We start from the raw sequence: 57671 nt of genomic DNA, 5'->3' as shown, positions 1-57671 counted from the left end.
GCGCTTTGAGCGATTCGGTAGTCGCCGTCGTTTGGAAATCCACACGGGCTCTCCCCCTATTTCCTGCTATATCGTAAACTGTAATTTCAATTGAATGACTGCCCACCGGCAATGTATATAGCGGAATCGTTGCACCTTGTTCAACAGGCCGCCCGTCAAGCAACAAAGTTATCTTCTTAGAATCGACGCCGGACATATCGTCGCTTACATCAAATTGCGGCAATAAGTCCTGATCCATCCTGTAGCTTTCTCCTGCCGGATCTCCAAACGCAATAAGAGGGGCCTCAGTATCCAGATTAAATGCAATCATCTTCGCGGCCTCTACGTTACCCGTACCATCCTTTGATCGGTAGCTTATTGTATATTTGTCGTCTTGACTGAACGTAACAGGTTCAGTGTACGGCTGCCATGAGCTTCCCCCATCCATGCTGTATACCGATTCGGTTACTACCGAGAATGAATCCTCCGCGGCCAACGTTAGCGTTACAGGTCGGACGTACCAACCGTTCTCGCCGTCCGGCTTCTCCGGAGATAATGTCGCCAGCGTGCTTGGCGGAGCCGTATCCAGCGGCTCGAACAGAAGCACGGGCCGGTAAGCTGCATTCGTATGCTCCTTAGAGCCGTACATCACCCAGCCGGTCGAGCCATAGTTGGTCGTTTGTGCCAGCTGAACGGCGATTGTACGGTCACCAGCCATGGCTGCATTCACTTGTGCCGTTACATCCAAGGTTGCCGGCGTCCCGGCTGCCGGAACGGTCCAGCTCCCGATTAGGCTGCCGGCGGCAGGCTTGTTGTTCCATGTCATGCTGTTTTCGGTCCATGCATGATTGCTAACTTCAAAAGCGACGCCTTGTGTGTTTGCGAGCCCGGCACTTGTCGGAACCAGGCGGATTTGCGCGCTTTTGACTTGATCCGGCAGGTGAGATAAATCAAATTTCAAGTAGGAGTAGCGGTGATAACCTGCGTTTGGATCGTTTTTGATAACCAATTGATCGGAAGATCCGAAATTGGTGTTTGCATAAGACCCGCTGCGCACGTAGACATCGTCGGAAGGCAAGATTACGTATCCAAGCGTTACGAATAATTCATTGGATGCGGCGCTTTCGTTACCGGCGCCATTAAGGGCTTTTATCGTAAAATAATACGTTGCCCCATCGGCTAGCCCTGTGACGGTATACTGGTTATTTCCGCTGACTGCGGATATATCCACGGTATTCGTATAGTTGCCGGGCGCTGTCCCGTAATAAATTCGGTATCCTGTCGCTCCTGCGCTTGCGGACCATTTCAGCGCAGCTGAACCGGGTTCTTGCAGGACTTCGATCAATTGTGGCGCCACTGGCGGCGTCGTTGACCCTGTGCTCAGCTTAGCCAGGAACGTTTTCCCGATCGCTCCCGCCGTATTGACTTCCAATACCGTCGTCGGTGCAAACTGCTTCACTGTAACCCCCGGGTCGAGCAACAATGCGCCGGTTGTCGCACGGTGAATTTCGACTTCAATAGTCCCTCCGTTTGCTTGGGTCGGATCTGAAACCCCGATTTGCAGCTCATCTCCGCTCTCAACGATGGTGACGGATGATTTCTTATTGCTGGTCAAGTAATCGGCTCCATTCACTTGAACGGTTTCAACCGCATCCTTCCAAAAGTTGGCGCCGACCGCCATTTGATCGCTGGTATCCATAACCGCCTGTACGTTTCCCGTGTTTTTCAAAACCTTAAAGCCCGGGTTCGCCGCATAGTCGGCCGCCTCATTCGTTGTCGCCCCCGGATAAACGGCATAGACATAGGAAGCTTGCACCGGATCGATACCGTGCTTCAGCGCAAGGCTGGCGTATTGCGCGGATAGAAGCTTATCGCTTCCATCGGCGTTGATATCCTTCCAGGAGCCGGACTTCGTTTCTCGCAGACCATGAACCGTCGCCCCTCCAGGGAATACGTACGCGATATCCGCTCCTGGTATGCTTCCTCCAGATAGATGCGCCCACTGTACGCCTGTCATCGCCTCCGCCCACCCCGTCGCAGTAGGCTTAACCGTTCCATCAACCGTCAACGTATTCGAACCGTTCTCATTCAGCTTGCGATTTTCAACGATCGTCTCTACTGATCGACCTCCGGTGCTCGAAATGTCGGATCCGAGCGCTATATATTTGTCGCCGAATAGAAACCATGACTTTTTGCCGGATAACGGAGTACCCGTGTTTTTCGACATCGAAAATTGCATGCCGACCGTACCGTAAGGGCCATCAATCGATGAACCGCCTACCCAATTCGATGTATTGAATTTGAAGCTGAACGAACCCACGCTCCCCGTAGAGCCGTCCGTTGTCGTTCCCGGTAATCTCACCGGATCGATCGTTGGCCAATAGGCCCCCGAAAACTGCGTCTGGTCCGCATTGTACAAGTAGGCGGCGCCTGCGCCTTGCCACCATGGCTTGGTATTTTCGCCGTTGCCGTATTCAAAAGCCGATATCCGCGTCGAGAACATACCAAGCGCCAGGCCGAAATCAGGCCTTAAGTGTACGGCGCGATCCATCCCTGCGAATACATGGGTATCGATCATATCGCCTGCGGGTTCAACGGATGGATCGCCAAGCAGTGCTTTGATTTTGCCGATGCTGAAAATGGATAGCCCCTCCGTATAACTCGGGAACGTTGTATCCGACATCATTTGGCCTTTGGCAATTTGGCGAACCGTTGCGGCATCCCGAGCGTTCAGGCCGTCGGCGAGCATGACGAGTGAAGCCAGAATTTTCCGTCCCGCCTGGTGATCCTGTGAACTTTCGCGCGATATTGCACGCCCTCGCACCGTATCCATCATGGCGCCTTTATATAGAAAAGGACGGTAAGCCTCCGTTACCCAACGAATGACATTCGCGATATTCGGGTCCGTCACATCCCAACTCGAACCGCCTAGAAGATACAGCAGCTTCGCCATATCCTCGAGCAGAACGGCACCGTAGCTTCCTGTATACGCGACATAGTCATGCTGGATAAACGAACCGTCCTCGTAAAAGCCGTCCCTGCTCTGTACATACAACAACACCTGGCTGATCGCGTCACGGCCTTGAGCAATCTTGGCATCCGATTTATTCAGCACGCCGCGCAAAGAGACAATTAGCGCTTTATCAAGCCGATTCGCACCGGTCTCCCGGAGCGAAGGAGCATTTGTGCGATAGGTTGGATCCGGAACGAATTTATCCAAAGCCTTCGTGTAGTTAGTTTTTTGCGTTGCGGACATTTGATCATAAATCAAGACCATCGCATCCGTCAGATTCATCGGCACGCCGATTTCCCAATCCCACCAATTTCCTGTCTCGCTCTTCGTTTCGTTATATTTGTGCGCATACATCCAGTCCAGGCCACTTAGGATGTCTGCAGCCAGCTGTTCATCCCCTTTGAGGGAAGACCCCGTTGTGGAATAGGCCAGAGCCATTTCCTTCAGCCTTACATAGTTGGATGAGATCGTGCTGGAGACACTCCAATTCGCCAGATCGCTCCACAGATAAGTTCGTCCGGCGTTTGTGTTCATCGCTGACCAGTGCTTGTTCGCGTTGGTTTCGATTTGGCTGAGTTTCGCTGCAATTTCCGGGTCCGACGTGTCGATTGCCGTCCCCCCGGTCAAATATACATGCCACCTCTCTCTCAGCAAATCGAACTCATCTGCAGCAGTTGATGCTTGTACGGGTCCGGTAAACAACAAAATGGGATACAGCATGAAACTGGTGAGAAGAGAAACCACAACACTTTTCCGCCAACGTAAGTTCATCACAATATCACCTTCCATCATCAAATTAGACTGCCAATGGTTAGCCCCAGCATCCTTTTGCATGAATTCCGTCTGTTACATCACCCCCCTCCCGGCTTTAACGCCATCCGAATGATCCAATTCAGGCGTGAGATCGAGAAAAAGCCACATTCAAATCCCCAGGTTGCATGGTGCATCACAACAACATTCTCAAAGAACGAGGTAGATTGAATATGGCTCAGATTGAACGGATGAAGATTCGAAGCTTTTTCAGAACTCTTCTGGAAATCTATATTGAAGGAAAAATACGTGGGATAGGGTGACTCAACGAGCATCCGGCTCATGCAGCGGCAATTCCGCGACAAGTCCGTCGCTTTGGCGGATCCATGTCTCAAACTGTCGCTCATCCGCTCTTAATCGAATGACTCTTGCGCCCGTCGGAAATTTGTCTTTGCGCGCACCGTCTACATAACTAACGTAACGAGTAGACCTCCCATAACAAAGACGAATGCCATGCAGTGTCCCGCAGTAATCATTCGAGTGATCATGTCCGACGAACGTGCCCATAACATCACCCATCTCCACCATGGTGGCGAAGAAGCCGGAGTTCAGTTCAGGCGAGCTGATCCATTCGCTGCAGTGCCCCTCGCACACCTTCGTCTTCCACACCTCTTTGTATTCCGGGAGCGGAATGTGGAAAAAAGCCAGTGCAGGCAAAGGCTCTCCACCATTTCGATCGGCTAATTGCCGAGATTCAGATGCATACCATTCGATTTGATCACGGCGTATCCAATCGTATCCGCCCACCGCATCCATCGGTGAGTAATCACCGCTGTCGAGGAAGAACAACGAAGCTGCCGGCCTTCCCTTGGAATCGTCAATCGCCAGCACATAATTTCCGGCTCCGCTTACGCCCGGTGGATCCGGTTTGGCCACGCAATATTCATGCAGGAGCTGCTCCTCATGCATCCTTTTACGCGGTACGCTCCCTTCCGAGTCATGGTTGCCAAACACAGCCGCCCATGCTACGCGGTTTTCCTCAGCGACAGCGACCGCGCTGCGGAACGATTGCAGCGGATCTTTGCTTCTAGCGCTTGCCGTCAAGTCGCCTGCAAACACAACAAGATCCGGCTGCTCAATCGCAATGACTCTCTCCATCGTCGCCTTCGTCATCGCGTCGAGAAGCGGCGTTTCCGGATCGAGGTCCTCAGCGTCAATAAACTCCACATCAGAAAACTGTACAATGACAAACGATCCATCCTCACGAAACTTCAGCTTTTTCTCCAAGATATACCCGCCCCTTTGCCACATATTCCTTCCAATACCATAACCCGATCAAAACGAATACAGCAGCGCACGCCAAATACATCGAAGTCACGCCATACTGCGAGCCGACCACCCAATAAATTAACGTCGGGCCGATCGCCGCCCCTAAATCGGTAGATACGGAATAAGCAGTCATGACTGTAATAACGGAAGTGCTCTTCGCAGCGTCAGAAGCCATGGCGTCCATAATGGTGCCAAGCGCAGTGCTTGTGATCATGACAAAAATAACGATAACAATCCAAATACCGAGCGGCAGCTGCCACGGAAGTAAGGCATAGCCCGCCGCCGCACCCGCAAGCGAGAGCATAAATAAAGGCAGCCTTCCTCGCGGCCCATCCGTACGCTGTCCGAACCATCGGGCCAAGAACGGCTCCCAAGCACAGCGAAGCGCTGTCAATACGCCCCCTAACACCGTGCTGCCGATGATCAAACCGAACCACGGGATTCCCTCTGGATAACTCGTATCAATAAGATACGTAAGCGTCGCACCGAACACGGCATGCAGCAAGGATATAATTAATCCGCTTATCACGATTTTCTTTACCTGCAGCGAACATACCGTTTTTGTCTTACCGTGAGGTAATTCCAGTTGATGTGTACCGGATGCTTTCCCCGGACTTATGGATGCCGCGATCAACGGAAGTCCGGCCAATGCCATCATGCCAAAGATGATCGAGACGGACTGCAGTCCGAACATGGGTACGAGAAACCCTCCGAACAGCACGCCAACCAAGCTGCCCAGGCGCCACAATCCGTTATACGTTCCCATATACCGCCCTCGATTGGTATCGTCGGAGTATCGAATGACGGTCAAATATCCGCCCATTCGCATCAAGGACCATGCAATTCCCCACACCGCCCTCAAAGCTATCCAAAGCACGAACCCTTTGAAGAAGCCGTACCCTACTGTGGTAAGGGCTGCTAACAAAACAGAGATGAACAGGCCGGTTCGAAGCGACATGCGGTGATACAGCCAGCCAATGACAGGATTAAGGGCAGCCTTACTAGTCGGTTAACGGACAACAGCACGCCTACCTGCCAAAGGGCGTCCAGTCCCGCTTCCTTCCAATACACGGGGAGGACAATGTACAGCATCGAGTCGCCGAAGAGGGTTAGCGCCGTTACGATACCGACAATCCTAATCTGACGCTGTTCTATAGCGTTGCTGCTGTCACTCGTCATAGATCGACGATCAGGCCATCGTAAGCCACCTTAATGCCCGCGGGCTCGAAAGCGCGTTCAAAATCATCATGCAGAAAATTGGAATTGTGTGTAAAATGAGTCACGTAAATAAGACCGTCACGCCCGATCGTACCTTCTTCCCGCCATACGCGCTGGACCTCCAGCACACTCTCAATCCCCATATGGTTTGGATTTCGCTTATTGTTCGTATAGCTATGCGTACAATCAAGGATCGCCATATCGATCCTTTTCCCTTGAAGCCATTTCCAAGTATCGTCATTCAGCCATCCGGTGTCATTGCCGTAAAATAGCGTTTTGCCCCCTTTTTCTATGTAGAACAGCAAACAAGTTTCCATGGGGTCATGATTCGCAAGCAAAGGAGTGACCCTTGTATTGCCCAATGAAATCGTGTCGAACGGACGCAATAAATGGAACGCAAACCTGCCTCCAGCGTCCGGACCCAGTGCAGTAACGGTCTGGCTAATCGCAACATCGTTGCCATAGATATGTAAGGGGTGATCGATACCGTGTGCAAATCCTTCAATTCGGTTGTACAGATCCGATGGCTGAAAATGGTCGTAATGCGTATGCGTAAACAACAGGTGCTCTATGGCGCCCAAGTCGATCCGATCACGGAGCGCCTGCATATGGGAATCTGCAGAATAATCAACCTTGATCAAATTGTCGATCAAAATAGAGCTTCTTGTTCGAATATTTTTTCCTCCAAGCGACCTCGCCTTGCAGCAGGCCTCGCAGCGGCAGAACGGGTTTGGAAATCCTTCGGCTGCGGCTGTGCCTAAAAAATGAATCTTCACTGGTTTCTCCTCCTCTTGGAAGACAATGGTTAAATTATCGATTCCTTGATTTGATACAAATAATACCACATATACACAATCAATCACATACAATATTTTTTTCTGTGCAATCCTTTTTCTATAAAAACTAATGACCAAAAAAGGCTCAATTTGAACGATTGACTGCCTGTTCGAAAGCACAATGGAACTGTGTGAGCCATGTCGGAATATTAGAAACATACAAACACACACAAATACATCTCCATTACAAGCACCTTCCAAATAAATAAAAAAAGATTCCTGGTTCGTGGAAACCAAGAATCGTTCATACGGATTTTTATTATTTGTATACGATTTTTATGCCGTTCTTGCGGAATTGTTCAACGATATCTCGGTCGATTTTGGAATCCGTCACAAACCGTTCGACTTCCGCTGCCCCGCATACTTTGATAAATGAATTTTGTCCGAACTTGCTGCTGTCTGCGAGGGCGATGCAGCGCTTCGCGTTCGCGAGCATTATTTTTTTCACTTGAATTTCGCCGACTCCGTAATCTGTAATCCCTGCTTCCAACGTAACCCCGCTCATACTCATAAAGAACAAATCCGCATGGAAACGAGATGAAAACTCTTCCGCCAAATCGCCGATGATGCTTTGCTCTTCATGACGAATTACGCCCCCGGTCATAATCACCGTATATCCTGGCATCGAAACGAGTTCGTTGACGATCGGAAGCGAGTTCGTAATCACGGTTAATCGATCGAACTTGGCTTTCAGCGCCTTCGCAATCTGGGTGTTTGTCGTACTGGGATCAAGCGCGATGGACATCCCTTCGGTCACATAACGTACCGCGATTTGGGAAAGCTCCGCCTTCTCTTCCATATATATCGATTCGCGGATCGGCAGCGGGATTTCGCGGCTATAGTCGGGCTCCTTCAGAATCGCCCCGCCGTGCACCCGCCGCAGGTAGCCTTCGCTTTCTAAATATTCCAGATCACGTCTGATCGTCTCAAACGAAACTCCGAAATGCTCCATGAGCTCCGACGCTCGGATCGATTTGTCCTGATTCAGTTTCTGAATAATGATTTGATGCCGCTGCTCAGCAAACAACTGCTCCACTCCTTACTTGCCTAAACTTCTTAATTAGAAGTTTACCATAAAAGCATGTAATCCTCCTGTTCTAACTGATTGTGCTATTTCGTTTAAGATCCAGCCCACACTTATTTTAACAAATAGCTTCATCAACCGTATGTAAATCGGACTTATCATGTAGCCAGTCGGGTTAACGGAATATCTTTTACCCGTGTTCAGCTGCCGGATTCGGTCCATTTCTTTGTCGCTTAGGTCAAAATCGAAAATTTCGGTGTTTTCCTTTATCCTTTGCAAATTTGACGATTTAGGGATGATAACAATTCCTCGGTTTATATGCCAGCGTAATATGACTTGTGCAACTGACTTTTGATGATTACGAGCAATCTCAACGAGAACCGGATGCTCCAGCAAGGCCTTGTTTCCTTGTCCGAGTGGTCCCCATGCTTCATGCAGTATCCGATCACGAACCATATAATCATGCAGATCGTGTTGTTGAAACTCTGGGTGCGTTTCGATCTGATTGATCATCGGTGATATCCGAGATTGCTTTTTGAGCTGCTCCAAATGCTCGATTTCGAAATTTGCTACGCCGATGACTTTAATTCTCCCTTCCATGTACAAATCTTCCATCGCCGCCCATTCAAATGATGAGAGAAGCTGGACGAGACAGATGAGTATGCAACCTGATCTCTCCCACTCGCATTCCGGGATTTTGCGGTCCCTCTATCAAGGTTTTAAGAATGGCTTGTCTTGTTTCATCACCGATTGCGACCAGTACCTTTTGGTTGTTTTTGAACTCCTTAGCGATATCGGCTGCAATTTCCTGATTCACCTAATCCCCCCCGTTCGTTTAACCGTTTAGTCTTATTGACCAACCTAGAATAACACACTAGAAGATTCGAAATGCTATCGGTAAAGCAAATGGAGATCCATATTTTTCCACAAGTGACTTGACCATCATTCATCTCATATCGCCGTGAGCCCCTCTTTTTTCCGTAAAAAAGTACAGTAATGCCAATATCGGAAAAAGAACGCCGACACACATTGCCGCTTTCCAGCCGCCCATGGCGTACGCCCAACCCCCGGCTGCGGAGCCAAGGGCTCCACCCGTAAAAAAGATCGCCATATACATGCCGTTCAGCCGGCTGCGCACCTCAGCTCCCAAAGCGAAGATTGCTCGCTGCCCCAACACCATGTTGGCCGACACGCCCATATCTAGAAGTATGGCAGCAATAACGAGGATAACGATAGAGAATACAGAACCCCCAGGAAACATAATCGGCAAAAGTCCCGATAGAATCACCAGCGCGATGGACAATCCCGTTGCCGAACGTATCAGGCCTTTATCTGCAAAGCGGCCAGCAATAGGAGCCGCCGCCGCACCAGAAACCCCTGCCAAAGCGAAAAGTGCTACGCCTGTTGAAGAAAAATGGAACACCGGACTCGTTAAAACGAGCGGAACCGTTGTCCAGAACAGACTAAACATGCCAAACAAAAACGCGTGATACAGTGCGCGGCGCCGCAGAATCGGCGTTGTCTTGAGCAGATGCAGCATGGATGAGATGATAACCGGATATTGGTCCTTCGTTTGCGGCTGCCTTGCCGGAAGGACTTTTGCCAATACAAGAGCCAGTACCAAGAGCATAGCGGAGGAAATCATAAAGATGGCATGCCAGCCGAAATATGTATCCACCATACTCGAAACCGGACGGGCCAGCATAATACCCAATAACAGACCGCTCATTACGTTGCCTACATTACGTCCACGCGTCTGCTCAGGGGAAAGATGCGCCGCGTATGGAACTAGGATCTGGGCCGCAACGGCCCCGACACCTATTAACAAGGAAGCTGCAAGAAACAGAGCCGCACTTCGGGCTCCAGCGGCGATGATCAAAACAATAGACGTCAGAACCAGCAGCGTAACCACCAACTTGCGGTTTTCAAGCAAATCCCCCAACGGGACGATAAATAATAAGCCGATCCCGTAGCCGATTTGTGTCAGCGTGACGATCAACCCTGCAGATTCTGAAGATAACCCTATGGCCGAGCTGATCGATTCAATTAAAGGTTGCGTATAATATAGATTTGCAGCGATCAACCCACAGGCAGCAGCAAGGATCAGCGTGATCCATGTAGGTGCGGATTTCTCCAGCCTTCCCTTTGCATGTTCAGTCATTGATAAACACTCCTTCTTTGAATTATTGCGTTATTTTACAGGAACGTTCGTTCCAGAATATAGATAGCTTCCCCCTAGGCTTATAAGCAAGGGAAAGCCCTTTTTTCGGAATGATCATTCCAGTTTGATGAAAAAAAAGGGGTCAAAGCATCTCGAAGACCGCGTTCATCATACCGTGGACTTTATTAATATCGCTTTTGACTCTGGCCATTACGTTAATGCTATGGTTGAGGTTCAGCAGCAGGTACGATAACGTTTTAATATCTTTCTCCGGGGCTATTTCTCCCGTTTCTTGCCCTTTCTTCAACGTCTCATAAAACAGCTCCTCCAATTCCGTAAATCTTTGGCGAATCATACTCTGCAAGGGTTCATCCGCCGTGTTCAAACCAACGGAAGCATTCGTAATCAGACATCCATTAGGGAAATCTTCGCCGTGCGTGGCAAAAGCGTTCATGATATGCAGCTCGAAATACTGGCGGATGCCCGCGATCGCAGAAGTTGCATGTATCATTTGATCACGTTTTTTTTGCGACATTTTTTTATAATATTGGATAGCCTCGTAATACAGTGTCTGTTTATCCTGAAACGTTTCGTACATACTGGATCTGCTCAAGCCCATCGATTCCAATAAATCCGGTATGCTTGCAGCTTCATATCCTTTTTCCCAAAAAACGATCATGGCTTTGCAAAGTACTTGCTCCCGGTCAAATTCTTTGGTTCGTCCCATCGACGCTTCCTCCTTTTCTACATGAGTATATATCAATCGGAACGAACATTCCAGTATATATTTTTCAAACAGCAGAGGGCGATCAAAATGATACGGACTGAGTAATTAATCACCATCAAATCCGCCTGGGCTTCCAACAACAAAGAAGAGAAACATCAACCTACTCATGACATTTCTCCTCATTCGTTCATTTAAATAGATTTTCGATGACCCCACGGTCGAAGTCGTTTACAATTTTATATTCCTTGCCATACCTTTTGTGATTGCTCGAACCGTTATGGATTCGCACGTGGTCAGGGCTAAAGAAGAATACAGAGAAGGTCGGGCCATTTCGGCCCTGAAACCAAACTTCATATTCTTCGCTTCCGTAATCCACTCTGCTGGTTTTACGCAGTTTGACTTCGGAAAAGCTGTTCATAATCCGCTCAATCTCCGCAGGATCTGTAATTTGTATCTCTTGCTCGTTCGGACGGAACCGATTTTTCCTGACGCTCATATGGCTGATGGTCTTAGGCTCAATCAACTGATCGAGGACCATCTCCTTAAACGATGTTCTGTTTTGGGACGCCGAATATATTGTTGCGCTGATTAGAATCAGGACACAAATTGCCAGAAAGATATACCATGTACGCTTATTCAGCCGTTTCTCCTCCCTCGTCTCGAAATTAAGCGTCCATTCTGATTATAACATCAATCACAGCCCAAAATTATCCAATATTCTAACCATATGTAAACAACATATAACCATGCTTGCTCCATCCGATCCTCCCATTTAGGATGACTGAAAATCGTCGATCAACGAAACCCCATGTATAATCCGCATCCTGCTATCCCTTAAAAAGTCGCGAGTCCAATCGTCTGGTTGACTTAAATCCCAGCTTCGGTGCATGCCGACGACTACGATAATTTCACGCAGCCTCAGGAAAAGCCCCAACTGATCCTTCCAGCCCTCAGGCATTTGACGGCCATCCTCTGTATAGCCTCGCTCAAAATGTTTCATGAAAAGCTCGTACAGCGCCTTTCGTTCAACTTTAGAATCTTCCCCATATACATACAGCAGGTAATATAGCTGGATCGCAATGTCTTCGACATACCAGCTATACTGGCATTCGTCAAAGTCGAAGAGCGTTATTTCCCCCGACTCATCAACCATAAAATTTCCTACATTGATATCTCCGTGTATCAAACCGAAATTATCAGTAGTAACGCGGAGACCGGACAATTGTCTCTTAAGATCACCAAGCGCAAGAAGAATGGGTAGGTGCTCTTCCGGTATATATTTTGGGGCCTGTAAGAGGTATTCATTGTTTTCCCAAGTGGGTCTATGTACCTTTTGTTTGTAACGCTTCGACAGTTCATGGAGACGGCCGGTCAGGCGTCCACATTGTTCGTAAAGTAAGGGATTGCCTAGGCATTCCGGGTATCCGATTTTACGACCAGGCGCATACCTGAAAGAGGTCACGTAGAAATCAATATGAGTTCCTCGGATTCGTTCGAAGTCGTTTCCATTCATCGAAGATATCGAGTCCGATACTGCCAGACCATGCTCTGAAAGATAACGAATCCATTCTATTTCAGCTGTAAGTTCTTCTCCTGTTCGATGAGTGCTCGCTGTGAAACGGAGGATATATTTCATCTCATTGCGATCGTAGGAATATATAAAGTTTTGAAATCCTCCAAGGAAGGTCAGCTCCTTGGAGCTGACTCCGAACCGCGCTGCACCTTCGATGGCATGTTCGTCCAAGAACATTAATTTTATGTTTTGGTCCATACGCCCTCCTGTCATGCGAATCCATATTCTTATGATCCATTTTATAGCATTATATATAATTTTGGCTATCTACTGCGGTATGGTTTGCTGGGAAAGCCATGTTTCTTCGAACTCCACGCAATAGCCAATGCAATGAGCAGCAGAATCAACAGCACTCCCGGAAACGAATTGACTCCTATAAACTCCAGCAAAGCGCCGCCGACAATCCCCCCACCAGCGATGGCCAGATTCCAGACGGTGGTATTGATCGGCATTACGATATCCACTCCTTCTTCACCACTTGCATCGGCAAGCGCCGTTTGCAGCATGGTGGCGGCACCGCCGAAGGTAAATCCCCATAATGCCACGACCGCATACATAACGAATGCCGATGTGACGCCCGTCCATAGCGCCGCGGCTGCCAGCAGGAAGCAGAGCAGACTAAGAAGCACTAGCAGGCGCAGGTGTCGATCTATCAACAGACCCACAATCCAGATCGAGATAAGTGCGAATGCTCCAAATACAAGCAGGACCAGATCAACACGCCCAGCCAGTCCCAAAGGCTCAAGAAACGGCGCGATATACGTATATAAAATGTTGTGTGCCAGCATCCATGTCAAAACCACCATTAGAATCGGACGGATGCCGGGCATAACAAACACCTGACGGATGGTCATTCTTTGATTTGCAGGTTGCCCGGGATAGTCCGGCACCTGCCACAGAACCCATCCTATTAATACGAGAGTCAGCAGAGACATGAGTCCGAATACAAGGCGCAACCAATCAGGTCACCGAGCAAGGTGCCCACCGGCACACCGAGTGTAAGAGCGATCGGAGTGCCAACCATCGCGACTGCTAAGGCACGCCCTCTTAGAGCATCCGGAACCATACGCCGTGCGTACCCGGCAATCATCCCCCATGCGGCACCCGCAGATACGCCTGCAAAAAATCGAGCGACCAAAGTCAAAACATAGCTGCTAGACAATGCGGTCATCGAGTTGAAGATCAAAAAAACCTACAATAATGGCTAGCAGAAGCGAACGTCGTCTCATCCCTCCGGTAAACATCGCAAACGGAATTGCCGCCACAATGGAACCCAAAGCATAGGAAGTGACGAGCTGCCCGGCCATCCCTGTTGTAATATTCAAACCTCCCGCAATATTTGGATTGACCCTCCTCTCTTGTCAAGGACTTCTGGATCGATTAGTATAGAATTAATAAAGGAGGGGCATTTATATGGCACGAACGGGACGTCCACGCACTTTTAACCGTGACGAGGCAGTTGCTTCCGCCATGCTTCTGTTCTGGGAACACGGCTACGAATCCACTTCGCTAGCTCAGTTGCGTGCTGCCATGGGCGATATTTCTGCAGCGAGTTTCTATGCCGCTTTCGAATCAAAAGAATCCCTGTTCCGAGAAGTGATGGATCAGTATATCTCGACTTATGGACAAGTCTCTGAAAGATTCAGGGATACACGCCTGACATCAAAAGCGGCCATCGAACAAGGACTCCGAGGATCGGCTCGAATGCAGACAGAAAGTTCCCACCCTCTCGGCTGTCTGTTGGTTTTGTCCGCCGTGAACTGTTCACCCGAGCAACAACATATCCGAGAGATGCTTGCCAAGGAACGAGCAAGGGTCCACGGTTGGCTAACAGAGTGTATCGAGCGAGCCGTAGCCAATGGAGAGTTGCCGGAATCAACGGATATTCCCATGCTGGTAACCTTATTTGAAACATTTCTGCAAGGAATATCAACGCAAGCCCGGGACGGTATTTCGTACGAAGCAATGGATGCTGCCATCACTCAACTGATGAGCTTATGGGATGCCTTATCGAAGCAGTCAGGCTAACGAGAGCGTCATTAACCATAAAATAAATGAACAAAAAACCTGCTAGCCATAGCTAGCAGGTTTTGTTCTAACCATGCTTCATCTGTTGCTGAAAACTCGGTCTTTTCAGTAAGCATCGCATCCGGGACGCCGATTCTCACCCGTATTTTTTCAAGCATCAAGCAGTGTAATCAGTTTTTGCAGGAGAGCAGGCTCCTCGTTTTGGAATTCATCGAACCGAAGCCTCAGCCGATCAAACATTTCGTGATCTTCGCGAAGTTCATGACGAATGTACTGATCTCTCAGCTTCATCGCCCTTTTGGTGATATCCTTGTAGCCAGCCACCAGCTCGTCGTCATACGGGATGATCCCCTCGTCCACCAAGTATCCGATCCGTTCGCTCATCATTTTTTTGTGTTCCCAGAGCACATGAAGATGTCTTACATCGTTACGGTCACCGAGCCGGGAATCGTTGCCCTCTGCGGCATCAAAGTACAGCCGCAAATAGTCGTACACCTTGATTCCGAATGCTTCTTCGTTGTCCGAATTGTAATTGATCCGGTTGAGATGGGTCTCTCCGTTTAGATAATCGCGCAGCTGGTCAATCGCTGCCGTTTTATCAAAAGGATATGGAGAATGCGGCTCGTACTTATAAAAGTAAGTATGATGATCGGCCGTGAGCTTCTCCTTTAGAAGATGCCTCATGGACTGAACGGCGTCCTGAAACTCCCGGAATGGGATCTGCAAATTGCGGTATACTCCCGTACGATCGAACATAGACGCATTGAAGACCCTTTCGTCCCAATCGTAACCATATAGAAAAAGATGATGCGGGAACGGCTCTTTCTGATAGGAGGCCGCAGGCGATAACCTGGCTTCATCCAAAAACACAACGCAATAATAGCCGTTTCGGATTTGATCCGCGATAAATTTCGGCCAAGCGTCCAATGCCAAACTCTCCAGAATCGTATAATTGACCGAGCAGGTGAGAAGAAACGGGTTGTTGAAATTCAGTTCGTTGGGTTTGCCTCGAAAGAAATCAAAATAGTACTGCCTGCCGTCCTCCAGAAAGTTTTTTTTGCAGAACAGCTGAATAAAATTGCTGTAAAACCAAGGCATCGTTTCTTCATGGATGCTGGTGATGGAAAGTGTGTAGGCCCACCGCAAAAATCCTTTAAGCGGCGGATTCACGACCGGTAGCTGAAACGCGTTCATCTGATTCTTCCCCTTTCTAACAAGTATCCGGAATCGAGATAACATTCTTCCGACGATTTTGCCCGACACATCTACTTCTTTGTCTGATGCTTAGGATGTAAGCTCAGCTTTTTTCGCCCCACCAAACTGCCGGCTTAACTGCTCGCGCTGCTGTAACCCTTCACGGCCTGTTTCCAGACCAGCTGTACAGCTGCAAAGAGCAGAAGCGAAGCGATCAGCGCCAAGCCCGCATGGAGCCAGTTAATCTGCCCAAGCAGAAACATTGGTCCGAAATTGGTAATAAGGAATAGAGGAATAACAAAGGTCCCGACCCGCCGGACCCAGGCCGGGTATATTGCCATAGGGAAATTGTTGGCGTCCCAAATGGAATGCGCGATCTCCGACACAGAGCCCGTCTGGACGAACCAGAATGAAAGCAGCGCAGGGATAATCATCAGGCAGTAAGTGATGACAACGGAGACGAGCAGCAGCAGGGCAAACCCCGCGAGCTGCAGGAACGTCAGCGGAATATCCATCGCATGCCAGCCGATGCCGATCATGACGAACCCAACCAGAATATCAGGGATCGGCAGCGCCAAATCGACGTAACGCAAGGAAGCCATGAACTGAAGGGATACCGGCTTCGTCAGCATGAAATCAAGCGAGCCGTCTTTAACATATTCCGGAATTTTCATGAAATTTGTAAAAAACAGGCCGACATAAATTCCGGTCACCACCGTGTGCATGCCTATAAATAGAAGCAGCCCTTCGGGCGGTATGCCATCAACATGAAGATCGGTGCGGAACACGACCAGCACATATAGCAGCTTGGCAAGCAGGTAGACGGATTCGACCAGCAGGCTCATCATGAAATTGCCCCGAAACTCCATTTGGGCGATGAGACAATTTTTGATGAATAAACCGTACAGGCGCATGTATTTCCTCGTGATTTTAAACATATGCAGCGTCCGCTACCCCCCTACTGCCGAATATTTCTTCATGGAAATGCGCCACGTCAGACGGGATAACCAGAAGAACAGCAGAATCCACCCACACTGGATGAGCAGCCCTTGGTACATAGCCGCCGCTTCCGCTTTGCCGCTGAGGATATTGACCGGAAAATAAATCGTATATGGGAATGGCGTGTACTGAAGCGCCTTCACAACCGACTCCCCGAAAATCTCGAGCGGAAACATGCCGCCGCTTAAAATATTGACTAGCAGACTTGTAATGACAAAAAAATACGAGATCTCATGCAGATAAAATGCACTCGCGCAGATGCAGTAGGCGATCAGAAAGTTGAGCATTAGCGCCCCCGACAGCGTGACCGCGAACAAGATCAGGCGTATGGCCTGGAGCTCCAGCACGCCACCCGCAGATGCGAACCCAATAATTCCGACGAGCAGCAAAGCCGTAATCCCGTAATAGATCGCCTTCTGACCGAAAAAGGACACCAGCCGATATCCGAAATAGCTGACCGGTTTGATCAAATACTTGTTAAGACCTCCGTTTTTGATATCGTCGGCAATCTGGTGTTCGAACTGAGTCGAGATCAGCTTGGACACCAATCCCGCCAAGATCGTATACAAAATAATTTGACCGTACGAATACGAGAACAGCGCAGCTTGACCGGAATGCTGGTACACCGCCGTCCAGATGAAATACTGGACAATAATCGGGAAGGCGGCCCCCACGAGACCCAGAACAAAGTGAAAACGGTATTCCATCGAATGCTGGACGCCCATTGAAAATACAGCCTTATACAATTTGCGTCTGTTCATCCGACGGATTCCTTGCGGTAGAGCATCGATATGCTCTCCTCAATCGCCACGTCCTCGATCGTCCAGTCAACGATCGGAAACGAATCGAGGACGGCACGCGCCACTTCCTTCAACCGGTACTTTGGCAGCTCCAAAACAGCGTTGTAGTCGTCTGCGCTGACGATTTTCCCGAACTTGGCCAATCGCTGCTCGGCAACGGGTTCAGAGAACTGCAGCCTTATAATTTTCTGCTCGCCAAAAAGATCGTTGATTTTATGAAGATCACCGTCATACAGAATACTGCCTTCATTGATGATGATCGTCCGCTTGCACAGGTCCTCCACATCCTTCATGTAGTGGCTTGTCAGCAGAATCGACGCACCGAACTGTTCATTGTAGTATTTCAGAAACTCCCTGACCTTCTTCTGCGAAGGGAAATCGAGGCCGATCGTCGGCTCATCAAGATAAAGCAGCTTAGGCTGATGGATCAGTGCGGCGATGAGCTCCATTTTCATCCGCTCCCCCAGGGACAGCCGGCGCACCTGCACATCCAGAAGGTCCTGCACATCGAGCATTTCCGATAGCTCGGCAAGACTCCGACGGTAGAGATCATCGTCCACGTCATAAATACATTTGTTCAAATAAATCGACTCGCTGGCGGGAAGGTCCCACCAAAGCTGGTTTTTCTGGCCCATCACGATGGAGAACAGCCGTTTGAACTCGTTCTTTCGCTCCCATGGCACATAGCCGAGTACATCGGCTTCCCCGCTCGTGGGATATAGAATGCCCGATAATATTTTGAGCGTTGTGGTCTTGCCCGCCCCATTGGGCCCGAGAAATCCGACACACTCGCCGGGACCGATATCGAAGGAAACGGATTTAACCGCTTCCTTCACCAGTGACTTGCGGGCAAACAAATTTTTTAATGAATGTTTGAGCCCGGCTTGTTTCCGGTAATACACAAACGATTTGTGCAGCTCCCGCACACGGATAAAATCCATCTCCGATCCTCCAAACGTTTGCCTGATTTGCCTAATTGAACGGCATAAAGTTTAAACGCTTAAACTCCATTGTTATAAAGCAGTACGCATTTTGAACAAATCGGCATCAGACCGCAGGCCAGAACCTCGCGCTGTTTCCGAAGATCCTCGCCATGGAATATATCCGCCACGCTATCTTCATACAGATTGCCGACACTGAATTCCGGGAAAAACTTGCACGGATTCACTTTGCCGTCCGGCATTACGTCCATCCGGTTCGAGATCGAGAAGCACTTCGTCCGGTTCATGGCCGGCTTCTCGCTTCCCCGGATAAACCCTTCCACCTCTTCGGGCTCCAGTGCCGGTTGATAGCGTATCCGTACATTCCATACACGCGAATTGACACGTTTCAGCTCTTCGATCAGCGTGTCAAAATGGTCCGGCGAGATATGGAACGTGAAGGAGTGCCAGCTGTTCTTGTGGTCGTCCGCGAAGCGGGAGGCAAGGTGCGGGAAATGAGCATCGAAGTAGGCGTCCATTCTCTCCGCGGTCCCGGAAGGGATGTACCAAGGGAAGCAGAAATATACCGAATCTACGCCCATCTCTTCAAAGAATTCCATAAAGCTGTATAGCTGGCCGACCATCTGATCATTTACCGTCAGAGCTACGGACACTTTGCCTTTGTACAGGCCCTGCTTTTGTAAATCCAGCAGCAGCTCTATGGCGTGGATCACTTTCTTGAACGTGCCTTTGCCCCTGATCGCGTCATTCTCTTTCTCGAAGCCTTCGAGGCTGACCAGCATGACCAGATTTTCTGACATCTTCAAAATGGAATCCAGCTTCTGTTCAATGAGGATCGCGTTCGTGCAAATCGTTGTGTACCGGTCTTCTTTGGCCAGCAGCTCCGCCAGTTCATCAAACTTGGAGTAGAACAGCGGCTCCCCGCCCCACAGGAATACGCGCGATTTGCGTTCTCTCGTTTCGGCCAGCAGCTTCTCCACGACAGGAATCTCGATTTCGTCGTTCTTTACTTCTTTGGCAAAGCCGTGATGGAAGCCTTCCGGATTCCATTCGAAGCAGTGCTTGCAGCGCAGGTTGCAGCCGTTATTAAGCTTGATCCCGATCTCATAAGGCACGGGGGCCGCATATGTCGGATCCTCCTTGAGCTTCCTTCCCGTTTCCGCTAGCGGCACCAGGGTTCTTTTCATATTGCGGAATGTCAGTTTATCAAACGTAACTGCTGTTTTCGGCTGCATCGATGTTCCTCCCATAATGGTTGATTTTGGATCGCTGCTCCAGCAAATATCTGCAAATCTCCTGCAGTTTAGGTTTTGAAAAATCCCGGGCTTTCCACTCCGCAAAACGGATACCGAAACCACGGGATTCCCAATAATCTGCATTATGAAACTCATGGTCGCCGAACGGTTCCAGCATAACAAAAGGGATTCCGAACGCCAAAGAGTCGTTTAGCGTCGCTCCCCCCGGTTTGCTGATGATTGCGGCGCAATTACGCATCAGGTCCGTGTAAGCGGAGTAACTCCCGAGCGGAAACTCCCGGAGAACATCGTCTTGCCGGACATAACGGACCATCGGCGGAAACGTGTGACACCCGTGCGCATCCTTGCTCCACGGATCCCAGGCGGTCTCCGTTCCGAAGTAGCGCGTAACCCCGTCGTCCTCCTTTACCTCGGAGGGATCATATACGATCACATCAAGGCTGTGGCCGAGCTTTTGAAGTTCTGAGATCGTCCCGGCATAGGTCCCGATCCCCCAGCCACCGCCATGGATCAGAATGCGTGCGGTACGCTGCGCATAAGGCAGAGGTTCTTCTTCGTCCGAAGCAAGATAGCTGCCCGGCGACAGCTTTGAAGGATCGTAGAACCAGACGTTGTCATAGCCTAGGTATAATTGCTTGTGCACCTTATAAGACGGTGTATCAATCGCATCCAACCGAATCAGTCGGATATCCAGAGGGATGCCTGCAGCTTCCTTATAACGCTCCAGAATCGGCAGCCAGAAGCCGGTAAAGACTGCAAAGCGGGAGATACCTGCCTGTCTCCAGCCTTCCAGCATCCTCCGAACCGCCTCCTCGTCGAGAGAAGAGTCAACGGGCTTGGCCAGCTTATGCCCCATACGGGCAACGGAGAAATCCGCGTGGAATGCTTTTTTAGTGGACCGAATCTTGTGCCGGACTTCTTCGTGATACAAGTTTTCCAGAACTTGAACGTCCGTTCCGACACCTCTTCTTCGCAGGTACGTGTGCAGATGCATAGCCGGAATGTATGCGCCGAGAGAATTCCCGGACGCCAGCAAGGTAACCGAAGATGAACACATGGGCAGCCTCCAGGTTCCAGATTTAGTTGTACACTTTAAGGGACAAGTCGGCGAGCACCTGCCGCAGCCTTTCGACCAGTTGGCTGCGGTGTCTGTCGTCACGGCCCACCACCGATACATACAGCCGCCCTTTCAGAATGCCTCGCTTGTTCTGTACTCCTTCGGCGATACGGCGCCGGGTCAGAATCTCGTTCACCATGACGGTATTGGATGATAGCGGTATGATTCCGAAATCCCCGGGTGTTATTAACAAAAGACTGGATTCGCGTAAAGCTTGCAGGAGTTTCCCGAATGTGAAGCCTTCCGGAAGACCGAGTGAGAAAAACGTAAGCCAGCCGGTATGGCCGCATGGTTCCGACCATTCATCGAGATAGGCGTTAATCAGTCCCATGGACTTGCGGGCATTGATCTCCACAATGGATACGACCTCTCCATCCTCCAGTATCATGGAGTCGAAGCAGACGAAGCCGTGATAGCCGTCCTCGACCAGAGCCCGGAGCGCTTTCTCCATCACGGTAAAATAACCGGCGTTCTCAAGCATGCCGGTAAAAGATTCATCGGCTTTGATAGACCCGCTGTAGTTTTGCTGGTGATTCATCATCCGCTGTACGGAGATGAACTCCGTCTTTCCATTCTCCCGGATGAACCAGTGGGAACTGAAGTCGGTCACCTTTGGCAGCAGGGGCTCCAGCAGGAATTGAACCTGCAATCCGCTCCCCTCCTGTCTACGCAGGTGCTCTGCGATCCTCCGCTGCGTGGCTTCACTGTCGATGAGCAGGTTGCCCTTGCCCGAAACACCGAAAGGGTCTTTCAGCAGATATGGCCCTCGTTTCAGAAGGGTAGTTCCCATCACCTCTACTTCCGCAGCGCTGTTTGCCTCCAAGCCCCGGCTTTTCTCGCCGATTCTATTCAGGAGCCTGCTCGAGTATATCTTGGAGTTCACACGTACAACCGTCTCCATGTCCGGTAATGAATTAAACGGTTCGGCAGCATGAAGGTAAGCTTCCGTTTCTGCCGTAATAGCGTACGGCGAAAGAATATGTGCGGCGTCGGAGAACAAAGCCTCATCCGGTGATTGTCTTTGCCGTAAACCGTTAGCGGCATATATGGAAGGGGTTGATTCCGGCAAGACCACACCCTTTGAATAACCGGCAGCGGCAGTCTGCCGCATCCTGTTTGCCGGCAAAAGATCCTGGGTTTGTTTGGCTGCAAGGCTGAACATACACTGTTTGAACACATCCGATCCTGGTAACGATTTATCCTCATCGTTCAAATCAAAGTGATAACGGGAACGAAAAGCAAAACCCAGTCCGTTCAGGTATTCGTGCAGCGCAGGATCAATTTTGCAACGCGTGTGAAGGACGTCGTCCTGTCCGCAAAATGGAAAAAGCAGCTCGTCCATGCATAGGACAATCGATTCTCGTTCCTTATCGGGCATCGCGGGCAGCCGGGCCAGAGCCGGATCCCTCCAGCGGGTTTCAGGATCGAAGGTACCCATCACAATTTTCGGAATCACATGGGGTTCATTGTTTGACATCTTCGTACAAGGGCTGCTCCTGCGATTGGCAGCTTTTGAGGAAAGTGATAAATGTGTCGATCGACTGGAGGTGTTCGTAATCGAATTGGTCATAGTCAATGACCACGTTTAACTGATCTTCGACTTTGAGCATAAACTGGATCATTTGCAGGGAATCGAGGCCTATATCGTTGTTTAGATCCGTTTCGGGGGACAGGCTTTGGCGGAGTTCCGGTTGGTCTTCCTTGATAGAGCACAAAATGTCTACGATTTTATCGTACATGACTACACTCCTTTAAAGGGTTGATTTAAGAGGTACAACCGAATCCTTACGTTTAGAGATTCCATTTGAATACAAACTTCTTAAACGATTCCCTCCTTTTTCCATAGTTACAATTATTATCTGCTCGGTGTTAAAATCTGTCAACAAAAAATATACCATGATTCGATAGAGTGAACCTTGCCGAATGCTGCACGCTGATAAGTATTAAATCAGCCGCATAATCGACGGCTTCCTATGTGTGTACGCTCTCTTGTTCTAGCAAAAAAAGGAGCTGTAAGGTCATCAGCTCCTATCTCTATTTATGCGACAATTACGCCAACAAGTATGCGTTGGGTGCAGCACGATCTCTGGGAAGTTTTTCTATGGATTACGCTAGCAGCTACATCCCTGCTTTTACTTGCTTGTATAAAATGCGGTTCACTTTCTCTGCACTCAGCCACATGAAGATTAGAAATGCCAGCACAACGGAAGGGAATAATCCGATGCTTGTCTGCGAAGCGATAAGTCCAACCATGGGAGGAAGCAACGTGGTCCCCGTATAGGCGACAGCCATTTGATATCCCATAAGTTTCGCCGAATGCTCTTTTCCAAATCGGGCTGGCGTTTCATGAAGAAGACCAGGATATATCGGGGCAAGGCCAAGGCCAATCAGCATAAATCCCAACAGAGAAAAGGATGGAGTAAGAGGCAGCATAAGGATGATCCCCCCTAGTATGGTGATGAGCTGTCCATAGCGGATCAACAGACGATTGGCGACCTTGAGCGTGATAAAACCGGTAATCAATCTTCCTAGCGTAATGCCGCCATAATATAAAGAGATCCATACGGCAGCCGTATCGGCAGAAATATTTTTAGCACCTACAAGGTAACTGGCTCCCCACAACCCCACCGTGGATTCGACCCCACAATAGAATAAAAATGCTGTAAGAGTTGGTTTAACGCCTCTAATTCGAAATATGCTTGTTATTACGGTCTGCTCCTGTTGCCGTGAATCCGTGACGACATTGGATTCATTCTGTGGTTGCTGAAGCTCCCGCATTGCAGCGAGTCGCTTCCATATAGGCAGCGTAATAAGCAAAATGATAACAAGCGAGAATTGAATTACGGATACAGCCGTATATCCGCTCCTCCAGGTGTTGTGATCTGCAATGTAAGAGGACATGATGAGGGGGCCCATTGTTGCCCCTACACCCCAAAAGCAGTGTAACCAGTTCATATGATGCGCCTTGTAGTTCTCAGCAACATAAAGATTCAATGCGGCATCCACGGCACCCGCCCCCAGTCCCAATGGAATGGCCAGAACGACAAACCAGGCCATGGAGGGTGCCATAGAGAAACCAAGCAGCGCTCCTGCAGTTAGGATGCAGCTAAACAGGGTGATTCTCCCCGTCCCTAACCGTTGGATCATGGAGCCGCTTGCCAAACTCGATACGATGGTGCCTCCTGCAATAACCATGGACACGATTCCTGCAGAGCCGACGGAAGACCCAATGTCGGGCCATATCACGGGCCAGGCTGATCCAAGTAAGGAATCGGGTAGTCCCAAACTAATGAAAGCCAGATAAATAATAATCAAAAACCATGTTGCCAAAAGCACACCTTCTCCCAATGTGAATACATCTTTCTCTCCGTTAAATAAAGTAACTTTATAAAGTTTATTTATTTAATATGCAGCAGCATCTTTTCTTTGTCAAGATCCAACCACAGTAACCCCCGAATTTAATTCCGAGGGTTCCGATCAACTGCAAGATCAAGGGTCGGCTCCAATTCTTGCAGGGTTAGCCAGCACATGCCTGCCTCAAAGTCCTCTTGAAATGTCTGCTTCAACACCACTTCAGGATAAGATGGCATGGGGTGATGATGCCGATAAACTTCCCATGCCCGAGTCCAAGCTTCCGCCTCTATTCTGTATTGATAAATCACGATTTTGTCAGGAGCCAGAACGGCATTGACGGTATGTATAATATGACATATGGCATGCACAAACTTCTCCGTTGTCATCTCGCGATTCCAATCCACGCCCATGGGCAAAAATTTGATCTCTCCAGACATGCCGTTCTTTCCTTTAACAATCTTCCCGTCGAGATAAATAGCCATGCCAGGCGGATATTTCATTGGAAAATAGATGCCGAGCATACACTGGTCTTCTTCCAAGCTCTCCTTCATCGAATATCCGCTTATGGCTGCATTCACGTCGTTCTCGACTATAACAGGCAGTCCAAACTGAGATTCAATCTCTTCAATCATGCGAAACCCCGTTAATTCTTGATGACTGCTTACCGTAATTTCTCCATTGACAGCCTGTCCCGGGATACCGATGCCAATGACCTTTATGGAGGGATATAGCTCAACGAAATGCTCAATAATCTCATAAAAACGCTGTCGCTCGAACACTGGCAAAATGTATTCTTCTTTGGCCAACAGGTCATTTTCCAAATTCACCACAGTTGCGGAGATTAGCTCCGCTCCCTGCTTCTCCTTCAAATAAACGACAAGAGCAAGGCTGAAATTATAATTGTATCTATAAGTTAGCGCGGGTCTTCCGCCATTGGATGGAACGGGATCGTCTTCAAACAACTCCCCAAGCTCATACAGCTCCTTGACCAAGGAATTCACCGTAACTACACTCAGCTTGGTCAGCGAGGCCAATTGGGGCTTCGTCGCCGTTTCGACACGCTTCATGACTTTGCGGACATGATTTAAATTGATTTCTTTCATTAAATTAGCGTTTGCTTTTTTCATAGGCCCCCCTGTACACCTGTCTCATCCATAATCGAAGTCATCCTTATAATAAACTACTTTTGCTGTTATTTAAAACGACACGATCCTGCATATACAACAAAAAAAGCCGCAGAAACCATACGGCTTTCATGTTGCTCAAGGCCTTTTGGCATTAATGCGTAGCGGCCTCTTGTTCTTCCGGAAGCGGCATGCCCGCTTCGATCAAACGCTTGTTGCGTGCGAAGAACACAGTAAGGACGAGCATGAACAGTCCGGTACCGACCAGCAGCCATTCGATTTTGACCACGTCGGCAAGCGGTCCGAATATCAGCATCCCGATGGGCATCATGGAAGTCGAAATCATCCCGAAGACACCGAATATACGTCCCAAATAATTTTCGTCCACCTTCTCCTGCAGCATGACGGTGGTCGGCGTATTAAATATGGGCATCGCTACTCCGAACACGGCCATAATGGCTAAGTAAATCCAGAATACAGGGACAATGCCGAGCGCAAAAGTGGATACGGCCATGATGAGGCTGGCAATCGCCATCGTGTACACTTTATTTTTGAAGCCGCCCCATGACGCGATGATCCCTCCTCCTGCCATCATGCCGACGGAAAACGCGATCTCGATTGCCGTCAAGCGCCATACGTCGTCACCGAAGCTGCGGGTAACCTGCAGCGGAGTCAGAAAGGCAGCAGGTGCCATAAGCACAAAGAAAATAGCGAAGAAAATAAAAAAGGATTTTAAAAAGGCATGCTGTTTAATATACGCCAAGCCCTCCTTGAAGTCGTCCAGGTAGCCTGTGCTTTGCGTATCAGAAGCCTTTTTGTGCAGGGGAATTTTGAGAAAGACAAACAAGGTGAAAATTGCGATCGCAGCCGTAACGACGTCGATAAAGAAAATCACCTCGATCGTTGCCATGGTGAGCAAAGCGGCGCTGACGATGGGTGCTACGAACATGGTCAGGGCTTGTAGACTGCCGTTGATGCCGTTAACTTTGGTTAGCTTCTCTTGCGGCACGATTTGAGGCAATATCGCTCCGACCGCGGGTGTCTGAATGCCTGCCCCGAGTGCGCGTACGGCAGAAATGACAAACAGCAGCCAAACCGCTTGGTAGCCAAGCATAAACGTAATGGCCAATATCAGCGTAACCACCGCGATCATAGCATCCGCAATCATAATGAGTGATTTACGGTTGTAGCGGTCCGCCCAAACGCCTGCAAACGGCGACAGCAAAAACGTCGGAATGAATCCGCAAATAATATACAGCGTCATCATGAGGCCTGACTGCGTAGTCAGTGTAATGTACCACATGATGGCATATTGCACCAAGGCAGAACCAAACAGCGACAGTGTCTGGCTGCTTAAGAAGAGAATGATATTCCTCTTCCAATGGATTTTCTTATCATCTACGATTTCTGACATCGTCCCACCCTTTCGTGTATGATCTTAAGCGAATTATACTCATTTTAACTTAAAATGAAATGCGAAATTTCTTCTTAATTGCTCATTTTATCGATTATAATTCGCCTCAATGGATCGGCACGATTGGACAATGGCTTCAGACGGACTGAAACATGCTGTTGCATGAGAGTATCAAGCGCCAATCCCTGGTTGTTATCCATAGCATCTGGAACTTGACGATATCGTCGTTCAGATCCTTCAGGGATTCCAGCTTCTTCTCCTTGGATCAGCTTAGCGCTTCGGTCAGAGTCATGCTCCACGCTTCTTTTACATAGCGATGATGTATGATCGAGGCTTTAACCCTCGTGATTCGATGATTGCGTAACTTCTTTTGAAGCAAAATAAATCGGGTTTGTCACTGCCGCCATCGACAGCCCATCCGCCTGTTCGAAAATCCGCCAAATTTCAGCCCGCAAAAATCTCCTATGCATGGCGTTAACCGTCAGTGTAACGCCTCCTTCCGAGTCAACAGAAGTTTCTTCCTCGAGCCCGCGCTCGCTGTATATTCGGATCAGATCGCCAGCAATCAAACCATTCAGTTGAACGATCACCTCGTGATCAGCATGCTCATAGGGCACTTCATCACCAACTCCGTATTCGCCGCACTGAAGGGTGGCAAATGGGCCGTCAGGCGAATAAGTGATGACGACATGGCCTTCCGCAATGCCGTTCAGCACGCCTTCCACCGTTTTTTCATCGGTCCAGACCCATACGCATGGCATCGCATGTTTTACATGTGAATCCGGTCGATGCACATCGCTTCCCCCTACGGCTACCAGGCGCTTTCCGGTAACGAGCTGCTCCTGCCACCAAGAAAGCGCGCGTCTGTTGTGCTCTCTCCAAGGTCCGTTCCAAATTTCTACCCAGTCGTAATCCACCTCGAAATCCCATTCCCACGGGCAGTTATCGCAGTGCGTATGGTTGAGCACAATCTTGGCTCCCCGTTCGCGGGCGACTCGAAACTTCTCGTGCACATCGGAAATTCCCGATACGCGAAAATCATCCATAGGGCTCGTCACGCCAAGAAAATTACTATGACCATAATTCGTCGTAAACTCCGTACCCGGTATCATCAGTACCGAGGTCCCGCGGGGATACGCAAGGTTTTGACTGTTCGTATTGTGATCGGTCATGGCTATAAAATCGCAGCCCAGACTCTCCATCATGGCCGCGTTCTCTTCCAAGGTATAAGTGCCGTCGCTATGAACGCTATGCGTGTGAAGATCTCCCTTCAGCCAGCGCGATGTCTTGTAGGTAAACTCGATTTGTATCGTGACCGTACAACCCTGAACGGGAACCTTGTATGCGTTATGGAGAATAGCCCAATTTCCTGGAGCCAACCGTCCAGGCAGATATCCTGGAGTCGCTTGATTCAGACCGATGCTAAATTCATGACGTGCCCCTCCGCTCCAGCCTCTTACTCTCTCGGCGTCCCGGATCCCTAGATCAATGACGGCTTTTGCGGCATCACCGCCGTGGGATTCCACCAGATAGCTCACGTGGATTTCTTCGACACGCTCCGGCATTTGGAACGGAACTTCGATATACGTACTTTGTTCCGAATGCTCAATATATCGTTTGAAAGCCGATGTGTTCATTCGCTCGCTTTGTTTGGTCATACGACTGCCTCCTCAATTCTGCTTATTCTTTATTTGCGCCGACAAACATTCCTTTGACAAAATACTTTTGCACATACGGATAGATGACGATCAGCGGAAGAAGGGCAATGACAATCCCTGCCATTCTGACATTGGTCGTAATAAGAAAATTGCTCGAGGTCGAATCGGTATCGACGATGAGCGATTTCAACGCGATCTGCAGCGTATATTTGGACGAGTCATTTATATACAGGAGGGCTGGCGTGAATTGGTTCCAGCGGCTGACAAATTCAAACAGCGTAACTGTTGCCAGCCCTGCTCTCGCAAGCGGCAAGTACATCGTAAAGAAAATCCGAAGATCCCCGGCTCCGTCGATCCGCGCAGATTCCGACATCTCGTAAGGGACGCTCAAAAAGAAATTTCGCATGAGCATGACGCTGAACCCGGATACGAAGCCAGAAAGTATGAGTGAGGACAACGTGTTCAGAAGTCCTAAATCCTGATTCACGATATACAGCGGAATCATGATCGCCTCGCTCGGAATCATCATCGTTAACAGGATCGCGGATAACATCCACCTTTTTCCGGGAAGCCCTTTTTGAATCAGCACATAGCCTGCCATAGAACTTAGGAACACATGACCTACGGTACCGACAACGGTCACAATGACATTGTTCGTAAATGGCAAATAAAGCTTCATGCGGTTCCATACCGTGGAGAATCCCTCCAGGCTGAATTCCTTAGGCCACAGTACGATCCCGGGCTGCATGGAAGCAAAATTTGATGAAAATGCAAGCGCAAGCGTATTTAAAAAAGGAATAACCATGGTTGACACGAGCAGAAGGAGGAACAGAATATTGACCACATCAAACACACGGCCCGGCAAGCTGATTTTATTCGTTGGTTTCATATACCGACTCACCCTTCATCGTAGCGGATCACCGCTCTTGTTACATACGTTAGCGCGAATGTTGCCAAAATCACCAGGAAGCCGGCCGCCGTAGCAGGTCCAACGCTAAATTCCAATATCCCCTTTTGGTAGGTGTACATCATAATGACATCGACTTTATTGGCAATGGCGCCGTTACTCATCACGAATATTTGATCAAACAAACGCAGGATTCCCAACACGTTCAACATAATGACCACTTTCATGGTGGAGCGAAGCATCGGTATGGTTACGAATCGTATCTTTTGCCAGCGACTGGCTCCGTCCATGCTCGCAGCCTCATAAAGCGATGGATTGATGTTTACGATGGCGGCCAGGTACATAATGCAGGTGTATCCCATTTCTTTCCATCCGGAAGTCAGGATCAAGACGAAGCGGGCATAACGGTCCGAAGACAGGAACCCGACCGATTGGCCGCCGAAGAGCTGAATGATTTGGTTCACGATGCCCGTATCCGGAGACAGCAGTAGAATCCACATCCCGCCTACGACCACCCAAGAGAATAAATGAGGTAAATAGACGATCATTTGGGTCATTTTTTTGAACCAGGCGGAAGCCACTTCATTTAAGGAGAGCGCGAGAATCAGCGGCAACACGAAGTTGATGATAAAGCTTCCGGCGCCGATCACGATCGTATTCTGAAAAACTTCCCAAAAAGCCGGATCCTTTAGCACACTCAGATAGTTATCGATGCCGATAAACGGACGATCTCCGATAAGCCGGTAATCTTGAATGCTGATAACAAGTCCCCGGGCAAGCGGATAAAAGGAAAAAATGAGGAAGTAGGCCAGGATAGGAAGCATCATAAAATATAGGGTTTTGTATTTGAATATGGCTTTCACGGAATTTCGCCCCCTTATTAAAAAAATAAAGAAGGGCGCGGCGTCATCACCGCCCCTCCTCTTCATGCTTTAATCGATATGTCCGCCTGCTTTAAGCTCTTCTCGCATTTTCTTTACGGCGTCGGCAGCCGGCATCTCGCCCATGATCGCTTTGAAGGAATATTCATTGATAATCTTCTCGGCATTCGCCCAGTTCGGAGGCGTTAATTCCAAGGAAGCGTATTGATCGACGAGATCCTGCGCTTCCTGGACGCCCGGCAGTTTACCGAAAGGCGGTTCGACGTTGCGGTTATACCAGAAAGGAACGCCATGGTCGGAAGCATGCTCTTTACCGGTTTGGGTCAGTTCGTATTTGCCGTTGGCAACCGTGTAATCCACATACTTTATGCCTAAGCTGCCCAGCGTAATACCTTCCTCGGAATGCCACCATTCAATGAATTCAAAGGCTGTTTTCGGATGCTCCGCATTGACGGGAATAACCCAAACATCCGGATCGCCTCTGCGCAGCATGTGGTTGCCGTTCGCGTCGGCTGCACCAGGCAAGCCCTTCGCTTCGAATTTCGTATTGGGATCTTGCTCGTGGCGCGTATTGTTCAGCATGCCTACCCAAGCATCCCAGTACGTAATCATGCCGACACGGTCGGTCAGGAACAGGTCTCGCATTTTACCGGTGTCGTTCGTGGTAAAGTTCGGATCCAGAATGCCTTCCTCAAAAAGCTTGTTCAGCCATTCATAAACCGGGATGGCCGCATCTGTAGAATATGGAACGTCCAGCTTGCCATCCGCCGTTTCCACATATCGTTGTTTCAAGCCCGCTGCGCTGAAGAACCCCTGCAGCTCATACATGCCGGCCGTGCTGAGTCCGTACGTGTCTTTTTTGCCGTTTCCGTCCGGATCTTGTTCGGTGAACGCTTTAAGGACGTTGTAATAATCGTCCAGCGTTGCAGGCTCCGGCAGGTTTAATTCGTCCAGCCAGTCCTTGCGAACGATCGGCATCGTTCCTCCCTGATACTTGGTGAACACGCCGTAGATCTGGCCATCCTTCGTCTTTACTTGTTCCCACTCATTCGCGGGAATGACGTTTGGATCCGACAGCCTCTTGGAGCCGTTCACTTGATCGGTCAGCGGCGTAAGAATTCCTTGTTCAACGAAGGTGGACATCTTCTCTTTGCTGATTTGCAGCAGGTCGAACTTTTCTCCGGAAGCGATCGCTGCAAGCAGCTTCTGGTCATAGTCAGCAGCCGGCTTGTTCATCGTTACCTTGATGCCGGTTAGACGCTCGATTTCCTGCTCGAACTGCGTATTCTCTTCAGGCGTTTTGCCGCCGATGACCCCCGTCATGATTTTGAGCGTGCGTTCTTCTTTCGATGCAGCTTGCGATGCGGCATTGCTGCCCTCCTGAATGCTGCTGCCTGGACTCGGGGAACAGCCCGCAAGCAGCCCACCGAACAGAGATACGGCCATGATCGCGATCATGATTTTGTTTCGTTTAACCAAGCTAACCACTCCTTATTCGTCATTAGGAAAGAACTTTGCAGGAATCCCTCACTACCAGCTGTGCGGGGATAATGATTTGCCTGTGGACACGTTTATCGCTTATTTTCTCGATCAACAGCTTGGCTGCTTCAGCTCCAAGCGTCTCAGCCGACAACTCCACAGATGTCAGCTTTGGATTCATATCTTGAGCTAAAATCGCATCATTGCTGAGGGCGATGACCGATAGCTGTTCGGGCACCTCAATATCAAGCTCCCTGGCTGCCCTCAGCACGCCAAGAGCTACTCTGTCCGTATCGGTAATGATTGCCGTATAATTCATGTTTCCATAGGTATTCATGATGGACATGTATCCGTATTCCGTACCGTTGGCATGCAGCCTGTGGTTGTAGTACATCACGTACTCTTCGCGCATCGGCAGACCGTACTGGCGATAAGCTTCCAATAAGCCATGTTTTCGATCATAGGACACAGTCATATCGGAGGCTGCATTCAGGAAGAGGATGGATTGATGTCCTCCTTGAAGCAAATAATCTCCTACCTGATGAGCCACGTTCGTGTTGTTGTTATCCACGTAGCTGATCGAATCGTCATATGGATCCGAGCGCCCCACCAGCACTAGGGGTGTGCCCATCATCAGATACCGTTGGATACGTAAATCATTCTTTCGCGGGTTGAGCAGAATGACCCCATCGACAGGATCCTGCGAATACATCGTAGGATCATCGTGCTCGGGCAAAGTGTCGAGCACTAAGCGGTAGCCCTGCTTGGAGCATTCTTTGATGACACCGTTAATCAACTGAGTATCGAAAGCCGTCATCGTCCCATCAGGCGGGAGAGGGATCTTGAGGCCGATGCTCATCGTCCTCTTGATCGCGAGGCTTCGGGCCAGATGATTCGGGAAATATCCCAGCTCTTGGGCTACCTCTAGTACCCGCTCCGTCACTTGCTGGCTGATCGGCCTTTTTTTGCTGAACACACTGGATACGGTCCCTTTGGATACTCCAGCCCTTCTGGCAACGTCATCAATGGTAGCCATCTATGGTTGTTCCTTTCTCTAGCAAATTCTCATTATCTGCTGGATCATTAAACCGGTTTAATAACCCTACGCCATTGATTGTAAAAAAGAATAATTTAATAGAATGCAGGTTTTTGTTAATTAAAAATTAAAATCTCTGCACCAACTTGATGAGGGATGCTGCTCTCGTTTTCCCGACAAACCAAAAAAAGCCACCTATTAGGCGACTTTCTACGCATGTATATTCATGTAAAACCAACCCCTATCGTATCCGGGTTTCCATATTAGGTGATTTCTCCCCGATCGAGCTCTAGGCTCGTTTTGAACGCATCGCCTTACATTGAGTTATGCCTTTATCGTTCATGAGTTTTACGTACTCCTCTGACTCTACGGCATAAATCGCGACTTTCCCTTGAGGGTCATGATGAATACCCCAGCCATTGCGTTTGCCCAGGGACGAGGTTCGGAGACAAGGCTGCCCTTTGGAGAAAAACTTCTCGCGAGCTGCTGCTCTTTCCTGCTCCGAGATTTGATTGCGCTCCGCAAACACTTCGTATAACACATCCTCTTGCGTGTAGCGGTAAGGGTGGTTCGACAGCATCTCATACTGAATTACCGGGATGGTCCTCGACTCGCCTTTCGCTTTCGGAACGATTGCCGCGCTGACAGGGCAGTCTTCGGCAACTTGAATAAAGGTGTCGTAATAATTCATATCTTTCATATGTAAGAGTTACCTCCCATTCATGTTGGTTCTCTCGTGCTAACTTTCCCTTAGCAACATCATATCCTCATTTTGTTTGGAGCGATAGTCCTTAGGGATTCGCATCGGTATATAGCGGTACGCATCGGTCACATCGATTATTTTCGGTTGGCATCGGTTTACAGCGGTTCGCATCAGGTCACATTGGTTTGTATCGGGTCGCATCAGGTCTCGTGCCTAATTATGAGTAAGAAGCTATTATACTAACTCCGTCCGGACCATGGTTCCGCTATTTGCGTCCAAAGGTGCTAAATATAAGATTAAGCGGACACAGGTTCCGCTATTACCGGTATATCGCCGCAAAAACAGAAATAAAAACGAGAATAACGGATTCTGTGTCCGCTAAGACATGAAATTGGTGAATTTGTTGGGAAATAGCGGACCTCCTGTCCGCATACATCAGTGCACCTGCCTATTTTTACTTCCAATTTGAAAATAGGGCTATTGTTAATTGGGCTCTTATTATCGCTGCCACAGTTGATCCTTTAGAAGAACCCGATGTATTTATCCATATAAACCATCTTATTCATATAACCATCTTATCCTTAAACTTCTTCGTATCCATCACTTTGGTGGAGTATTCTATTGCATGTATTTTCCCCTTGATATGGAAAATAAAATCCTAAACGACTGGAAGAAACAGCAGGGACCTGTCGATTGACGGGTCCCTGCTGCTTCTGTGCATTCCTGCATCTCGCGAGAAAACTAAACCTTTTCCAGAAGAAAGTATGGTTACGTTCTCTATTCGCTTATGCCAGGTCTAGCTTCGTTTCTAGTCCATATTCACCTGCCAGGTTAATGCTTCGTATCGAGTCCATAACCGCTTACTCCAGGTCCAGCTTCGAATCCAGTCTATATTCACCTATGTCAGTTCTGTGCTTCGAATCCTGTCCAAATCCACCTAGGCCAGGTTTATGCGTCGTATCGCTTCCATATTCACTTTCGGTTTGCGCTCGATCGTCAGCAAGCCGTTCACTTCCTGTTGAACGTCCGTAATTTGCGTATAGCAGAATCCGCTCACGTATGGCAAATTTTTAATCGCTTGCGTAATTCCTTCGTATCGCTTCAAAAATTCGTCCTCGTTACGAACCTGATTGCCGTAGCCCCAACCCTCTTCGCTTGTAAAGGCGATGCCGCCGTATTCGCTGATGATCACAGGCTGGCCTCGATAGCCATACCCCTGCGCGAATGGATAACGATGCGTGTTATGCGCGAATTTGTTGCCTAACAGCGCGTCTTTGTCCCGATATCGCTCTTCCAGCATAGCGCCTATCTCTTCATAATCGTGGAGTGTTATGATGTCCGAAATCGTATGTTCCCAGCCGTCGTTCACGATGACCGGCCGCATCTGGTCGAATGCCTTGGTCAAGTGATAGATCGATTCCGTAAATTGCTGCTGCTTGCGGTCGGTGGCGATGTCAGTTATCCCCCAGGACTCGTTGAACGGCACCCATGCAATGATGGAAGGATGATTGTAATACTGCCTGACGACAGCCATCCACTCATTCGTGAATCGCTCAACCGCATCGTCCCTGAATTCGTAGGTTGATGGCATCTCCGACCATACCAGCAGCCCTTTGCGGTCGCACCAATATAAGTACCGGGGATCCTCCAGCTTCTGATGCTTGCGCACACCGTTAAAGCCAAGGGCCAGCGTTTTGTCGATGTCCTCCAGCATCGCTTCCTCCGATGGAGGCGTCAAATGCGTATCGTTCCAATAGCCCTGGTCCAGCAGCAGTCTCTGATAGATCGGTGTATGATTCAGTATGACCTGATCGCCTACGATCCGGATGCTCCGTATGCCGAAATAAGAATAGGCCGTGTCGATCGGCTTTCCGTGTTGCTTCAAGATCATCTCGACGTCGTATAAATTCGGATGGTTCGGATGCCACGGCTTGATCTTCCACTCGCCCACGGCCTCGTTAACAACGCTCACGTCAATGGCGACGGTGCCGCGCTCTACGCTCGTTTCCGTTGATCGGATCAGCTTACCGTCAAACCGGATGATGGTCTGCAGGGTCAATCCCTCGTAGTCCTGCCCTACGTTGCCCAGTTCATAACAGAAATTGGCCGACCCGCGTTCCAGCTCCGGCGTTATTTTTACCCGGTTAATATGAATCGGATTCACGTACTCGATCCATACTGTCTGCCATATCCCCGTCGTCTGCACGTACCAGCAGCCGAAGTTGTCCTTCATCCACCGCTGCTTGCCGCGCGGTTGGGTACAGCTGCTGCTGTCCACGGCCCTAACGGTAATCCTGTTCTCCAGGCCGACCTCAACCGCATCGGTAATGTCGAAGGAAAAGGCTGCGTATCCACCCTCATGCGTGCCGACTTTGTTTCCGTTGACCCACAGGGTCGCCGAGTAATCGACCGCTTGAAAATGCAGCAGGATACGTTTGCCTGCTTCCTTGGCAGGTATGGCAACCATCCGCTCATACCATACGCAGGGATGGAATGATTCGTCCGCAATGCCGCTTGCTTTTGTCTCAAACGCGAAGGGGACCGTAATTTTGCGGTCGGCATCAAGACGGTCGTACCACTTGCCGCTTTCCCCTTCCCATGCATCGTCAAAACGGAAATCCCATTCCCCGTTCAGATTTTCCCAGTTTTCACGCACGAATTGCGGGCGAGGGTAGTCTTTAATATATTTGTGCGAGCTAGACATTATGTTCCACTCTCCATCTTCTGTTAGTTTATCGTTTCTATTTCGTATCCATGGATTCCACCGTTAAGTCGCCGAGCTCGATCTGTTCCGCATGAACCGATCGGAGGCCTACTCTCCCCTGCATGAATGCCCGGGGATCATCATAGGTCAGGACCGGCTCTTCCCCGTCCTGCACATATACGCGAATCGTGCCTCGTACCGCTTCAATTCGCAAGCTTGCCGGCTCGTTTGCTTCAAGCGAAACCTTGACGCTGTGCAGCAATTCGGAATCGTAGTTATGTTTGTACAGCTCAAGCTTCGTAGCGCTGACTGCAAGGAAATATCCCATCAGCGAATCGCTCACTTGATCCCGGAAATCCGACTCGTTAGTCACTCGAAAGAGCACGCCCGCCTGACCGGACGGATCGTCGCCCAGTTTGACGGTCGTTCGGATGCGATAATCGGTCCAAAGGGCGCTTCCTCCATACATCTTGGCATCGGAATCGGCTGCGCCGGCATACCCGCCTTCCGTTTCGATCCATTGGCCGTAAACATCCTCGGAGCTTGTTTGTTCCAGAAGATGCTCCAACTTGAACGGTTGCATGTCGACCAGTTCGAAGTCCATCGTTTTCCATTCCATCGTATGGTCGCTGTCCAATTGAATGGCAAGGCTATGTAATCCTTTTTCGAGCTTTAGAGACCCAACCCGAATTTTAACCCAAGGTTCGCTGCCGCTACCCGAGTAATGGCTGCCGTCAATTTTATAGTTGTCGACCTTCTTATCGTCCACGAGCAGCTTGAAGGATGTCGGCCCCATTCCGGCCTTGACCGTCAGGTCGAGCGCATACGTTCCGAATTCCGACACGTTCACGGCATAACGCAACCAGTCGCCTTTTTCCGTCAGCGAAGCCGAATAGCTTCCATCCTCTGCCATCTTAATCGCCGTACCGTCCGAACCGCGCCATGCGCCTGCTTCCGATGGATGGCGGACCGAGAAGCCTCTGCCTTCACCGCTTAAGTAGTGTACGGCTTCCATGCTGCCGGGAAGCGGTTTGGCCGTTTCGAAGTCGCTGCTGCCGGAGGCGTGATTCGAGAATGCCGTATACGAAAAGCTCGGCTCGCCGGTTTGGTATCGATAACCGATTTTACCTGGTCCGAACGGTACCGCCGATTGATCCAGCTTCAGAACGCCGTCCAGGTAAACCCGCAGCCGATCTTCTCCGCGCTCGACGCGAATCGTGTGCAGCTTGGACCAATCCGTATCTGTGGGAAGCTCCACCGTGGCAAGCACCTTGCGGCTGCCGTCCTGCATTCTGCCTAAGGATAACCCGTTTTGCTCCGGATCGATTTCGGCGAACCCGTATTGATTCGCGTCCTGATACGCAAACAACGCGGCGACGTGGGCCTTCGAGGGAACCAAGTTATATTCGGCAGTAAAGATTCCATCCGTGCTCACCTTGCTAATGATTTGTGCACTTCCTCCAGAATCTGATGCTTCCCAACGGCTTTGATCGATGGCCTCTGCGTCCAGCCTATCAGCAAAGACCGGCCCTCCCGGGACGGGCTGATCGTAATTCGTAGGCCCCAGAATCTCCATCTTGTCTCCGTTGAATACAAGCCGGTCGATGTTCATCCGACGTACGGGCGGGCCTTCCTGGGATCTTCCCGTCAAGTTATGATACACAAGATAATAGGAATCCAGATCGGGCCCCATTACCGTCGAGCTGTGGCCAAGCCCGTAAAAGTCCGGCTTAGTGCTGATGACGAGCGGGTTGTTGGCCGGAATACTGTACGGGCCAAGCGCCGAATCATGCGACACGGCATAATGAATGCGGTAACCTTTGCTGAACACATGATTGCCAGTATAGGTCATATAATAGGTTCCGTTGCGTTTGATGATCATGGACCCTTCCGTCCAATGTCCCAGATAGGGCCCTGGGATCGTCTGTCCTACACCGAAATCGGCCGGTCCGTTCATCGGAACGCCGACAATGCCCGACGAACCTGCATGCGTAAACAGCCAGGAGCCGTCTTCGTCGATAAACACCGAGCCGTCAATGCTCATCCCAACGTTGTCCGAGATCCGTTCGAACGGGCCTGTCGGCGATTCGCTGCGAAACACATAATGCCCCTTTCCTGCCGGAGACGTGTAGAGATAGAACCAGCCGTTCCAGTAAATCACTTCAGGTGCGTAGGCGCCGGTCGATACGGGATCCTCCGTCACCAGCCCCGCATACCTCCAATCAACCAGATTGTCCGATGTCCACGCCTTGATGCCCGTCCGGTGATCCTTTGTACTGACATACAGATAATAGCGGCCGTCATGCCGCAGTATATACGGGTCCCCGTTGCCGTAATCCTCCCATTCTTCCTCTAGGGAAGGAAAAGGATTGGCGTACATCTTTTCATTGTAAATGTCCAAATCGACCGCCTCCGGTTTCGTTCTTGAGTCGCATCCCGACAATGCCAATCCGGCCGCTAATCCTAACATACCAAGACAACAAACGATCTTCGACAGGCGCGGCATACTTATTGGCATGTGCCTCACCCCTTGATTCCGCTGATTGCCATCGACTCGATAAAGTATCGTTGGCAGAAAAAGAACACAATGATCACCGGCACCATGGCGATGATAGCGGCCGCCATGATCATCGGATAATCCGACTGGCCAATGTACATCGCCTGCATGGAAGCGATCAGCACTTGAATCGTTTGCTTCTCGGGCGTATGCAGGTAAATCAGCGGACCGAGAAAATCGTTCCAGATGCCCATAAAGCCAAGGGCGGCTTGGGCGGCGAGCGCGGGCTTCATGATCGGCAGCGCGATCTTGAAGAAAATGCCCGGAAAGCTGCAGCCGTCGATCTTCGCCGCTTCGATCAATTCCGTTGGCATCGCGCTTTGCAAATATTGGCGGATGAAAAAGATGACAACGATGTTGCCGAACAGGCCAGGTATAATGAGCGGCAGCAGTGTATCCACCCAATCCAGCCTGGAGAATCCGATATATTGCGGTATCATAACGACCGAATACGGAATCATCATCGTCCCGAGCAAACCCATGAACAGCATGCCTTTGTAAGGAAATTCGAATTTGCCAAAGGCATAGGCCGACATCGCGGATATCAGCATCCCGATCGTCAGGACGATCACCACGATGATCAAGCTGTTCATAAATCCATGCAGCAAGGGCGACTCCAGCCAAACCTTCGCATAGTTGTCGAACGTAAACGGATCGGGAATCCATTGTGGAGGAATCTCAAATACGTTTCGCCGATCCTTTAACGAGGTCGATATGGTCCATATGAACGGTGCGACCATAAAGATCGAACCGCATAACAACAGCAGCAGCGACCAGAGGTCCGTCATTTTTTCCCGTTTCACAGATTTCCCCCCTAGTCTTGGTAAACCCATCGATTGGAAAGTTTAAATTGAATGAGCGTGACGATAAAGATGAGAATGCCCAGTACCCAGGCCACCGCGCTGGCATAGCCCATGTTGAAGTACTCGAACGCGTGCTGGAAAATGTAGTAGACGACCGTAGCCCCGCTGTATTCCGGTCCGCCATCCACCGCAAGCACGTAAATCTGGCTGAATGACTGGAACGCACCGATGATGCCCATAACGATGACAAAAAAATGAATAGGCGTGAGCAGCGGGATCGTAATTCGCGTCAGCTTGTGCCACGCACCAGCGCCATCGATTTCCGCAGCCTCATAATACGTCGAGGAGATCGATTGCAATCCTGCAAGATACAGCACCATGTTCCCGCCGATGCCGCTCCACAGCCCGATCAGGATGAGCGAAGGCTTCACCCACTCCGGCTTGCCCAGCCAGTTAGGCCCGCTAATGCCGAACGTTTCCCACAGAAAGTTGTTGAGCAACCCGTAATCCTGATTCAATATCCACTGCCACAGCAGGGATACCGCGATAATCGGCGATATGACCGGAAGATAATAAATGGTGCGCATGAACGAGATGCCGGCGAATTTGCGGTTCATCAAAATAGCCAGCAGCATCGACAGTATCATGCCGAGCGGAATGCCAATCATCAAATAGACCGTATTGTACAACGATTTGTACACTTTCTCGTCTTTCAGTAGATCCTTATAGTTTGCGAGCCCCGTCCACTGCGGATCGGTAAGCATATCCCATTTGTGAAAGCTGATATAGATCGAGAACAAGATCGGCACAAGGCCGAACAAAAGAAACCCGAGAACCGGCGGAGCGACAAACAGATACAACCATGCCAGTTCTCTTCTGCGATACCCGCCTAGCTTGGTACCCATATTCATTCCACCTTCGCCTGTATTTCGTTATGACAGGATGTCCGTTCGGCGGGGGGCGCCGATATGAATGATTGACGCCACCTGCCTTGCGGCATTATTTATTGCCTTTGTCGTACAGCTCCTGCATCTTCGGCTGGATCTGGGCCGTAAAGTCTTTCGCCGACATCTCACCGTTCCATACTTTGCTCGCGTTCTGGTTGAACATATCCATCCATTGTGTATCCTTAGAGAAAGCTACCACGTCCGGACGTCCGTAATCTTGGATAATATCGAGGAATACTTGACGTGTCTGCGGTCCTTTGTCCATTTCCTTAAATTCGCCTTCCGCCATGTCGATCAGGTTAGGAACCGCTTGGCCGAGCTGATAGTTTTCGCGCTGCCCTTGCTCATCCAATGACAGGAAGGCCGCCAAGTCGAACGCTTCCTGCGGGTGCTTGGATTTCGCTGATACGGCAAATCCCATTGAGCCGAGCCAGGTCGCCGTTTCTCCCGTATTCGGGCTTGCCGGCCATGCCGCAATGTCCCAGCCAAAAGGCAGCTCCCAGAATGCAGGCTGATCCCAAGGACCCATCGCAAACATCGCCAGCTGGCCGTTAATAAAGCGGGTATATGCATTCATCGCTTGCTCGGCTTCCTGATTCGGGCTGACCTTATGCTTCAGGTTCAGGTCAGCAACAAATTGCATCGCCTCATAAAATTCGGGCTCGTTCACCTTTACCGTGCCGGTGGCGTAATCGATATATTCACCGCCGTTGCCCCACACCGCCGATTCCAGGCTGTAAGCGCCTACACCATATTGATCGGGCTTTCCGTCGCCGTTATCGTCGACCGTCAGCTTTTGGGCTGCTTCCAACATGTCGTCCCAGGTCCATTCCCCTGCCGTTGCGGAAGGGTATGGCACCCCCGCTTCGTCAAACAAATCCTTGTTATAGACAAATGACCATGGTCCTACGTCCTTCGGCAGTCCGTACACATCTCCGGCGCCGACCTTGCTGCCGTCAAAGCGGTAGCGGTCCATCGCCTGCTTCCATACGTTATCGGGATTAAACAATGAGGTCTTATCCAGATAGGACTGAATGTTGAGAAGCGTTCCGGCCTCCGCGAAGCGATAGAATTCAGGGCCTCCGACGTAGAATACGTCCGGAACCTTGCCGGAGCTGATCAGCGTCGTCATCTTCTGTGAGTATTCGCCTGGCGGCACCGAAGTGTATTTAACGGTGACGTGCGGATTCTTCTCCTCGAAGGAAGCGATCAGCTTTTCAAAAATCTTTTTTTCGTTCGGATTGCCGTGGCCCATAAACTCAATCGTCACAGGTTCTTTAGGGTCCTGCCCGGCGGATGCTTCACTGCCTGGTGACGAAGTGTCCGGGGTGGTTGGTGCAGCCCCGTCATTTGGTCCATTGCCGCCGCTGCAAGCGGTTAACGCGAACATCAGCAGCAGCATGATCATGCCTGCGAATTTGTTCTTCGATTTCATGCGATTCCCCTCTTCTTTAAAAGATGTGGTGTAAGCGCTTTACGAAATCATAGTAACTTATAATAATATAATTTCATATACTATATTTAGTATAAAATTAGGACTGCCCTCTCTTTTTCGATCCTTCCCCTTATTCTTTCACCAGCATGACCGGCACCACGATTCTTCTCGCTTCAAAAGCCCCTTCGATCTGCTCAATTAGCAGCTCTACGGTCAACCGGCACATCTCCGCCTCGTTTTGGCGGATATACGGCACATTCGGCAGATCCGGCGGATCGAACGTGATCAGCTCCAGTTCGTCCGGCACCAGTCTACGCGATGCAACTGCCGCTTTATAGGCATTTCTGCACAGCTCCGTATTGACCGTAATGATGCCGGTAATATGGGGATTGTCATCTATAAACGCCCTGATGTGTTCGACGGATTGACCCGATGCGATCTCATCCAGCGGGAGGAGACACCATAAGCTTTTGTTGATCGACAATCCATGCTCCAAAAATGCCTGCTCAAACCCTTGGGCCCTCTCGTCCGTCACCGTATTCGTAATTTCGGGAGAGATGAACGCGATAGACGAATGGCCTTTGTTAAGCAAATGCTCAACGGCTTCCCTTGTGCCGTTTACGTTATCCGAGCTTACACTGTACGTCTTGATCTCCTTTAAGAACCGGTCGATCAGAACGAAGGGGAAACGGTCCAGCGAGAGCCTCAGAATCGAATCGTTGTAGGTCTCGTTTTCAACCGGAAAAATGATCATGCCATCCACCCCTTGCTTGAGAAAGGACGAGATGACCTTGGATTCCTCGAGCTGGGATTCGCGCGTAATCCTCAGCATCACTTCATAGCCTGCGGCAGACGCATATTTCTCGATGTTATCCAAAAAACGCTGGTCCACTTTCGTTTTCATCGTCGGCAGCACTAACCCGATCCGCCCGCTTTTACCCGGACCTGCCGTCCATTCTCCCAACTGATCAATCGCCGTGGCGTGCTCCGGCCTGCTCATGACAAAGGTGCCCTTGCCCTGAATCCGGACGAGCAAGCCTTCCTCCATCAGTCCAACAAGCGCATTTTTGCTTGTAATTTGACTGACGCGGTAACGTTCGGACAGTTCCTTCTCCGAAGGGACCCGGTCGCCTTCCCGCAGCTTGCCGATGGCAATCAGCCGCTTGATATCTTCCTGAATTTTTTTGTATAGCGGCAGAGATTTCAATGCCCATCACAACCTTTATGATTTAAATAGTATATTTAGTATATTATTATAATATAACTTGGCATTTGTAAATGATTAAAACATCAATCGAGAGGAATCCGAAGGAGACTGACTGCTCTTAGCTGAAGTTTTTAGACGCATATCACAGCAGGAATTTCGAAAGGCAATCCTTCTTTATGATAAGAAAAACCTCTATCGAAGCACTCTCTCAGATGACAGACCGCCTATATAGGATGTTTTTCTTGCGATAGGAGGAAGGCCCAAGCTTCGAATTCTATACTCTCTGATATCTTCAAAAAAAACGGTCTGAACTAAGTTCAGACCGTTTCTTGGCGGGCCATTTCATTGAATCTTAAATTGTACTAGGTGAAGTCGAGATCATTCCGGCCATATCCACTGGACTGGTACGACTTCACGCCTTGGCTCGTGCGTACCGGACAATTGTTCCGACAGCAAATCGACGACACGCCGACTTACTTCATCCAATTGCTGACGGATGAAAGGAATGCCATCGAGATCCGGATCGTCAAACGCGGCCAGCTGAGGTTCGTTCCCCGCCCCCTTCCAAATCTCCCGAATGGCATAATGGGCATAGCGGGCCAATTCCGCGTTAACGGCAAAGACGGCCGTGATATCACGCTGATCGCTCAGGAAACGAACGATCTCCCGTTGTCCGTTCCCCTCTGCTATGGTCTCCAAATCCAGCATGCACCACAGTGTCTTGTCTATAGGCAAGCCTTGTTCCATGAAAGCGGCCTCGAAGCCTTTGGCTCTTTCGTCCGTAACCGAATTTGTAATTTCCGGTGACAGGAAGGCAATGCGCATGTGCCCAGCAGCAAGCAAACTGGATATAGCTTCCCGAACGCCTGCATAATTGTCTGAGCTGACGCTGTACGCCTTGATCTCTTTCAAGAAACGGTCAACAAGCACCAAGGGAACCCGGTCGAGCGACAAGCGCAGAATAGCGTTATTGTAGCTTTCCTGCTCGACAGGGAAAATAATGAACCCGTCGACTCCTCGTTCCTGGAACTGCTTGATCGCTCGGTATTCTTCCTCTTGTGATTCGCGTGTAATGCGGATCAACAGATCGTATCCCCTATCCGCACAATAGCGTTCCAGACCGTCCAGCAGCTGCTGGTCGATCTTGGTTTTCATCGTCGGCACAATAATCGCGATCGTCTTTTTTGTACCCGACTGAAGATGCGGCTCTTCCGGAATAACCAGCTCCCGAACGAAGGTGCCCTTTCCCCGATATCGCACTAACAAGCCTTCCTCCACCAAACCATTGAGCGCGTTCTTGGATGTAATCTGGCTTACACCGTACCGCTGGGCCAAATCCTTCTCCGAAGGTATCAAGGCGCCTGCTTGCAGCTCTCCGTTCTGAATGCGCTGTCGTATATCGTTCTGAATGCGTTTATATAACGGTTGCTCCATGTCTGACCTCTCTTTTTACGTCAGTCCCAACTGAAAAATAATATATATTTAGTATATCTTAAATGATATTACTTACGATACAATCCATTTTAGAAAGCGCTTTCTAATTCGGGTTGGGAGGTTAATTGCATATGAAACGGAACACAGGCTTCTGGAAGAAACCACTTTCGTTCGTCATTATGCTTGCACTTGCTCTAACGGCAATTCCATTGTCGCCGGTTCATGCCGCTTCGTCAGGCATGGCATGGGCTTCGCAGCAGATTGCCATCTATACGCCGCCATCGGGAGGCATATGGTACCCAAGGCTGCTCAAGATCACGCCAAGCGAGTGGCTCGTATCCTTCGACACCAACGCTGGCGGTGGCAACACGCGCATTGTGGTCTCCAGAACGCAGGACGGCGGCTATACATGGAGCGCTCCGGTCACAGCTGTCTCAAGCACCGCTGGCAATGTGGGGAACGGTCAAATGTTAAGGCTGCCGAGCGGGGAAATCTGGTTAGCCTATCGGCAGGTCGTTCAGAATGGTTCGACCTATGAGATCCAGCTTAATGTCCGGCGAAGTCTCGACGGTGGTCACACCTGGAGCGATTTACCGGGCGGATTGATCGGGAGTTCAACGGCCTCCAGCTTTAAAGGTTTGTGGGAGCCGCATTTGGACATGATCAACGGCACGATTGCCGTGCTTTATGCGGACGACAGTCCGGCAGCGGTCGGAACGACCGGCCTGCAAAATTTGTATATGAAGACATGGAACGGAAGCGGCTGGGGCAGCCGGATCACGGTCAGTGACGGAGTTGCCGCCGGCTCCCGCGACGGCATGCCGGTCATCACGCGAATGAACGACGGGCGGTATATAACCGTTTTCGAAGCCTCGGACGTTGCCGGCCACCCTTTTGTCATCAAATATAAAATTTCGCCGGACGGCTTCAACTGGTCGGTTCCCCGTCAAACGATGTACGTGCCCAGCGGGACTGGTAAAAAAGCGGGCGCTCCGTTCGTCATAAAGCTCGCCGACGGTCGTCTTATGGCTGCATTCCAAACAGATGAAAGCAGCGCCAACACGGGAGATCCTTACTCATCGATGTTTACGATAATCAGCTCCGATAACGGCGCGTCATGGCAGTACAAAACCAACGTGTTTCCGGTATCCGATACGAAATCCTCCAACTGGAATGCGCTAATGGCCGTTGATTCCACACGTGTTGCAGCCGTCACCAGCGCAACTTATCCGACAAACGGCATCTATCTGCGCTTCGGGCATACCGTGACACCGCCGCAAACCAATCTGGTTAACAATCCCGGCTTTGAAACAGCCAATGTGGCGGGCTGGACTACGTACGGCGATGATTACCCGAATCGGATTCTTATTCATGGAGCCAATGACGCCGTTGGACTTCCCGCTGCCGAAGGCTCATACTTTGTCGGTCTTGCGGGCACAAGCGGACCTTCGACCGCATATATCGGACAGACGATTAGCGGTCTCGATAACGGCACGTATACGATGCGAGCACGCATGCGCAGCAGCGGGGGCCAGAACAGCTGTGTCATGGAGGCGAAGGACTATGGAGACAGCATGCTTCAAACCGGGTGTCCGGTGACGACGGCGTGGACGCCTGTCACGATATCCAATATTCAAGTGACAAGCGGAAAGGCAACGATCGGATTTTACGTATCCAACTCGTCCTCTTCCCAATGGGCGGATATCGATCAGGTCGAGTTCTTCCGAAATTAACAGGAGTATAACCTCCGGCTAAAATCAATCATCTAAATGAAATGAATCCATTTAACTAGGGCCGTCCATAAGTCATCATAGATGACAGTGGACGGCCCCTGCTCATTATAGTCAGCTAATAAATCTCCTTCATGCCCTATGTCAATATTCGTCGTACGAATGATCATCCCTTGATCTCGCTGGCTTACATCTCTCCATACATGGCTTCCGACACAAGAAATGCTGTACCGTCGTATTCGTACCGCAGCCGGACCGCGACAGGGAATTCGCCAGGCGAAACCTGTATCGGCACCGATGCATATAAGATGCCTCCCTCAACGTAATACCTAACCATGTTGCCAAGCGCGGGCTGATCCAGCCAAAATCCCGCGTCTTCCTCCATATATTCAAATGTGCGAGTTACCCCGTCCAGCGTGAATTGAAAGATCCGTTTTCCCGCTTCTGCTGTCGCACTATAGCTAAGTCTGGATTTTACCGCAAGCACCGGATCGGCTGACATCACTTGTCTAAAATTTTCTGGAAGAAGTTTCAACTCCGATTCTCTAATGCTGGTACCGTAGCCGGTTGTCAAAATGATTGCAAGGACTTCCTCCTTGTTGTTCTTTGCAGGCAGTATAGCAACGTCCGGATAGTAGGTTTCGTTGCTCACATTCTTCCAATCATGAAAGGTGTGTTCCATGTCGCCATACTGAACGTGGATGGAGCGGATCATCCCTTCTTTTTGGATCAGAGTTCCGGTTATCTTCAGGCCCATCTCCGGATCCTCCTTTAATATTACGGTTTTCCCCTGTTCGTCTCCAGCCTTGATTTCATTCATAGGCGCTCCTGTTTCGTCTATGTCGATTTGCTCAATAAGCGAGATATTATGTGAATCGTTACGGATGGTAACGTCTATCGTTTCCTCATACGTCATCGGAATCGAATCCCGCAGCAGCAGACGAAGTTGATATACGGTTTGTGCTTCTTCTGCGTTCATCTCCTTTACGTAAACTTCATACACCCAGGGGCTGGACACATCATAGCGGTCAAGCGGCCATTTCACCTCGGAATGCTCCCATATGTCAGGTGATGGTCCGCCCCAGATACCTAGCTCTCGCTGCAAGAGTGCTGCAGCCAGTGTCACAATCGTACGGTCGTTAGCCTGTTTGACCTCATTTTTCGCAAGGTTCCACCAATCATAGTCGCCTCCAGCTCCAAGTAAGAAGCTGGATTCAAACGTACCTCCCCCCTGTGTAACTGGATTACCTGGACTTGGAGCTACCGGATGGGGAGTAGATGGGGCCTGTTTTCCGAACCAGATTCCAACGCCAAGCACAAGCAGCAAAGCTGGAACCATAACCACTGCGGCTCGGCTCCATCCACTTCGGGATCGACTTTTTTCAACAACCTTCAGGCGTTTATCCACGGCCTTCATCATGTCGGCCCCAAAACGCCGATTCTTAAAAGGGGGCCTTGCCAGTCTCCGGTTCCAATCCGGCTTCCATTCATTCATCGTCGTTCGCTCCTTCCGAATCTGGCGGCAACCTTCTTTTTGGCTCTGTAAATTCTAGACTTTACCGTCCCTGGCGAAAGACCGGTAATGCCGGATATTTCCTCTATCGATAGCTGATGATGCACACTCAAAACGAGGGGGTCTCGAAATTTACCGGGCAGCTTTAGAACCTCCTTCCACAGCTCATCCGCTTCCTCCCGTTTCAAATACTCCGCCTCGGCGGATGGCGTAGACACCGTCCCGTTCAGTCCAACACCCGGCGAACGATCGCCGATCAGCACCACTCTGCGCAAAAACGCTCGTTTCAGATAGGAAAGCGCAGTGTTTCGAGTAATTTTGAGCAGCCCGGTTTTGACGGAAGCCTCCCCGCGAAAGAAGGCAACCTTTTGATAAGCTTTGATAAACACATCCTGCGCGACATCGTCTGCTGTATATGTATTTCTGGTGATCACGTAAGCATAATTCCAGACATCCTCACCGTAGAATTCCATCAGCGTCCGTATGTCCGATATATTCAGTTCCGCAGAATGCTGCATCTGCATCTCCCTCAAGCTGTTCGCCCCCTTACCAAAACAGACTCCTTAAGGTCGATGAAAGTTCCCGAATTCAAATGAATATTATCCGGCGTTTCATAATGAATGACTGTCACGTTAACCGATTCTCCTCGTGAACTAAAAAAGACACCTGTTAAGGTGTCCCTCTGTTTATTTTGCTCAATCTGTTCAGACCTGCTTATCTGCGGCGATCAATAAGAAAATGGGGCGTCGGTATGCGTCATGCCATTCCGGATCCTGAATCTGCTCTTGTTCTGGTTTAAGTTCTGACATTTCCCTAAACCGGAATCCTGTTTTCACTAACGCATTTATCTGTGTGGCTACATTCCGATGGTACTTGGTAACATCATGATCAAGAAATCTAGCTTGGCGTGCTCCTTCCTCATGATAGTGATCCAAAGGCCAATGCAGCTTCTTCCCGTCCGGGCTATAATACCAATCTTGTTCGGCCACAGCAGTAAACACGGGATGTTCAACTGAAAAGACAAACGAACCTCCAACCGTTAGACTCTGATGCACCTTTTTACAGATATCCTCGAAATCACGAATGTAATGAAGTGCAAGCGAACTAATCACAACATCAAACTCGTTAACGGGGTAGTCATAGTCCTCTATTGCGGACTGCACATATTCTATATTCGTGTCATCGGTCATCAATCTTGCCCTCTCCAGCATGTTTCTTGAGATATCCACCCCGACCACAGACCTCGCATGCTGTTCTCTTACGTACCTGCAGTGCCACCCGAATCCGCAGCCGAGATCAAGCACCTTTTTATCACTAAGATCCGGAAACATCGATCGGAAGGCACCCCATTCTCCTGCACCTTCTAATCCTTTGATGGAACGGGGGAGTTGATTGTAATTCTCATAAAATCCCTGATCGTCATACTTGTTTTGTTTCACTAAAATCTCCCCTTCACTCTTTTATAATTCCATCCCATGATATGGAGCCTATTTATATTTCTCAACGCCGTACTTGTTTCTGCTTTAAACGTGATCATGGATCAATCCTTCTAACTCAAACCGTTTATTCCATATCTCCATCAAGACGCAAGGTGAACACAAGTGCCCACTCCGTTTTTCTTAACGAATCCGTTGTAAGATCCGCTGCATGTATCTCATTGGAACTTGTAGCATGCATGCCAAATACATGTACCGGCTGTTCTATTGTAAACGAACGTGGGCGCGTATCCTGAATCAATCCTTGTGCCGTCAATGTTTTGTCCCAAGGAATCGTAAAGGTAGACAGGCTTGATCCCGAATGGGAGTTGGTGTTGACTTTAATCTTTCTGGACTCCTCGAGACCTATTATGGATTCCGTGTCCACGGATATGATCAGTTCTACTTCTTTGCTGTCCTTTTGCTCGTCCGAACTGTAAAACAAATCTCCGATCGACCCTGCCGAATCCACCTTCTGCCCGTTCTTCCAAATATCAATATCCAAGCTGACATTAGGTTTATTTCCCTCATACTTTAATGTAAATGCACCCGTCATCGGACCGAGGAATAGCTTAAACTTTGCTGCTTCCCCTTGGAACAAATCCACGGGTGTCAATTGGATCTCGGCAGCTGCCGAATTGTCCTCAGGTGAGATCTCTTCTTTGGTTCCTGCAAAGCACCCCGTTAGAATCATGAAGACAATCAAAATACACGCTTTAAATCTCAATGTACTACCTCCTTTAATCTAGGTGCTACACTTGAATATCGCAGCCATCAAAAGGCAAACCTCTTTCAATCAGCTTAACAGCGTGGTCTATTGCATTCCGTTGGTCCTCCGTAAAGCTGCTCTCATCACCATTCCATTCACTTAACCACCAGAAGTAAGAACAAATATTTCTATACTCCATAAACAAGGGGATTGTTTGTATCCAGTATTCGGAGAGCTGGTGTTCCTTCTCGTAACCCATGAGGAATTCATGCAAGAACTGTTGGGCAAACCTGCTTTTGGTGACACGATCTTCTGCATGCACTCCCCACCAAACGGCATGAGTGGCTGCTATTGCAATGTCTAACGAAAACCAGCCATAGATACTATCGTCGAAGTCAAAGACCGTTATTTCATTGTTGTTGATAAAAAAATTATACGGATGGAAGTCATGATGTATCAGTCCAAACGAATCGGTCTCCCTCGGCAGTGAATCAATCGCACCTTCCATGGAGATCAATTTTTCAAGAAGCACATAGAAACGGCCTCGCTGCAGATGAGGGTTATTTATACTACTTCTGCTCCAGGTGTCTCTCTTCCCAAGAATGTCCGATGGTTCATATGATGTCGACAGCCTATGCATGCTTCCCATGGTTTCTCCCCAATTCCTGAATATCTTCGGGCCCCATAGCTGTTCATTGTGTTTATCAAAAAAACGACCTGCTGCCTCGTGAAAAGCAGTTGCGATATACCACTTATCTTCCTCACAGAACACGGCCAGTAATTCATGATTACATGTATGTATGGGTAATGAAGCACGGACTCCGTTCTTCACTAAGTAATAGAGCCAATCCATCTCCGCCCTGATCTTCGGTCCATACTCGTGTGATTTCTGAGATAACCGCAAGATATAGGATTGATCACCCTTAGTAAAACGATATACTTCATTGGTCGAGTTACTCAGGAAGATTAACGTCCCAATATTAAATTCGAAAGATTTCGCGGCTTGAAGCAATATCTTCGAGCTTGCCATTCATAATGCCTCCATTCTTATTAAGATTCTTATGATTTTCGATAGATACCCTTCGCGAACGCACGCAATCAGCCGTATAAGTTCGATTCGTTTGGTGCATTGTAGTAATGCAGAGATTACAAAGGACTTATCACAGCATGGAGGGATCGTTATGGCGACGAGCAAACAGCATCAAGAAGCGCACGGGATTGGACAAGTAGAACAACAGCTGAATAATCAAATGGAGGCTGCCGAAGACATCCAGGGACATTCGAAACAGGATCAAGATGTAAAAAAAGCCTCTCAACGTCCGGCTGATCCATTGAAAGACCTCTCGAAATAAGGAGATATGTCATGAACAAACAAAGAGCGATTGAAATTTCGGAATCGGCCATTATGAAAAATGTAACTTATCAGGATACCCCTATCTTTATCCAGCATGTCAATGAGGATGAAACCGCCCGGGTCTATCCGATCGGAAACTCGGAACAGGAAATGACCGTCCCTTTATCCAGTCTCACCGAGCATCCATAAGATAGAAGATATTCACCCTAATCTAATCAAACCTGAAATAACAAAATCCCATCAGACTTGTCGGTGGGATTTTGTTATCTTAACGAAATATGATTCAATATAAGCTATTCCCTTATTTCAACGATGCCGGTACCTTTACGCCGAGGAGCTTCCCCTCTGCTTGGATGATGATCATACCGCTTGTCATTAGCGTCGACTCGTGTAGGTCTGCTCCAGTAGTTACTTTAAAAACTGGCCGGGACGATAACAAGTTAATGCCGAGTAATGTACCGTTACGTTGTGCCCGGTATAATCCTTTCCCATGCACATCAATCTGTGCAGCAGGTGCATCGCCGTTCCAACCGATCCGTTGACCATTTGCAAGTTTGGTTCCGGCCAGCTCCCCCGTCGATCTGTTATTGTAAATCAGCCGTTCCTGAACCCGTCCGATCAACTCCCAGTCACCCCCATATGGGCGAGGAAAAGTTCGCAGCGGAACCTCACCTTTCGTATAGGTGTCAAATTTGTATTCGGCCACCTTATTGCCCTGATCCATGTATAACTTCCCTTGCTTCATAAATAAGCCGCCTCCGCCGTACTCATATGGCGGCTCCCCCGTCATCTTCCAGCTATACTCTCGGCTGCTCTTCTTTACGCCTGTCTTAAGATTATATACGTTTACGATCCATTTGCGGTCCGGAAGCGACTGATAATCAGCCAGCAGTGGAGAATGATAATCAACCGAATACACGAGATTGTCTTTGATTTGAAGCGCTTCTCCCTGACCAAAATGGTCCCATAACTTCTTGCCCGTCTTTTTGTCATAAGCATTCAGTTGAATGGATGTTAGTGCTCCTTGTACATAGAACGTCCGAAGGATGACTCCATCCGCCTCCTGAAGGTAATCCGTGCCGTTTCCTTCTCCTGACGGCTCATTCATTTTCCACCGAAGCTTTCCTGTTGCCTTATCAAATGCGAAAGTTGTGCTCCCTTTGATTGCATAGAGCGTATCAGAAGTCGGCACCAGCGCTTCCGTTCGCAGGTGCGCATCCATAAAGATGGATGTGTTCGACTGCCATTTCAATTTTCCTGTCTTCGCATTCAGCGCGTATGGCTTCTGACCTGCCGACAGGCCGTAAATAACGCCTTTATCATAAACGATATAAGGTTTCAGCTCTTTACCGTAGCTCCACAGCCGTTTGCCTGTCCTAGCATCCATTGCGATGAGTTTGTTTCCCGCGAATGCAAATACCTTGCCCTCTTCAGCAATGGCCTGGTGACCTGAAACATCGTTCTCGCCCATATTCAGATAATTGTCTACCTTTACCGTCCAGGAAGGCTTTAGTTCCGGTACCTCGATTGTTGATGAATAATGCCAGTTGCGTACCGAAACATCGGCAGCTTCTGCATTCACTTGCGAAGGTGGTACTAAAAGCACGCCCTGGACAGTAAGCATGCCTGCAGCGATGCTTGCAAAGAGACGCCGTCGTAATCGAGCTTTGAGGCTTAAACTTGATTGTTTCTTCTTGATGTTAAGCATGAATTCCCCTCCTATTTGTTATGGCTTCTTGCTTCTCGACCAATATAACGCTTAAAGAAGGGATAAAGTTCCAAGCGAATTATAACGGGAATCTACCCAATTGGCATTGGAGCAGATTCCCGTTGGTTAAAATTTATTATTCCAAATAGCTTTCGGCAATTTTCATCAAAGTTTCTTTGCTTACTTTATTTATGTCCCCACTTATAGTATAGGCGTATTTCACCTTTTTATCTGGGCTCTCGTATACCCATTTCAGCTCGTGCCACTGCGAAGGACCAAATTCTGTATGCAGCATTTCTACCCCCTTCACATGAACCTTTTCCTGTTTAAATTCTACTTTCTCGTCAATATACGATGTTGGGTTGCTCTTCCCGGTCAAATTATTGATCATTACCTCGATTTTATCCTCGCCATTTTGATATGTAGCAAAGAGAAGGGAAATCTGATCTGTCATTTCAACCGGTATCATGGCATATCCCTGATTGGATTCTTCCGCCTGCTTTCTCAGCTTTTCTGCCATTATCTTTTTTTCTTCCGAAGAAGGCGGATTTACTTCCTGAACATTTTTAAAGAGAACGTCCGCCTTTTGAAATGTATAATTTCCATTGACTTTGTCTGCGATCTTAATGGATTTATCCGTAATCTTACCGCGCAATTGAGAAAGATTGTGGAAGCTGGCCACCTTCGTTCCCAGATCTGTCTGATGATTCGGGTTATTGGCTGCAACATAGAACAGCGCGGCTTGTCCGTTCTTTAGCACCTTCTCCTTAAGTTCAAAAAATGCTTTAAAACGCTCTATTTCATCTTTCGATTCTGTTTTTCCGAACTCTTTCGTCGATTTGGTCTCATATACGACTTCGCCATCCTTATTCTTCAAAGAATGATACTGCACGGCCGCATAACCCGTGGATGCCATTAACATCATTCCTACAAACGCAGTTAAAGCAACTTTATATTTCACAAAAAACCTCTCCTTTTCTTTTTTCTCAGCATGTAGTACTCTCATTACTTTTACTGTCAGGTCGGTGTCGGGAATGCGCGGGTCATCAAACAGTTTTTTCAAATCCCGATCCCTGTCCATATTCATACACTCCCACTCCCTTTACTTGAGCATAGTACTTTCGGAATTTTGCAGATGTACGTTCGTATTTTTTACGAAGGCTTGCGCTGTTCTTGCCGAGAATCAAACCGATCTCCTGGTAGCTTTTATCCTCGACACAACGTAAGATTAACAAATTACGCTCTTCCGCCGATAATTTCGCCATAGCCTGATGTACGGATTCATCAAAATAGTTGGCCTCAATATGCATATCGACATCATTATTATCTTGTTCATCCCGGTAAAAGAAAGGCAAATATTTCACCAATTTTCGCTTACGGATGATGTCAATACATTGATGATAGGCAATCTTGTGTAACCATGCGCCAAAATCCATCTCATATTGGGTATATTTCCGCAAGTTGCGGAATGTCTTCAAGAATACTTCCTGTGCGTTATCTTCGGCTTCAGCATAATTGCCCAGCATATGATAACAGTAGAGAAAAATCGGTTTCTGATAGACTTCCATGATTTTCTCGAATTTTTCTGTCCCCCCATCAAGCACATCTGCAATGATCTGTCTTATCTCCGTCTCATTCAAGCCCTCTCCCCCCTCTCACTCTATACAACGAACAACCCGACCAATAATGTGACATCGTGAAAAATCACTATCATCTAAACGAGCTTCGCAAGGAGTTTGTCGGGATGGATGCCATGTTCTCCACGACTGCTGCCATCAAAGCTTTTCTCTGGCATTTTGCAATTCAAAGTTATAGGTGGCTGCGCCCATTTTGGATACTAAAAAAGCTTGGGATCCTAAACAGGATCCCAAGCTTTTATGAGGGTGTCTTACATGTTAACGCGTCGCTCATAAACTCTTCTTATAAGCTCTTCAATGATCTCATCAGGTGACCGGTCACCCAACCAGGTTTGACCATACATTTGCAATATTTTAATGAGTGGACCATCTTCCCAAAATCCGATGAACTCTTCATTGAGGTAAATTTTCTCTACGACATGCTGGTTCATCTCGTCAAGACACTCTTCCAATACAGATTTCGCAACCGGATCATTAACCCAGTCACCAATCAGGCTGAATTTATGAAAGGTTCCTTCTTCCTTTCCAAAATTACAATACAATCGCTCCGTAATTCTTATATCGCGGGAAGAGCTGCCAAGCGCAATTTGGAAATAACCGCTCTCCGCTACCCAGCGGTTATATTTGGTGTTGTAATAGGCAAAGTCTCTCTCCTCAAGTTCAAAGACGATCTGCTGCCTCTCCCCAGGAGCCAACTCGATTTTAGAAAATGCCTTCAATTCTTTCTCTGGACGTGTCCATGTGCACTCTTCGTCATGCACGTAAAGCTGAACGACCTCTTTCCCTGTTCGGTTTCCGGTATTCTCCAGCCAGAAAGAGACCGTGATCCCTGTCCCCGTCTGAGCTACCTTCATATCCTTATAGGCAAATGAAGTGTAGGATAAGCCATGGCCAAACGGAAACTGCGGAGCGAGTTCCTTCCGATCGTAGTATCGATAGCCGATGAACAGCCCTTCACGATAATACAGCTTGCCGTTTTCACCACGGATTCTCATATGTGAAGGATTGTCGGAAAGCTTAACCGGAAACGTCTCGGACAATTTACCGGAGGGACTCACCTCACCAAACAAGATTTCAGCAATCGCTTTACCCATGCCTTGTCCGGAAAGCCATGAGTGAATGACAGCGGGAACATGCTGAACCCAAGGACGCATGGCCAAGGCTGTACCACTGCTGGTCACCACAATGCACTTCGGTTGTACGGCTGCAATCGCTTGAATAAGCAGAATCTGCTGTTCCGGCAGATCAATGCCCTTCAAATCATGCATCTCGGATTCTGCGTATTCAGGCTGGCCAACGAATATAACTGCAACATCAGATTTTGCCGCCAATGAGACGCTTTCCTTGATCATCTCCTCTTGCATGGAGTCATCTTCAGGGTAGCCTTCAGCATAACTCAACTCAACAGAAGCTCCTGCCAATGCCTTTATTTCTTCAAATGGAATATCCACGCGTGTAGGCGTTACTTTTGCGCTGCCGGCTCCTTGAATTCTAGGTTTTTTGGCAAAACGGCCGATAACTGCAATGGAATGAGTTGATTCCTGGATCGGAAGAATGCCATTCTCATTTTTTAGAAGCACAATGCTTTCTGCTGCAGCTTTTCTAGCAAGATTGTGGTACTCCATAGCGGATGCCGGAACAGCTTCTTCCATACCGGTTACACGTTCTACGAGGTTTAGAATACGGGCAACGCTTTGATCAAGCTGTTCTTCTGCAAGAGCTCCGCTCTCAACGGCTTTGATAATCGCTTTCGTGTTATAACCGGCAGGTCCCGGCATTTCAAGGTCAAGTCCGGCTTTCAACCCGCGAATCCGATCATTCACGGCCGTCCAGTCTGAGATGACAACCCCCTCGTATCCCCATTCTTCCCTCAAGATATCGTTTAATAAATGCTCGTTCTCACTCGTATATGAGCCATTGAGCAAATTGTAGGAGCACATGACAGTCCAGGGATCCGATTTTTTAATAATTCGTTCAAAGGCGCTTAAATAAATTTCGCGCAGCGTCCGTTCGTCTACTTCTGAGCTCGTCACCATCTTCTCATATTCCTGGTTGTTGCAAGCAAAATGTTTAAGTGAAGCACCGACGCCCTTGCTCTGGAGGCCATTGATGAAAGCAGCTCCCAATTCGCCTGTCAGGCAAGGATCTTCGGAGTAATATTCAAAATTTCTTCCCCCTAACGGAGTCCGCTTCATGTTGATTCCTGGGCCGAGCAGCAGTTCTACGCCCATCTCTTTGGATTCATTGCCAAGCGCTTCCCCAACTTCGTGCAGCAGTTCCGTATTCCACGAAGAACCAATAGCTGAGCCTGTGGGATAACAAGTTGCCGGAACATTCTCTGTCGTAATCCCCATCTCATCGTCACTGTTCGTTTTGCGGATTCCATTCGTTCCGTCGTACATATGAACCGCCGGAATATTGAGTCTCTCGATGCCCTTGGTCATCCACATATTTAATCCCGCACAAAGCGATGCTTTCTCAGCAAGTGTCATTTCCTTTATCAATTCATTTATCGATGCCTTCATTTGTATTCATCCTTTCATCTCAAGCTTCTTCTTGTAACTCCTGCTCTTTTTTCAATTCCTGCGCATCGTATAGTTTAAAGAATGGAAACCATACGGCGAATACAATCAACAAGACAACGGCGAGCAGAATCAGTCCATTGAATCCGGACATGAGGTAAGTCGATACACCGATCGGCGTATACCACAGCTGGAAGATTTTACTCGGAATTTGTGCAAATCCCATATCAAGCGCTAAGTAGACGATAACAGGCGTAATGAGACCATTAATCCACATAGGTACCATCAACAGCGGATTGAAGGCAACTGGCGCCCCGTAAACAACAGGCTCGTTAATGTTAAACAGAGAAGGAACTATAGTAGCTTTACCAATGGTTTTCAGCTTCTTGGATCTGGCAAACAGGAACCAGATCACAAGTGGTAAGGTTGCACCCA

50 protein-coding genes and 2 pseudogenes (2 of these 52 cut by a window edge) are annotated in these 57671 nt (G+C 49.0%); 4 read left to right on the top strand and 48 right to left on the bottom strand.

The window, feature by feature from the left end:
* The 14 genes and pseudogenes from DP091_RS14475 to DP091_RS31885 all read right to left on the bottom strand — a co-directional run.
* On the bottom strand, nt 1–3763 hold the 5' portion of the coding sequence (locus DP091_RS14475) for a polysaccharide lyase family 8 super-sandwich domain-containing protein (RefSeq protein ID WP_181469809.1). It extends 182 nt beyond the left edge of the window; the window shows 3763 of its 3945 coding nt (coding positions 1–3763); its start codon is at nt 3761–3763; its stop codon lies beyond the left edge, outside the window.
* 303 nt (nt 3764–4066) lie between these two features.
* Nucleotides 4067–5029, bottom strand: coding sequence for a metallophosphoesterase family protein (locus DP091_RS14470; RefSeq protein WP_113058968.1), 963 nt, complete (start codon nt 5027–5029; stop codon nt 4067–4069).
* Nucleotides 5004–6056 (bottom strand): annotated as a pseudogene (locus DP091_RS14465) (MFS transporter); the annotation flags it as partial. The gene DP091_RS14470 and the pseudogene DP091_RS14465, both read right to left, overlap by 26 nt.
* A 190-nt stretch (nt 6057–6246) precedes the next feature.
* Nucleotides 6247–7065, bottom strand: coding sequence for an MBL fold metallo-hydrolase (locus tag DP091_RS14460; protein WP_113058958.1), 819 nt, complete (start codon nt 7063–7065; stop codon nt 6247–6249).
* A gap of 319 nt (nt 7066–7384) precedes the next feature.
* Nucleotides 7385–8161 carry a DeoR/GlpR family DNA-binding transcription regulator gene (locus DP091_RS14455; protein ID WP_306438120.1) on the bottom strand — a complete coding sequence of 259 codons (777 nt, stop codon included), beginning with the start codon at nt 8159–8161 and terminating at the stop codon, nt 7385–7387.
* A 24-nt stretch (nt 8162–8185) separates the two neighbouring features.
* Nucleotides 8186–8764: an aldo/keto reductase gene (locus DP091_RS14450; RefSeq protein WP_113058956.1), complete on the bottom strand. Its 579-nt coding sequence runs from the start codon at nt 8762–8764 to the stop codon at nt 8186–8188.
* 11 nt (nt 8765–8775) lie between these two features.
* Nucleotides 8776–8966: pseudogene (locus DP091_RS14445) on the bottom strand (ArsR/SmtB family transcription factor); the annotation flags it as partial.
* A 129-nt stretch (nt 8967–9095) separates the two neighbouring features.
* Nucleotides 9096–10310 carry an MFS transporter gene (locus DP091_RS14440; protein ID WP_113058955.1) on the bottom strand — a complete coding sequence of 405 codons (1215 nt, stop codon included), beginning with the start codon at nt 10308–10310 and terminating at the stop codon, nt 9096–9098.
* A gap of 142 nt (nt 10311–10452) precedes the next feature.
* Nucleotides 10453–11037: a TetR/AcrR family transcriptional regulator gene (locus DP091_RS14435; protein ID WP_113058954.1), complete on the bottom strand. Its 585-nt coding sequence runs from the start codon at nt 11035–11037 to the stop codon at nt 10453–10455.
* 187 nt (nt 11038–11224) lie between these two features.
* Nucleotides 11225–11560 (bottom strand): hypothetical protein, encoded by a 336-nt coding sequence (locus DP091_RS14430; RefSeq protein ID WP_258394515.1) that lies wholly within the window; start codon nt 11558–11560, stop codon nt 11225–11227.
* A gap of 249 nt (nt 11561–11809) precedes the next feature.
* Entirely contained in the window at nt 11810–12808 is a 999-nt protein-coding gene (locus tag DP091_RS14425) for a phosphotransferase enzyme family protein (RefSeq protein WP_181469807.1), read from the bottom strand.
* 65 nt (nt 12809–12873) lie between these two features.
* Nucleotides 12874–13566 (bottom strand): MFS transporter, encoded by a 693-nt coding sequence (locus DP091_RS14420; RefSeq protein ID WP_258394514.1) that lies wholly within the window; start codon nt 13564–13566, stop codon nt 12874–12876.
* Complete coding sequence (locus DP091_RS31890; protein ID WP_258394513.1) at nt 13533–13754, bottom strand: MFS transporter; 222 nt, start codon at nt 13752–13754, stop codon at nt 13533–13535. Before DP091_RS31890 ends, DP091_RS14420 begins: the two co-directional genes overlap by 34 nt.
* Nucleotides 13755–13764: 10 nt before the next feature.
* A complete protein-coding gene (locus DP091_RS31885; protein WP_258394512.1) occupies nt 13765–13935 on the bottom strand; it encodes a hypothetical protein in 171 nt (56 codons plus the stop codon).
* 88 nt (nt 13936–14023) lie between these two features.
* On the opposite strand from DP091_RS31885, the gene DP091_RS14415 reads away from it, so the two are divergent.
* Nucleotides 14024–14638, top strand: a complete 615-nt coding sequence (locus DP091_RS14415; protein ID WP_113058951.1) for a TetR/AcrR family transcriptional regulator — start codon at nt 14024–14026, stop codon at nt 14636–14638.
* A 150-nt stretch (nt 14639–14788) separates the two neighbouring features.
* Here the strand turns inward: DP091_RS14415 and DP091_RS14410 are convergent, their stop codons facing one another.
* From DP091_RS14410 to DP091_RS14295, 24 genes are all read right to left on the bottom strand, one after another.
* Nucleotides 14789–15832, bottom strand: coding sequence for a hypothetical protein (locus DP091_RS14410; RefSeq protein ID WP_113058950.1), 1044 nt, complete (start codon nt 15830–15832; stop codon nt 14789–14791).
* Between the two features lie 134 nt (nt 15833–15966).
* Complete coding sequence (locus tag DP091_RS14405) at nt 15967–16770, bottom strand: ABC transporter permease (RefSeq protein WP_113058949.1); 804 nt, start codon at nt 16768–16770, stop codon at nt 15967–15969.
* A gap of 12 nt (nt 16771–16782) precedes the next feature.
* A complete protein-coding gene (locus DP091_RS14400) occupies nt 16783–17592 on the bottom strand; it encodes an ABC transporter permease (RefSeq protein ID WP_113058948.1) in 810 nt (269 codons plus the stop codon).
* Entirely contained in the window at nt 17589–18572 is a 984-nt protein-coding gene (locus DP091_RS14395) for an ABC transporter ATP-binding protein (protein ID WP_113058947.1), read from the bottom strand. Before DP091_RS14395 ends, DP091_RS14400 begins: the two co-directional genes overlap by 4 nt.
* Nucleotides 18573–18631: 59 nt before the next feature.
* Nucleotides 18632–19807 (bottom strand): radical SAM protein, encoded by a 1176-nt coding sequence (locus DP091_RS14390; RefSeq protein ID WP_113058946.1) that lies wholly within the window; start codon nt 19805–19807, stop codon nt 18632–18634.
* Nucleotides 19779–20885, bottom strand: a complete 1107-nt coding sequence (locus DP091_RS14385) for a glycosyltransferase family protein (RefSeq protein ID WP_113058945.1) — start codon at nt 20883–20885, stop codon at nt 19779–19781. The genes DP091_RS14390 and DP091_RS14385 overlap by 29 nt, the downstream gene beginning before the upstream one ends.
* Before the next feature lie 22 nt (nt 20886–20907).
* Entirely contained in the window at nt 20908–22422 is a 1515-nt protein-coding gene (locus DP091_RS14380) for an ATP-grasp domain-containing protein (RefSeq protein ID WP_113058944.1), read from the bottom strand.
* A complete protein-coding gene (locus DP091_RS14375) occupies nt 22409–22684 on the bottom strand; it encodes an acyl carrier protein (RefSeq protein WP_113058943.1) in 276 nt (91 codons plus the stop codon). Before DP091_RS14375 ends, DP091_RS14380 begins: the two co-directional genes overlap by 14 nt.
* A gap of 379 nt (nt 22685–23063) precedes the next feature.
* On the bottom strand, nt 23064–24275 hold the full coding sequence (locus DP091_RS14370) for an MFS transporter (protein ID WP_113058942.1): 1212 nt from the start codon (nt 24273–24275) through the stop codon (nt 23064–23066).
* A gap of 128 nt (nt 24276–24403) precedes the next feature.
* Complete coding sequence (locus DP091_RS14365; protein ID WP_113058941.1) at nt 24404–25426, bottom strand: ROK family protein; 1023 nt, start codon at nt 25424–25426, stop codon at nt 24404–24406.
* Nucleotides 25427–25577: 151 nt separating this feature from the next.
* Entirely contained in the window at nt 25578–26837 is a 1260-nt protein-coding gene (locus tag DP091_RS14360; protein WP_113058940.1) for an MFS transporter, read from the bottom strand.
* Between the two features lie 335 nt (nt 26838–27172).
* Nucleotides 27173–28495, bottom strand: a complete 1323-nt coding sequence (locus DP091_RS14355) for a CehA/McbA family metallohydrolase (RefSeq protein ID WP_113058939.1) — start codon at nt 28493–28495, stop codon at nt 27173–27175.
* A 22-nt stretch (nt 28496–28517) separates the two neighbouring features.
* Nucleotides 28518–29384 (bottom strand): carbohydrate ABC transporter permease, encoded by an 867-nt coding sequence (locus DP091_RS14350; protein ID WP_113058938.1) that lies wholly within the window; start codon nt 29382–29384, stop codon nt 28518–28520.
* 8 nt (nt 29385–29392) lie between these two features.
* The gene (locus DP091_RS14345) at nt 29393–30265 is read right to left on the bottom strand and encodes an ABC transporter permease subunit (protein ID WP_113058937.1); all 873 of its coding nucleotides are present in this window, start codon (nt 30263–30265) and stop codon (nt 29393–29395) included.
* Between the two features lie 69 nt (nt 30266–30334).
* Nucleotides 30335–31771: an extracellular solute-binding protein gene (locus tag DP091_RS14340; protein ID WP_258394511.1), complete on the bottom strand. Its 1437-nt coding sequence runs from the start codon at nt 31769–31771 to the stop codon at nt 30335–30337.
* Nucleotides 31772–31784: 13 nt separating this feature from the next.
* Complete coding sequence (locus DP091_RS14335; protein WP_113058935.1) at nt 31785–32798, bottom strand: LacI family DNA-binding transcriptional regulator; 1014 nt, start codon at nt 32796–32798, stop codon at nt 31785–31787.
* Between the two features lie 289 nt (nt 32799–33087).
* A complete protein-coding gene (locus DP091_RS14330; protein WP_113058934.1) occupies nt 33088–33498 on the bottom strand; it encodes a DUF6157 family protein in 411 nt (136 codons plus the stop codon).
* Nucleotides 33499–34438: 940 nt separating this feature from the next.
* Nucleotides 34439–36205, bottom strand: coding sequence for a glycoside hydrolase family 2 protein (locus DP091_RS14325; RefSeq protein ID WP_113058933.1), 1767 nt, complete (start codon nt 36203–36205; stop codon nt 34439–34441).
* A gap of 37 nt (nt 36206–36242) precedes the next feature.
* Nucleotides 36243–38723: a family 43 glycosylhydrolase gene (locus DP091_RS14320; protein WP_258394510.1), complete on the bottom strand. Its 2481-nt coding sequence runs from the start codon at nt 38721–38723 to the stop codon at nt 36243–36245.
* A gap of 5 nt (nt 38724–38728) precedes the next feature.
* A complete protein-coding gene (locus DP091_RS14315) occupies nt 38729–39565 on the bottom strand; it encodes a carbohydrate ABC transporter permease (RefSeq protein WP_113058931.1) in 837 nt (278 codons plus the stop codon).
* A gap of 11 nt (nt 39566–39576) precedes the next feature.
* Nucleotides 39577–40470, bottom strand: a complete 894-nt coding sequence (locus DP091_RS14310) for a carbohydrate ABC transporter permease (RefSeq protein ID WP_113058930.1) — start codon at nt 40468–40470, stop codon at nt 39577–39579.
* Between the two features lie 94 nt (nt 40471–40564).
* On the bottom strand, nt 40565–41947 hold the full coding sequence (locus DP091_RS14305; protein WP_113058929.1) for an ABC transporter substrate-binding protein: 1383 nt from the start codon (nt 41945–41947) through the stop codon (nt 40565–40567).
* A 130-nt stretch (nt 41948–42077) separates the two neighbouring features.
* Nucleotides 42078–43154: a GntR family transcriptional regulator gene (locus tag DP091_RS14300; RefSeq protein ID WP_113058928.1), complete on the bottom strand. Its 1077-nt coding sequence runs from the start codon at nt 43152–43154 to the stop codon at nt 42078–42080.
* A gap of 378 nt (nt 43155–43532) precedes the next feature.
* Complete coding sequence (locus DP091_RS14295) at nt 43533–44588, bottom strand: GntR family transcriptional regulator (protein WP_113058927.1); 1056 nt, start codon at nt 44586–44588, stop codon at nt 43533–43535.
* Between the two features lie 131 nt (nt 44589–44719).
* On the opposite strand from DP091_RS14295, the gene DP091_RS14290 reads away from it, so the two are divergent.
* Complete coding sequence (locus DP091_RS14290; RefSeq protein ID WP_113058926.1) at nt 44720–46321, top strand: exo-alpha-sialidase; 1602 nt, start codon at nt 44720–44722, stop codon at nt 46319–46321.
* 184 nt (nt 46322–46505) lie between these two features.
* Here the strand turns inward: DP091_RS14290 and DP091_RS14285 are convergent, their stop codons facing one another.
* The 5 genes from DP091_RS14285 to DP091_RS14265 all read right to left on the bottom strand — a co-directional run bounded on the left by DP091_RS14285 (nt 46506) and on the right by DP091_RS14265 (nt 51045).
* On the bottom strand, nt 46506–47813 hold the full coding sequence (locus DP091_RS14285) for a hypothetical protein (protein WP_113058925.1): 1308 nt from the start codon (nt 47811–47813) through the stop codon (nt 46506–46508).
* Nucleotides 47810–48355 carry an RNA polymerase sigma factor gene (locus DP091_RS14280; RefSeq protein WP_258394517.1) on the bottom strand — a complete coding sequence of 182 codons (546 nt, stop codon included), beginning with the start codon at nt 48353–48355 and terminating at the stop codon, nt 47810–47812. The genes DP091_RS14285 and DP091_RS14280 overlap by 4 nt, the downstream gene beginning before the upstream one ends.
* 180 nt (nt 48356–48535) lie before the next feature.
* A complete protein-coding gene (locus DP091_RS14275; RefSeq protein WP_113058924.1) occupies nt 48536–49270 on the bottom strand; it encodes a class I SAM-dependent methyltransferase in 735 nt (244 codons plus the stop codon).
* Between the two features lie 124 nt (nt 49271–49394).
* Nucleotides 49395–50033, bottom strand: a complete 639-nt coding sequence (locus tag DP091_RS14270; protein ID WP_113058923.1) for a hypothetical protein — start codon at nt 50031–50033, stop codon at nt 49395–49397.
* A 25-nt stretch (nt 50034–50058) separates the two neighbouring features.
* Entirely contained in the window at nt 50059–51045 is a 987-nt protein-coding gene (locus DP091_RS14265; protein ID WP_113058922.1) for a phosphotransferase enzyme family protein, read from the bottom strand.
* 151 nt (nt 51046–51196) lie between these two features.
* Here DP091_RS14265 and DP091_RS31345 point away from each other — a divergent pair, with 151 nt between their 5' ends.
* Nucleotides 51197–51367 (top strand): hypothetical protein, encoded by a 171-nt coding sequence (locus DP091_RS31345; protein ID WP_181469806.1) that lies wholly within the window; start codon nt 51197–51199, stop codon nt 51365–51367.
* An 11-nt stretch (nt 51368–51378) separates the two neighbouring features.
* Nucleotides 51379–51558: an H-type small acid-soluble spore protein gene (locus tag DP091_RS14260; protein ID WP_076321652.1), complete on the top strand. Its 180-nt coding sequence runs from the start codon at nt 51379–51381 to the stop codon at nt 51556–51558.
* Between the two features lie 112 nt (nt 51559–51670).
* Here DP091_RS14260 and DP091_RS14255 read toward each other — a convergent pair whose 3' ends face one another.
* From DP091_RS14255 to DP091_RS14235, 5 genes are all read right to left on the bottom strand, one after another.
* Nucleotides 51671–53077 (bottom strand): outer membrane protein assembly factor BamB family protein, encoded by a 1407-nt coding sequence (locus DP091_RS14255; RefSeq protein WP_113058921.1) that lies wholly within the window; start codon nt 53075–53077, stop codon nt 51671–51673.
* 136 nt (nt 53078–53213) lie between these two features.
* Nucleotides 53214–54164, bottom strand: coding sequence for a hypothetical protein (locus tag DP091_RS14250; RefSeq protein ID WP_146747000.1), 951 nt, complete (start codon nt 54162–54164; stop codon nt 53214–53216).
* The gene (locus DP091_RS14245) at nt 54124–54717 is read right to left on the bottom strand and encodes an RNA polymerase sigma factor (protein WP_113058919.1); all 594 of its coding nucleotides are present in this window, start codon (nt 54715–54717) and stop codon (nt 54124–54126) included. Before DP091_RS14245 ends, DP091_RS14250 begins: the two co-directional genes overlap by 41 nt.
* Nucleotides 54718–54965: 248 nt before the next feature.
* A complete protein-coding gene (locus DP091_RS14240; protein ID WP_113058918.1) occupies nt 54966–57239 on the bottom strand; it encodes a beta-glucosidase family protein in 2274 nt (757 codons plus the stop codon).
* A 19-nt stretch (nt 57240–57258) separates the two neighbouring features.
* On the bottom strand, nt 57259–57671 hold the final stretch of the coding sequence (locus DP091_RS14235) for a PTS sugar transporter subunit IIC (RefSeq protein WP_113058917.1). 829 nt of this gene lie beyond the right edge of the window; 413 of the gene's 1242 nt are visible here — the last part of the coding sequence; its start codon lies beyond the right edge, outside the window; it ends in the stop codon at nt 57259–57261.

It is taken from the genome of Paenibacillus sp. MDMC362, assembly GCF_003269305.1.
In the GTDB taxonomy this organism is placed as follows: Bacteria; Bacillota; Bacilli; order Paenibacillales; family Paenibacillaceae; genus Paenibacillus_AQ.
Note: the sequence above shows the minus strand (reverse complement) of the source record. Positions and strands in the feature narration are given on the sequence as shown.

Coding starts and splice junctions, on each gene's coding strand:
- DP091_RS14295 (WP_113058927.1), bottom strand. CDS start 44,588: ATGGAGCAACCGTTATATAAACGCATTCAGAACGATATACGACAGCGC.
- DP091_RS14265 (WP_113058922.1), bottom strand. CDS start 51,045: ATGGCAAGCTCGAAGATATTGCTTCAAGCCGCGAAATCTTTCGAATTT.
- DP091_RS14305 (WP_113058929.1), bottom strand. CDS start 41,947: ATGAAATCGAAGAACAAATTCGCAGGCATGATCATGCTGCTGCTGATG.
- DP091_RS14435 (WP_113058954.1), bottom strand. CDS start 11,037: ATGGGACGAACCAAAGAATTTGACCGGGAGCAAGTACTTTGCAAAGCC.
- DP091_RS14400 (WP_113058948.1), bottom strand. CDS start 17,592: ATGAACAGACGCAAATTGTATAAGGCTGTATTTTCAATGGGCGTCCAG.
- DP091_RS14355 (WP_113058939.1), bottom strand. CDS start 28,495: ATGACCAAACAAAGCGAGCGAATGAACACATCGGCTTTCAAACGATAT.
- DP091_RS14330 (WP_113058934.1), bottom strand. CDS start 33,498: ATGAAAGATATGAATTATTACGACACCTTTATTCAAGTTGCCGAAGAC.
- DP091_RS14240 (WP_113058918.1), bottom strand. CDS start 57,239: ATGAAGGCATCGATAAATGAATTGATAAAGGAAATGACACTTGCTGAG.
- DP091_RS14425 (WP_181469807.1), bottom strand. CDS start 12,808: ATGGACCAAAACATAAAATTAATGTTCTTGGACGAACATGCCATCGAA.
- DP091_RS14390 (WP_113058946.1), bottom strand. CDS start 19,807: ATGCAGCCGAAAACAGCAGTTACGTTTGATAAACTGACATTCCGCAAT.
- DP091_RS14250 (WP_146747000.1), bottom strand. CDS start 54,164: ATGAATATGGACAGGGATCGGGATTTGAAAAAACTGTTTGATGACCCG.
- DP091_RS14395 (WP_113058947.1), bottom strand. CDS start 18,572: ATGGATTTTATCCGTGTGCGGGAGCTGCACAAATCGTTTGTGTATTAC.
- DP091_RS14385 (WP_113058945.1), bottom strand. CDS start 20,885: ATGTGTTCATCTTCGGTTACCTTGCTGGCGTCCGGGAATTCTCTCGGC.
- DP091_RS14350 (WP_113058938.1), bottom strand. CDS start 29,384: ATGAAACCAACGAATAAAATCAGCTTGCCGGGCCGTGTGTTTGATGTG.
- DP091_RS14320 (WP_258394510.1), bottom strand. CDS start 38,723: ATGCCAATAAGTATGCCGCGCCTGTCGAAGATCGTTTGTTGTCTTGGT.
- DP091_RS31345 (WP_181469806.1), top strand. CDS start 51,197: ATGGCGACGAGCAAACAGCATCAAGAAGCGCACGGGATTGGACAAGTA.
- DP091_RS14280 (WP_258394517.1), bottom strand. CDS start 48,355: ATGCAGATGCAGCATTCTGCGGAACTGAATATATCGGACATACGGACG.
- DP091_RS14285 (WP_113058925.1), bottom strand. CDS start 47,813: ATGAATGAATGGAAGCCGGATTGGAACCGGAGACTGGCAAGGCCCCCT.
- DP091_RS14375 (WP_113058943.1), bottom strand. CDS start 22,684: ATGTACGATAAAATCGTAGACATTTTGTGCTCTATCAAGGAAGACCAA.
- DP091_RS14335 (WP_113058935.1), bottom strand. CDS start 32,798: ATGGCTACCATTGATGACGTTGCCAGAAGGGCTGGAGTATCCAAAGGG.
- DP091_RS14325 (WP_113058933.1), bottom strand. CDS start 36,205: ATGTCTAGCTCGCACAAATATATTAAAGACTACCCTCGCCCGCAATTC.
- DP091_RS14440 (WP_113058955.1), bottom strand. CDS start 10,310: ATGACTGAACATGCAAAGGGAAGGCTGGAGAAATCCGCACCTACATGG.
- DP091_RS14260 (WP_076321652.1), top strand. CDS start 51,379: ATGAACAAACAAAGAGCGATTGAAATTTCGGAATCGGCCATTATGAAA.
- DP091_RS14450 (WP_113058956.1), bottom strand. CDS start 8,764: ATGGAAGATTTGTACATGGAAGGGAGAATTAAAGTCATCGGCGTAGCA.
- DP091_RS14290 (WP_113058926.1), top strand. CDS start 44,720: ATGAAACGGAACACAGGCTTCTGGAAGAAACCACTTTCGTTCGTCATT.
- DP091_RS14255 (WP_113058921.1), bottom strand. CDS start 53,077: ATGCTTAACATCAAGAAGAAACAATCAAGTTTAAGCCTCAAAGCTCGA.
- DP091_RS14310 (WP_113058930.1), bottom strand. CDS start 40,470: ATGGGTACCAAGCTAGGCGGGTATCGCAGAAGAGAACTGGCATGGTTG.
- DP091_RS14380 (WP_113058944.1), bottom strand. CDS start 22,422: ATGTCAAACAATGAACCCCATGTGATTCCGAAAATTGTGATGGGTACC.
- DP091_RS14405 (WP_113058949.1), bottom strand. CDS start 16,770: ATGTTTAAAATCACGAGGAAATACATGCGCCTGTACGGTTTATTCATC.
- DP091_RS14365 (WP_113058941.1), bottom strand. CDS start 25,426: ATGAAAAAAGCAAACGCTAATTTAATGAAAGAAATCAATTTAAATCAT.
- DP091_RS14360 (WP_113058940.1), bottom strand. CDS start 26,837: ATGTCAGAAATCGTAGATGATAAGAAAATCCATTGGAAGAGGAATATC.
- DP091_RS14410 (WP_113058950.1), bottom strand. CDS start 15,832: ATGAACGCGTTTCAGCTACCGGTCGTGAATCCGCCGCTTAAAGGATTT.
- DP091_RS14415 (WP_113058951.1), top strand. CDS start 14,024: ATGGCACGAACGGGACGTCCACGCACTTTTAACCGTGACGAGGCAGTT.